Below are 52,215 nucleotides of genomic sequence, written 5' to 3'. Positions count from 1 at the left end.
ACGAGTCCCGCCCGAGACTGGCCCGTACCGGGGGTGGGGGTGCTCCGTCGACGTCGTCGCCGGGTTCGGCCAACGCGATCTGATCCGCGATCGCGGCGGCTTCGGCGAGGTGCCGGGCCCGCCGAGCCTCTATCGCGGCGATGTCCCGCTCGTCGTCCTGGAGCATCCGGAGAAGCTCGTCGAGCCGGTCCCGCAGGGATGGGTGCGCGAACACCGACCCGAACCCCGACACCCTGGATCTGGAGGCAGGCGCGACCGGGCGCGGGCCCCGGGCGGGAGCGGGATGCGGTGACCGTTCGCCTGTTTCGGTGAACACCACCCTCGACTGCTTCATGAGAATAAGTCAATCAGCACCCACCGACATCGGGATTCAGGCCACGGCGGCGGCGTGATCGGGGACGAAGCGGTGGCCGTTCTGCGGCGGGCGGTCGGCGTCGACGGCACCGGGGCGATCCGGGAAGTCGACGGGCTCGGGGTCGAGGTGGTCGTAGGGGATGCGGCTGAGCAGGTGATGGATGGTGTTGATGCGGGAGGAGCGCTTGTCGTCGCTCTCGATCGTCCACCAGGGGGCCTCGTCGATGTCGGTGCGCTCGAACATGGCGTCTTTCGCCCGGGAGTAGTCCTCCCATCGGGTGATCGACAGCAGGTCGGTGGAGGAGAGCTTCCAGCGGCGCATCGGGTCGTTCAGGCGACGGCGGAAGCGCTTCTCCTGCTCGGTGTCGCTCACCGAATACCAGTACTTCAGCACGATGATGCCGTCGTCGACCAGCATCCGCTCGACCACCGGAACCTGCCGCAGGAAACGCTCGTACTGCTCGTCGGTGCAGTAGCCCATCACCCGCTCGACACCGGCCCGGTTGTACCAGGAGCGATCCATCAGCACGATCTCGCCGGCGGCCGGCAGACGCTCGATGTAGCGCTGGAAATACCACTGCCCCTTCTCCCGCTCGCTCGGCTGCGGCAGGGCGACGACTCGCGCGGTCCGCGGGTTGAGGTACTGCATGATCCGCTTGATCGCCCCGCCCTTCCCCGCCGCATCGCGACCCTCGAAGATGATCAGCACCCGGGCACCGGATGCCGTCACCCACTGCTGCAGGCTCACCAGCTCGATCTGCAGGCGGCGGAGTTCTTTCTCGTAGGCGCGCTTGGGCATCCGGGGGCGCGGATGTGCGTTCGCGTCACGGTACTTCTTCTTGCCGGAGTTCTTCTCGTGGCTCATCGTGCGCTCCTCGGTGGGGTGGATGCGGCGGGGATCGTGGACATCAGCGTGCGGACGGCGGCCGCGACCTCGCGCGGAGCCGTGTGCTGCACGACGTGCCGGTGACCGGGCACCTCGACGAGCGTGCCCCGCACGGCCCGTTCGCTCAGCAGTGCGCACCAAGCGGGGCCGGCGATCGGGTCGTCGCCGCCCCGGATGACCAGCAACGGCGCGGCGAGCTCGCGGATGCGGTCTTCGATCGGATAGCGGATCATCGGGCGCGCCTCACGCAGGAAGTACACCGGCCCGCAGCGCAGGTAGTCCGCGAAGACGACGGTGTTCACACGGGGCGGCTCGCCGAGGATGTCCAGGGCTAGAGCGGCCCCCTGCGCCCGCAGCGACCGGTGCTCGCGATCGGAGACCGGCCCGATCGCGACGACCGCCCGGGCGAGATCCGGGCGCTGCACGGCGGTCTCCACCACCCACTGAGCACCCATCGAGTGGCCGACGACGACCGCGTCCCGTGCGCCGAGGCGGTCGAGCACGCGGGCGAGGGCGCCGGCCATGTCGGGCACATCCGGAGCCTGGGCGGACTTGGGCAGGCCGCCGAAGCCGGGCAGATCGACGGAGTGGACGGTGCACGTGCGCGTCAGCTCGGCGTGCAGATGGCTCAGATAACGGTGCGAGGCGCCGATGCCGTGCAGCAGCACCACCACGGGCGCATCTGGGAGCACCGAGCTGATCGCCCGGAACGCCCGGCCGCGCGAGAGGATGCGGCGATCGCTGTGCATACGGCTGTCCCCTCGATGACCCGACTCACAGCCTGGACCCGACCACGGCATCCGCCGCCCGCTTGCGCAACGGGCGCGCCTGTGCAAGCGACCCCCGGTGGCCGATCAGTCGGCGTCGGCGGCCGCGACCGACTTCGGCACGCCGCCCCACTGCTGGGCGGTGCGGCGCTCGGTGAGGCGGCGGCCGGCGTGCAGGGCGGGGTAGATGCCGAGGAACACCGCCATGGGGGCGAGCAGGCGCAGATCCCGGATGCCGTGGGCGTCGTAGGTGCGCTTGAAGCGCTCGACGTAGTAGAGGTAGTCCTTCGGCGCGGAGTCGAGGCGCCGGGCCGACATGCCGACCACCATCGCCGAGACGTAGCCGATCTTCAGGCCCTTCAGGGCGAGGTGCACGGCGAGGTCGATGTCTTCGTGCATCAGGTCTTCGCGGTCGGGGCAGACGTCGTCGCGCACGGCCAGCCAGGCCTCCTTGGTGATGGCCATGTTGGTGCCGAACAGGAAGACGTACTTGCCGGCCAGCTTCACCTGCAGCTTGCGGAAGGTGTCGTCGGCGTGGTGGCCGAAGGCGCGCATCGGCATGTCGTAGTACTCGACCGGGCCGCTGGCGGCCACGAAGTCGCCCGTGGCGAACGCGAGCTGCACCTGTTCGACCCAGTTCGCCGACAGCGCCGAGTCGGCGTCGATGCGGCCGATCACCGTGCCGGTCGCCGCGTCGAAGCCCGCGTTGCGGGTGGGGGTGATGCCCTGCTCGGCATCCTGCACCACGATGCGGATGTTCGCGTCCGGGAACGCCGCCTGCATCGCCTCGACGGCCGCACGCGTGCCGTCAGTGGACTTGTTGTCGACCACGATGATCTCGTGGGCGGCCACCGTCTGCTCGATCGCGGCCACCAGGCAGTGCCGGATGCCGGCCTCTTCGTTGTAGGCGGGGATGACGATCGAGACGGTGGGAGGAGTGGGGGAGTCGGTCACGGCGGCGTCCTTCGGCTCTGGGTGGGCGGAGTCGGTTCGGGTCGGTATCGGTGGGGCAACGGCGACGGCCGCGGATGATGCGGTGCGGCGCGATCGATACCGTCAGTCTGGCAGAGCGTGGGAGTTCTACGATGGACGGACATGACCGAGATGACCCCCGCCGAACTCGTCGCGCGGCTGAGCGACGCCGAGAAGGTGGCGCTCACCGCCGGGGCGGACGCCTGGACGACCACCGCCGTGCCGCGGCTCGGCATCCCCTCGATCCGGCTCGGCGACGGACCGCACGGGGTACGCAAGCCGCACGACGGCTCGGGCATGTCGATGTTCGACTCGCATCCGGCCACCTGCTTCCCCACAGCCGCAGCGCTCGGTGCGAGCTGGGATCCGGAGCTCGTGCGCGAGATCGGCGTCGCTCTCGGGCGGGAGGCGGCCGCTCACGGCGTCGCGGTGTTGCTCGGGCCCGGCGTGAATCTGAAGCGCACGCCCATCGGCGGCCGTAACTTCGAGTACTTCTCCGAAGACCCCGCCGTCTCGTCGCGGATGGGCGCCGCCTGGGTGCGGGGCGTGCAGAGCACCGGGGTCGGCGCCTCGCTCAAGCACCTGGCCGCCAACAACACCGAGTCCCGGCGCTACGGGATCGACGCGATCGTGGACGAGCGGGCCTTGCGGGAGCTGTACCTGGCGAGCTTCGAGCCGATCGTGCGGAACGAGCATCCGGCGACCGTGATGGCCGCCTACAACCGGCTGAACGGTGAGCACTGCAGCGAGAATCCCTGGCTGCTGAACGGCGTGCTGAGGGAGGAGTGGGGCTTCGACGGCGTGGTGGTGTCGGACTGGGGCGCCACCTGGGACCGCACGGTGTCGATCCCGGCGGGCAGCGACCTCGCGATGCCCGGGCTCGGGCGCGGCGACGACCGCTACGTGCTCGAGGCCACGCGGTCGGGGCGGCTTCCGAGGGAGGCGCTCGAGGAGTCGGCGCGACGAATCGTCGAGCTGGTGCACCGGCACGGGGCGGCGGCGGCCGGCGGTGCGGAGCAACCGGATCACGCCGAGCACCATCGGCTGGCCCGGCGAGCCGCGGCGGGCGGCACGGTGCTGCTGAAGAACGACGGGGGTGTGCTGCCCCTCTCCGTGCCGGGGGTGAGCGTACCGGGGGTGGGCGCCCGCGTGGCGCTGATCGGGGCCCTCGCCGAGGAGCCGCGGTTCCAGGGCGCGGGCAGCTCGCACGTGGTGCCGACGCGCGTGGACACGCTGCTCGATGCGTTGCGCGCGGCGCTGCCGGCGAGTGTGGGTAGGCCCGGTGCGGATGACGCGGGTGGCGGCGGTGTGGTGGCGGATGGCACGGGTGCCGGTGGTGCGGTGGCGGGTGCCGGCGGTGTGGTGGCGGATGACGCGGGTGCGGGCGGGGCCGCTGCGGGCGGGGCGGTCGCGGGTGCTGCGGATGCTCTGGGCGCGGGTGATGTGCCGTCGGGCGAGCCGATGGTCGGCTATGCGCCCGGCTACGACCGCACCCGGCACGACTCGACCGCGGAGCAGCTCGCCGAGGCCGTCGCGCTCGCCCGGGGCGCGGAGGTCGCGATCGTGGTGGTGGGGCTGCCGGAGACGTTCGAGACCGAGGGGGTGGACCGGGAACACCTGAGGTTGCCCGAAGCGCACGATCGGCTGGTCGACGCCGTCGTGGCCGTCAACCCGAACACCGTGGTGGTGCTGCAGAACGGCTCGCCCGTCGAGCTGCCCTGGCGGGAACGCGTTCCGGCCATCGTGGAGGGGTACCTGGGCGGTCAGGCGGGCGGCAGTGCGATGGCGGAGGTGCTGCTCGGCGGGACGGAACCGGGGGGCCGGCTGGCCGAGACCTTCCCCGCGCTCTACGCCGAGCATCCGGCCTCCCGGCTGCACAACGGACCGGCGACCGCGGAGTACCGCGAGAGCGTCTACGTGGGGTACCGCTACTTCGATTCGGTGGGGGAGCGGGTTGCCTTCCCGTTCGGGCATGGACTGTCGTACACGAGCTTCTCCTGGTCGGAGCCGACGGTCGTGAGCGACGACTCGGCGGGGATCGAGGTGCGGCTGACGGTCACCAACACGGGCGATCGGGGTGGATCGGAGGTGGTGCAGCTGTACGTGCACGACCCGGTCAGCTCGGTGTTCCGACCCGAACAGGAACTGCGCGGGTTCGCCAAGGTGACGCTCGAAGCCGGCGGCTCCGGTGACGTGGTGCTGCAGCTGACACCGCGGGACTTCTCGTTCTGGAACACCGCCACGCACGGGTGGGAGTTCGAGCCCGGGGCGTTCGAGCTGCGTCTCGGCAGGTCGTCCCGGGACATCCTCTGGCGGCGATCGATCACCCTGGAGGCGGTGGACACCGGCGCCGGTGCCGGCGCCGGTGCGGGTGAGACGGATGCGGCGACGAACTCGCCGGCGGATGCGTCGAACGCGGCCGCCGCTATGCAGGCCGGTGGCGGGATAGCAGCCTACGTCTCGCCTTCGGTCGAGCGGGGGTTTCCTGCCGACGACTTCGCGCGGCTGCTCGGGCGGGCGCTTCCGCCGAACCTGGCCGCGGTTCCGGGGGCCTACACGCTGGACACGGCGATCAGCGAGATGCAGCGCTCGGCCGTGGGCCGCATCCTGTTCGCCTACATCCGCAAGCAGGCCGTGAAGACCATCGGGGCGCCCGCGGGTGATGAGGTCGACGCGGCCGCGGGCGACGTGGTGGCGCAGCTGACGTTCCGGATGTTCCCCACGGTGAGCGAGGGCCTGGTCGGCCGGCGCGGCACCCGGCGGTTGCTCCGCTGGATGAATCGACTCGCCCAGATCGGCCGGCGGCACTGACGCGGAAGCGCTGATGGGGTGGCCCTGACGCGGAAGCGCTGATGGGGTGGCCCTGACGAGCCCGCACGGACGCGGCGGCGCCGTTTTCGCGTCAGGCGGACGCAGCGGGCACGAGCTCAGCCCGGATGCGATCTCGGGGAACGATGCGGCCGTCGCGGTGCACGGCCGCGGCCCCGATCGTCTCGCCGTCGGTGTCGTCGACGAACCGCAGCAGAGGCTCGCGCGTCGACGGCCGATGCCGGTCTGCCCAGCCGCCGAGCGCCAGGAGCACCACGGCCAGGTCGCGGCCGGCTTCGGTGAGCAGGTACTCCTCGCGGGATCGGCCCGACTCGGGCTTGTAGGTGTGCCGTTCGAGCACTCCGCCTTCGACCAGCGACGCCAGCCTCGCCGTGAGCACCTCGCGCGGGATGCCGAGCGACGACTGCAGGCGGCTGAACCGCGTCGATCCGGCCAGGCAGTCGCGCACGATCATCAGGCTCCACTTCTCGCCGAGCACGTCGAGGGAACGGGCGATGGGGCAGCGGTCGTCGCCGCCGAGGATGCCGAGCATCCGTTGATCGTACCTGAGTTCAGTTCTTAGATCCAGCATGCTAGGTTCGGAACACGAATTCAGTAGGTCCGCCGAGCAGCGGGCCACGACTCACCAGGAGACGCCATGCAGATCGACGGCAGTACGGTTCTCGTCACCGGAGCGAACGGGGGACTCGGCGGCGAGTTCGTGCGCCAGGCGCTCGAGCGCGGCGCGGCGAAGGTGTACGCCAGTGCTCGCAGCCCGCGGGAGTGGACGGATGCGCGAGTGGTTCCGCTGGTGCTGGACGTGACCAGCGAGGCGAGCGTGCGGGCGGCGGTGACTGCGGCCGGCGACGTCTCGGTCGTCGTCAACAACGCCGGGGTCGGGGGATCGGGCGCTCTGCTCGCCACCCCGGTCGAGGAGGTGGAAGCCGTCTTCGCGACCAACGTCTTCGGTGCCCTGCGCGTGGCCAAGGCCTTCGCACCCGCGCTGGCCGCGAACGGCGGCGGGGCGCTGGTGGACGTGCACTCGGTGCTCAGCTGGCTCGCCCTGGCGGGCGGGTATTCGGCGTCGAAGGCGGCGCTGTGGTCGATCACCAACTCGCTGCGGCTCGAGCTGGCGCCGCAGGGCACGCTCGTGGTCGGCGCCCACCTCGGCTACACCGACACCCCGATGATCGCGCACCTCGACACCGAGAAGAACGACCCCGCCCTCATCGTGGCGACCATCTGGGACGCGGTGGCGGCCGGCGACCACGAGGTGCTCGCCGATCAGGTGAGCCGCGACGTGAAGAGCGCCCTCTCCGGACCGCTCGAGGCCCTGTACCCGGCACTGGCCGGTCGCGCCGGCTGAACCGACCCGGGGAAGCCCGGATCAGCGCACCGAGCGGCGCTCGTACAGGGCGCGGGCCCAGGCGTAGCCGACGACGATCAGCACCACGCACCAGCCGATCGCCCAGAGGGCGCTCGAGCCGAGCGGCGTGCCGAGCAGCAGCGCGCGGATCGTCTCGATGAACGGCGTGAACGGCTGATACTGCGCGAAGCCCTGCAGCCATCCGGGCATCGAGTCGGTCGGCACGAAGCCGCTGCCGAGGAACGGCAGGAACAGCAGCACCAGGGGGAGATTGCTGGCCGTCTCCACCGACCGGGCCTGCATGCCCATCGCCACACCCAGCCAGCTGATCGCGAAGGCGATCAGGGTCAGGATGCCGGCGGCGGCGAGCCACTCGGCCGGTCCGGCGGTCGGCCGGAATCCGATGGCCAGGCCGACGCCCAGCACGAGCACCACGGCGATCAGCGCCTGGATGGTGTTGCCGAGCACATGGCCGGCCAGCACGGCCGCCCGCGAGATGGCCATGGAGCGGAACCGGGCCGTGATGCCCTCGGTCATGTCCATGGCCACCGTGGTGGCGATGCCGCCGGCGCTGCCGGCGATCGTGATGGCGAGGATGCCGGGCATCACGTAGGCGAGATAGGCCTCGCGCCCGTCGGACGGCCCGCCCCCGGGCAGTCCGGCGCCGAGCGTGCCGCCGAATACGAACACGAACAGCAGCAGCATCACCACCGGGCCGAGGATCGTGAACACCGAGAGCCCGGGGTAGCGGATGAGGTGCAGCAGGTTGCGCCGCAGCATGGTGGCCGAGTCGGCCAGCACGTGCGAGGAGTGCGGCCCGCCCGGTGGGATCGGTGCCGGGCCGGGGGCTGGAGGTCGGGTGTCGGTGAGAGCGGTCATGATGCGGTTCCTTCCTGGTCGTCGGGGGAGCCGGCTCGGCCTGCGGTGGCCGTGCTGCCGGTGAGCGCGAAGAACACGTCGTCGAGATCGGGCGTGTGGATGCTGACGTCGAGCACGGCGACGTCGGCGTCGGCGAGGCGGTTGAGCACGCCGCGCAGACCGGCGACGCCGCCGTCGGAGGGCACGGTCAGCGCGAGCGCGGTGTCGTCGCGGCCGGCCGTCTCGAGCAGGCGGGCTCCGGCGTCGAGCAGTGCGGCATCCGCGAATCGCAGTTCGAGGTGACCGCCGGGGATGCGGCGCTTGAGTTCGTCGGGGGTGCCCTCGGCCACGATGCGGCCGCCGTCGAGCACGGCGATGCGGTCGGCGAGCTCGTCGGCCTCGTCGAGGTACTGCGTGGTGAGCAGCACGGTCGTTCCCTCGGCCACGAGACCGCGCACGATCTCCCACATGGTGTGACGGCTGCGCGGATCCAGGCCCGTGGTGGGCTCGTCGAGGAAGATGACGCGGGGCGCCGTGACCAGCGTCATGGCGAGGTCGAGGCGGCGGCGCATGCCGCCCGAGTAGGTCGAGAGCGGCTTCTTGGCGGCATCGGCGAGGTCGAACTGCTCGAGCAGCCCGGCCGCCCTGGCCTTCGCGCGCCGGGCGCCGAGGTGCCGCAGCCGCGCCATCAGCAGCAGGTTCTCCTCGCCGGTGAGCAGTGTGTCGACGGCCGAGAACTGTCCGGTGAGCCCGATCGCGGCGCGCACGCCCTCGGGGTCGTGCGCCACGTCGCAGCCGGCTACGGATGCGGAGCCGGCATCCGCTCGCACCAGGGTGGAGAGGATGTGCACGGTGGTGGTCTTGCCCGCCCCGTTGGGGCCGAGCAGGGCGGTCACGGTGCCGGCGGGCACGGTGAGGTCGACGTCGTCGAGCACGAGCTGCGTGCCGTACGACTTGCGGATGCGGTCGAGGCGGATGGCCGGGGTGGTCATGGTGTGTCCCTTCTCAGGCGGGTCGTCGTCGGTCGGTCGGGCGTCAGGCGTCGGGCGGACGGGCGGGCGGGCATGTTCAGGCGGGTGTCGGGGCGGGCGCGTCAGAGCTGCGCGCGGGCCGGGGCGCGGCGCACGGTGATGTCGCCGTACTGGGTGCGGGCGCGCACGGCGACCGTCTCCTCGGTGGGAGCGGGAGCGGCGGTGTCGCCGTCGAGCTCGTTGCGCACGTGGCCCTCCTTCGACGACAGGTCGAGCCAGGCCGGCACGCCGGGGCGGATGCCGACGGTGACCTGGCCGAATCCGCTCTCCAGCTGCACCGATCCGCTCGACACCTCGCGCAGTTGGATGCTGCCGTAGGCGGTCTTCGCCGTGACGGAGCCGAGTGCCCGGGTGATCTCGAGGTCGCCGTAGGAGAGCTTCGCCTCGACCTCGCCGCCGGTCTCGCCGAGCTGGATGGAGCCGTGCGAGGCCTTGAGCAGCGCGTCGCCCGCGAGTGCGCCGATCCGGAGCTGGCCGTGGTCGGCGGTGATCTCGGCGCCACCTGCGATGGTGTCGACCGAGGCGTTGCCGTGGCCGGCGCGCAGCCAGAGGTCGCCCGTGGCCTCGAGTTCGACCGGGCCCATCGAGGCTTTGATACGGGTGGCGCCGAGACGCCCGGTGGAGCGCACGGCGCCGACCGCGATCTCGGCGGTGAGGCGCGAGCCGGCCGGCAACTCGATGCGCAGGTCGACCGACTCGGTGGGGCCGATCCAGCTGAGCCGGGGCTTCGGACCCGTGACGGTGAGGCGCCGGCCGTCGAACTCGACCTTCGTCTCCTCGGCCCCGCGGCGGTCGACGGCCTTGCCCGGGTTGGTGGGAGCGACCGTGACGACCGTGTCGGGGCGGTCGCTCGCGATGATGTCGAGGGCGCCGACCTGGAGGTTGACGGCCAGGTCGATCGGTTCGGGGGTGCTGTATTCGGGCATGCTGACGCCTCCCTTTCGGAGTGCTGGGGTGAATGGTGCGCGGAGTGCTGCGGGAACGGATGCGGCGGCCAGAGCTGTTCGAAGGCGCGCTCGTGACCCGCCGCGCGGTCGCGGTGCGGAGAGCGGATGGGGGAGTGAGGCGGGTGCCCCGGCCGGGTGGCCGGCTAGCGTGCCCAGCCGGCGAAGTCGTCGCCGGTGCGGAGGGAGCGTTGCGCCGAGCGGCGCTGCTTGGGTTGGAGGGCGGAGGAGACCGCCCGCACGAGCCAGGTGTTGACCGACAGCCCGTCGGCGGCTGCCGCCTCGTCGACCCGCGCCTTGAGGGCGTCGGGCAGACGGAGGGTCGTGCGTGAGGTGCTGGTGTCGTCGAGCTCGGCGGGGACGGCAGCGCGGTCGTCACCTTCGGCCTCGACGGCCGGCAGGGCGATCGCGAAGTCGACCTCGCGCCGGCCGCGCAGCCGAAGTTCGACCGACCCGGGAGCGAGCTCCCGGGTGATCTCGCCGGCGGCGGCGGCCAGGGCGTCGAGCAGCACGAGCCGGGTCGCCGCATCCAGGCCGGCCGCGAGTCGCTCGGCCACCGCGCGGGTGTCGGCCGATCCGTGTTCCGCCGAGTCGAGCAGCTGGCGCTGCAGCTCGGTGGCGTACTGTCCGATGTCCATGACACCAGTGTGACACCACTGTGGTGTCACGTCAAGCCTCTATGGTGTCAGGTCGCGTCGGCGGGCATCTGGATCTGCAGGAGGACGGCGTCGATGCCGGGATCGGTCGGGGTGATGAGCAGGGACCCGCTGACCGGACGGGGGCTCGAGCCGTGGTACTGGATGACCAGGAAGAACGCGTTGGACCCACCCGGATCGAGGGTGCCGTTCCAGGTGAAGGAGAGCTCGTCGTCGCTGGTGCCGCCGGTATTGCTCCAGCCGCTGCCGGGGACGGCGCCGACCGTGAAGCCGTCGGGAGCCATGCCCGAGATGACGACGTCGACGGGCCCGGATGCCGTGCTCGCGCCGATGTTCTGCACGCTCAGGGTGGTGGTGGAGACCGGAGCCGGCGCCGGGATCACGAGCGGATTCTGCCCCAGGGCGAGCGCGAAGGTGGTCGCCCCACTGGCTGCTGCCGCGGGAGCCGCTGCGGCCAGTGCCACGACCGGTGCCGCCCAGGCGGCGGTTCGCAGGACGGCGCGACGGGAGACGGGGGAAAGGCTCGGATCTGCGCTCATGCGTCGACGGTAGCGAGGCCGCCGGCCGCATCCGTTCGCGGGGAACCACCGATTCGGGTGGATCGACCTAGTCTGGGATCGGAGCACCGCGCCGCCGGGATGCTCTGCCGTGATGCTCTGCTTGGAGTCGATACCGTGTCCCTGCCACCTCTCCCCGCCCAGGTCTCCGCCGTCGGACGTGCGGACGCCCGCCGTCTGCCGCCTCGCTCGTGGCCGGTGTGGCTGATCTTCGGGGTGCTGTTCGTGCCGGCGCTGTTGTCGCTCACGCTCTTCGCGGGGGCGGAGGACGACGCGGCCGAGAGCCTGGCGTTCCAGCAGAACGCGGTGGGGCGCAGCGTCGTGCTCACCGGAGAGTTCGTGGGCGTGGAGACCAACGCGGGCCTGCCGGTGAACACCGGGCAGTACGAGGTGACGGTCCCGGATGCCGCGGGCGGCGCCGGCGAGATCGTCACCGTCGGCGGCGACGAGCACTGGGGCTTTCCGCCGTCGGAGGATCACCCGGCCGAGCTGTCGTTCCTGATCGTGCTCGACGACCCGCCGCACGCGGTGGCCCACGGTCCGGTGGGCAGCGTGGCGGAGGTCACCGAGCAGACCGTGCAGTCGGCCGAGAGCGGTCTGGCCGTGGCGTCGGGCGTGCGGGTCGCCGGAATCGTCGTGTTCTGGGTCTACCTGCTGGGGCTGCCGGTGCTCGGCGTGCTGCTCGCCGTGCGGCGCCGCCGCGCGAAGCGGCGCGCGGCCGCTTCGATCGTGCCGGCTCCCGTGATCTGAGCGAGCCGGTCACTCCTCGATCGCACCGCCGAGCGCACGCAGATGCTGCCGGAACGTCGTGCCCTCGGTCTCGCGCAGCCGCAGGAAGTCGCTGAACCGCAGCTGCTCGCGCAGGCCGGTACCCTGCAGCTGCTGCGCGGCCTGCAGCCGCTCGGTGTCGCGGATGGCGGCGGCCAGCGCGGCCACCTCCACGGCGCGCGCCAGCGGAACGACGATCACGCCGTCGTCGTCGCCGATCACGAGGTCGTCTTCGGTGACCAGGTGCTCGCCGATCCGCGCGGAGACGAGCGCGTCGGCATCTTGGGCATCGAGCCGCTGAGGCCCCGCCGGGCACGTTCCCGAACTGAACACGGGCAGCCCGATGCGGCGCAGCTCGGGGGTGTCCCGGTGCAGTCCGTCGATCACGATGCCGGCGAGCCCCGCCTGCTGCACCTCGAGCGTGATGAGGTCGCCGACGCAGGCCTCGTCGGTGCGCCCGCCGTTGTCGACGACGAGCACCTCGCCCGGAGCCGACCGTTCGAGCGCTTCGAGGAACACGTCGACACTGCCGTAGTGCCGCGCCGGCCGAGCGCGGCCGACCAGGTGGGTACCGGCGGTGACCGCACGCACCTGCGGCGGACCCACCCGCACCGGCACGCCCAGCCGCACCAGCGCATCCGCCACATGCGGGCTGCTCAGGTCGAGGTACTGTCGCGTGATCTCGAGCGCATCCATAGGGGCTCCCTCCTGCTCGTGCCGAATCGTGCGCTCACGCTATCCCCGAGCGCATGCCGCTCGGGGAATGCGAGCATCCAGGTCGCCGATGGCGTGCGAAGAGCGGGATGTCCACGTGATCGCGCTACCCGGCAGCCAGGGCGGGTGGGCGTCAGGCAGGGGCGGGTGCCTCCGCGAGGGCGGCCTCGGCACGCTCGGCGGTGCCCTCGGCGAGGCCGCGGTCGATGGCGCGGCGGGTGGCGAACCAGATCGCGAGGCCGACGACGAAGACGAGGGTCTCCGAGACCGTCAGCGACCAGATGATTCCGGCGAGGCCGAACCAGAGGTTGCCGAGCAGCACGATCGGGATGAACAGCACGCCCTGCGCCATCGACATCACGATCGCCGGCACCGCGCGGCCGGTGGCCTGGAAGAACGAGGTGAGGAGGCCGGCGAAGCCGTTCACGATCATCGCCACGAGCTGCGCGGTGAGGATGGTCACGCCGATCGCCAGCACCGAGGGGTCGGCCACGAAGGCCGAGAACACCTGGTCGCGGAAGGCGAACACGGCGCCGGCCGAGATCAGCACGATCCCGCCCACCGTGATCGCCGACACCCGCACCGCCGAGTACAGCCGGGCGCGGTCGCCCTTGCCGTACGAGTAGGCGAGCAGGGGCAGGATGCCGAGGGTCACCCCCATCACGAGGAACTCGGGAACCTGGGCGATCCGCACCGCCACGCCCATGGCGGCCAGCGCGGCGTCGCCGTAGGCCGCCGCCAGGTTGTTCAGCACGAGCGAGGTCACGATCAGGAAGGATGCCTGCAGCAGTTCGCCCGAGCCGACACCGAAGACGGGCTTCAGCACGGCGGGCGACAGGGTGAACCAGCGCGGCGCGAGGCTCACGTGCTCGCTGTGCCGGTGCAGCCACACGGCGAAGTAGAGCACCACGCCGAGGTTCGCCAGGCCCAGGGCCAGGGCCGCACCGGCCACCCCCCAGTGCAGCACCAGGATGAACAGCACGTCGAACACGACGTTCGCGACCGTGGAGGCGATCAGCCCGATCATCACCTGGCGGGCCGCGCCCTCGGCCCGCACGATCTGCTCGAGGCAGAACGCGGCGGCGAGCACCGGCACGAAGGCGAGCATCACGCCCACGTAGGCGCCGGTCGCCGGCACGGCGGCCGCATCCGCTCCCAGCAGGGCGACGAGCGGATGCAGGAACAGCAGTCCCAGTGCACCGAGGATCGCCCCCGTGATGATCGACCCCCAGAGCGCGAACGAGGAGACGCGCTTGATCTCAGCGGCCTGGGCGGGTTCGTGCTCGGAGGCGCCGAGCAGGCGCGAGATGAGCGCTCCGCCACCGACGCCGAACACCCCGCCGACCGCCATCACGAGACCGAGCAGCGGAGTGCCGAAGGTGATCGCGGCGAGCAGGGTGGAATCGTGCAGCGAGCCGATGAAGCCGGCGTTGATGACGTTGTAGACGGCGCCCACGATCATGGCGGCGGCCATCGGCACGCACAGGTGCACGAGGGCCCGCACGATCGGGGCGGCGGAGAGGTACCAGCGGTTGGTACCCGGGGTGTCGGTACCGGAGGTTTCGGGGTTCGTGGTGCTCATGACTGCTCCTTTCCGGGCAGGCTCGAGCGCGCGCCGGCGAGCGCCGGCACGGCGAGGGGTGGAGAACGCGATCTCGGGGGAGAGGGGCGGGGTGCCCGGTTACCGGGTCGGTCGCGGCATGACGCTCGTGATCTTGGTCAGCAGGTCGTGCAGGGTGGCCCGCTCCTCGGGGCTGAGCGGTGCGAGGATGACCTCCTCGGTGCCGGCCATCGCGGTGTCGAACCCGGAGATGAGCTCGACGCCGGCCCGGGTGGCGTAGACGCGTTTGATGCGCGCGCTCTCGCCATCCGCTCGCCGTTCGACCAGGCCCCGCCGCTCGAGCCCCTGCAGGAGGCTCGAGACGCTGGCCGCGCTCGTGCGGGTCATCGCGGCGATGTCGCGCTGGATCGCGCCGGGGTTCTGGGTCAGGTAGCCGAGCACGAAGCTCTGCTCGTGGCTGAGGTCGCGCTCCCGGATCCAGTCTTCGCCCGCCTTGCGCTGCGCCCAGCCGATCCAGCGCAGCAGTTCGAGGGAGGTGGTGAAGTCCGGTTCTTTCATGTTCAGAACTCTAATCGTTAGACATCTAACTGTCAATGTTCGAAGTGAGGCGACTTGATATCCTAGAGACACGAACCGCGACTGGGAGTGAGGCGTCGGATGGCAGGACATCGGATCTTCGGAACGCCCGTGGCGGCCGTCTACCCGCACTACCTCGCCAAGGCCGAGCGCAAGGGCCACACCAAGGCCGAGGTCGACGAGGTGACCCGCTGGCTCACCGGCTACGACGATGCCGGCCTGGCGAAGGTGCTGGCCGACGAAGTCACGTTCGAGGACTTCTTCGCGGATGCTCCCGCCTTCAATCCCAACGCCGAGCTGATCAAGGGCCGCATCTGCGGCATCCGGGTCGAGGAGATCGACGACCCGCTGATGCAGAAGGTGCGCTACCTCGACCTGCTCGTCGACGAGGTCGCCCGTGGTAAGAAGATGACCTCCATCCTGCGCTCCTGACGCGCGGCTCGCTCCGTCATAGACTCGTCGGCATGACCGCGGCGCGAGCAGGGGGACCTGCGGCCGGAGTGCCGGGGTCGGGTGCGTGGCCGCGGGAGCCGGGAACCGAGGTGCGGCCCGGGGCCGCGTCACCGGCCGAACTGCGCGAGGGGTTCGCCATCGTCGCCGAGTCGGAGACGCCCGCGGCGCCGGTCGAGTGGTCTCCGCACACGCACCCGGCGCACGAGCTGGTCTGGGTGCGCGGCGGGGCGCTGACCGCGCGCGTGCAGGACAGGGTGTTCACGGTGTCCGACGGAGGCGGCCTGTGGATTCCCGCCGGTGTCGTGCATGCCGGCAGGCTGCCCGCGGGACGGGCCTTCCATACGGCGTTCTTCGACCCGGCTCTCACGCCGATCGCGTTCCCGGCACCCACGGTGCTCGCGATGACGGCGGTGCTCGAGTCGGTGCTGCTGCACCTCGCGAGAGCCGACCTGGATCGCGCCGCCCGCGCCCGCGCCGAAGCGGTCGTGTTCGACGTGATCGAGCCCTCGGCGCGGTAGCTCGCCCTGCAGCTGCCCGGCGACCCGCGGATCGACGCCATCGCCGAAGCGCTGCTCGCCGATCCGGGCGACGACCGCGATCTCGAGGCCTGGGCGGGGGAGCTCCGGATCAGCGAGCGCACCATCACCCGGGCTTTCCGCAGCTCGACCGGCCTCTCGTTCGCGCACTGGCGCCAGGCGCTGCGCATCCACCGCGGTCTGGCGATGCTGGCCGAGGGTCTGGAGGTGCACGCCGTGTCGGACCAACTCGGGTACGGGCATCCGAGCACCTTCATCGCGGCCTTCCGCCGGGTGATGGGCACCACACCCGGGGCGTACGCCGATCAGCCGTGATGTCCGGAATCGTGGATGCTCTGTCCACCGTTCCGGATTGCAGCCAGCGCGCTGCCGCGTTAACCTGGTTTAGGTAAGGCAATCCTTACTGCAAGGTCGCCTAGCCGAATGACGTCTCGATGCCCGAAACCCGATCCGCCCTCCGTGGCGACGAGCTGACGCTCGGCTACGGCAAGCACACCGTCGTCGACGGGGTGTCGGTGCGACTCCGGCCCGGCCGGGTCACGGCGCTGGTGGGGCCGAACGGCAGTGGCAAGTCCACGCTGCTGCGCTCGCTCGCCCGGCTGCACAAGACCGACGCCGGCCGGATCGTGCTCGAGGATGCAGCGGGAGCGGTCGAACGCGACATCGCCCTTCTCAGCGGGCGGCAGTTCGCCCGCGAGGTGACGCTGTTCTCCCAGTCCCGCCCCGCTCCGCACGGACTGACGGTGAGCGAGGTGGTGGCCTTCGGACGCCATCCCCACCGCCGCGGATTCAGCGGCCTGTCGGCCGAGGACCGCGCGGCGATCGACCACGCGATGCAGCTGACCGGTGTTCAGGAGATGGGTGAGCGCTCGGTGGGGGAGCTCTCCGGCGGCGAGATGCAGCGCGTGTGGCTCGGCGCCTGTCTGGCCCAGCAGACCGGTGTGCTGCTGCTCGACGAGCCGACCAATCACCTCGACCTGCGCTACCAGATGGAGACGCTCGATCTGGTGCGCGAACTGGCCGACGACCACGGTGTCGCCGTCGGGGTGGTGCTGCACGACCTCGATCACGCGGCGCGCATCGCCGACGAGCTGCTGCTGCTGGCCGCCGGGCGCATCCACGCCGCCGGCGATCCGGTCTCGGTGCTCACCGCCCAGAACATCACCGCCGTCTACGAGATCCCGGTCGAGGTCGCGGTCGACCCGCGCACCGGACGCCTGCGCATCGACGCCCTAGGCCGGCACAACGCCTCCCGCCCCACCCTGAAAGGACACCCATGACCACCGCTCCCCGCTTCGCCGCGGTGACCGCCACGCTCGTCGCGGCCGCACTCACCCTCACCGCCTGCGGGACGACCGCCGTCGCGGACCCCGCATCCGGCTCCGTCGCCGCACCCACCTCCGACAGCTGCAGCGCCGACACGACCACGACGGCGACCGGCCCGGTGTCACTCACCGACGGCCTCGGCCGCACGGTCGAGCTCGACAAGCCGGCCGAACGGATCGCCGTGCTCGAGTGGCAGCAGATCGAGGATGCCCTCACGCTGTGCGTCACCCCCGTGGCCGTCTCCGACGCGGCCGGCTACGCCACCTATGTGAAGGCGGAGACGCTCCCTGAGGGCGTGACGGATGTGGGCACCCGCGGAGAGCCCGACCTGGACGCGCTCTACGGCAGCAACCCCGACCTGATCATCGTCGAGTCCTACAGCGCCGACGACGAGCTGATCGCCCAGCTGGAAGGCCGCGGCGTGCCCGTGCTCGCCACCATCGGTGCGGACGCCGCCGACCCGATCGGGAACATGAAGGGCGTCTTCGAGATGATCGCCGAGGCGACCGGACGCACCGACCGCGCCGAGCAGGTGCTGACCGAGTTCGACGAGCACCTCGCCGAGGCGAAGGCCACCGTCTCGACCGTCGAGCTGCCGACGACCGACTTCCTGTTCTTCGACGGCTGGATCGAGGGCGGCAACGTCGTCATCCGTCCGTACGGCAAGGGCGCGCTGTTCACCGCACTGGGCGAGCAGCTCGGCCTGACCTCGGCCTGGACCGACGAGATCGACTCGGCCTACGGCAACGGCGGCGTCGACCCGGCCTACGGCCTCGCCCAGACCGACATCGAGGGTCTCACCGCGGTCGGCGAGGCGAACCTGTTCTTCTCGAACGACGACACGGCCGACAGCTACGTGACCGAGCTCGAGAAGAGCACGATCTGGACCTCGCTCCCCGCCGTGCAGCAGGATCGAGCGCACCCGTTCCCGTCGGGAGTGTGGGGCGCGGGTGGACCGATCTCCAACGAGCTGGCCATCGACGCCTACGTCGCCGCGCTGACCGAGGGCTGATCCGGGAGTGACCGGCCTCCGCGAGGCGGGCGGCATCGCGCCGCCGCAGGGCTCGGGCACGGCGCCGTCGGGGCGCCGGCCCGGGTCCGGCGTGGCCGTGCTGGTCGTGCTTCTCGCCGCGGTCGTCGGCGTCGGTCTCTGGCATCTCACGCAGGGCACCTCCGGTGTCGGCGTCGACGCCCTGCTGCGCTCTGTGTTCGGCGCGCGCGAGTCGGTGAACGGTGTGCCCGTGTCCGACGTCCTCACCGGGTCGCGCCTGCCGCGCCTGCTCGCCGGCGTCGCCGTCGGCTTCGCCCTGGGCGTGGCCGGCGCCCTGCTGCAGTCGGTCACCCGCAACTCGCTCGCCTCTCCCGACACCCTCGCCGTCACCTCGGGCTCGTACTTCGCCCTCACTCTGGTGGCCGCCTTCGGCCTCTCCGTGCCGCTCTGGGCCTCCAGCGGCGTCGCCTTCATCGGCGGTCTCGCCTGCGCCGCCCTGGTGCTCGCGCTCTCCGGCAGCGCCGCGGGCACCGCCTCCACCCGGCTGATCCTGGCCGGGTCGGCGATCGCGATGGCGCTCGACGCCGCCACGGCGATGCTGCTGATCGTGTTCAAGGAGAACACGACGGGCCTGTTCGCCTGGGGCAGCGGATCGCTGTCGCAACTCAACATCGACGCGGGCCTGCGTGCCGTGCCCGTGATCGTCGCGGTGCTGATCGCGTCGCTGCTGATGGCCCGGCGGCTGGACGTGCTGCGGCTGGGCGACGAGACCGCGGTGTCGCTGGGTGTGCCGATCCGTTCGACCCGTCTTCTGGCTGTGGTCTTCGCGGCGCTGCTGACCAGCATCTCGGTGACGCTCGCCGGGCCGATCGCGTTCGTGGGGCTCGCCGCGCCGGTGGCCGCGCGCCTGCTGGCCGGGCGCATCCGTCCGCTCAACCGGCACCTGCTCTTCATCCCCGCCAGCGGGCTGCTCGGGGCGCTGCTCGTGTTGCTCGCCGACGCCGTGGTGCGCGGCCTGCTCGGTGCCGAGAGCGCCACCTCGATCCCCACGGGCGTGACGACCGCGCTGCTCGGCGGTGTGGTGATCGTCGTGCTGGCCCGCCGGCTGCGCGAGTCGGGGGCGGCCCGGGATGCGCCGCAGGGCGGTTTCCGCTCCCGGTCGCGGCGGCGGTTCCTGCTCGTGGTGGGCATCACGGTGGTGCTGCTGATCGCGGCGGCGGTGACGGGACTGCTCGCGGGCAGCCTCTGGCTCCGGATGGGCGACATCGTGCTGTGGCTGCAGAGCGCGGCCCCCGACCTCGTGGCGCGGGCCTTCGACGAGCGCACCCCGCGCGTGGCCGCGGCGATCCTGGCCGGTGCGGCGCTCGCGCTGGCCGGATCGGTGGTGCAGGGCACCGTGCGCAACCCGCTCGCGGAGCCCGGCATCCTGGGCATCACGGCCGGGGCGGGACTCGGGGCGGTGATCATCGTGACCTCGGGGCTTGCGGGAGGCCGCCCGCTGCTGATCGCCGCCGCCGTGGGGCTGGGCCTCGGGACGTTCGCGCTGATCGCTCTGCTGTCGCGGAAGGGCGGGTTCCTGCCCGACCGCTTCCTGCTGATCGGCATCGGCTGCGGCTACAGCCTGAGCGCGGTGACGACGTTCCTGCTGCTGCGCTCCGACCCGTGGAACACGCCGCGCATCCTGACCTGGCTCTCGGGCACGACGTACGGACGCGTGCTGCCCGATGTGCTGCCGGTCGCCGTGGTGCTGCTGGTGGCGACGCCGGTGGTGCTGGGCCTGAGCCGTCAGCTCGATCTACTCGCCATCGACGAGGACACTCCGCGCATCTTCGGCGTGCGGCGAGATCGCGCCCGGCTGGGCCTGCTCACGATCGCCGCCGTGCTCGCGGCCGTCAGTGTGGTGGCGGTGGGCGTGATCGGCTTCGTCGGGCTCGTCGCGCCGCACATGGCGCGCTCACTCGTCGGTTCTCGTCACAGCCGTTCGGTGCCGGTGGCGATGCTGCTCGGCGCCCTGCTCGTGTGCGTCGCCGACATCCTGGGCCGCACCCTCATCGCCCCCGCCCAGATCCCCGCCGGCCTGATGATGGCCCTCGTCGGCGCCCCCTATTTCGTCTGGCTGCTCCGCAAGAGCTAGCTCTTACTGCGCGAGAGACCTCTCGCCTTCGGCGAGGGGCCTCTCGCGGTCGCGCCGGTCCCTGCCCGGCGCGAGGCGACGTGTTCGCGTGCGGTCGCTTCGCGGCCACGCGCTCACCCTGGGTCGTCGAGTACGGCCTGAGACCGGTGACTACCTCGGTGGTGCGTTCGTGCCGCGAGTCGGGGATCGGCGGTCCTGGTCAGGGGGTGCTCAGGAAGCCCTGCAAGAGGGTGGTTACGAGGGCGGGGCGCTCGGCGATCAGGGAGTGGGTGGTGCCGGGTACGAGGCAGAGCTGGGCGCCGGGGATCGAGGCCGCGATGCGGAGGGTGTGGTCGGGGCGGATGGTGTCGCGGTCGCCGGCCATGACGAGGGTGGGGGCCGCGATGGCCTCGAGCTCGGCGGGGGCGATGTGCGGTTCGGTGGTCCAGAGGCGGATGAGCTTGGCCAGCACGACGTCGGCGTGCGCGGGGCCGTCGGGGGAGAGACGCTCGTACAGCATCCGCTCGGCGTCGGGCTGCGGATCGGGCGAGGGGTCGTCGCCGACCACCGTGCGGGGCGCCTCCGTCGCCTCCGGGGCCCTTTCGCGCGCCGGGGCGAGCATGACCGCGGTCTCCGGGTCGGCCGAGTCGGAGAAGGTGAACGCCGAGGGGTCGAGGTTCGCGCTGATGGCCACCAATGAGCGCACGCGTTCCGGATGCCGCATCGCCAGCAGCAGGCCGAGGATGGCGCCGTCGCTGTAGCCGACCACGTGCACCGCGCCGAGGCCGTGGGCATCGAGGTAGCCGAGGGTGTCGCTCAGACTCCGCGCGTACGAGTACTCTTCGTCGATGTCGGCCGAGCGCCCGTGGCCGGGCCGCTCGAACGCGAACACGCGGTGCGAGCCGGCGAGCGCCTCGGCCTGCGGGCGCATCGACTCGAGGGAGCAGAACCCGCCGTGCAGCAGCAGCACGGGCTCGCCGTGCTCCGGGCCGGCGACCTCCGAATACAGGTCGACGCCGCCGATCCGCACGACGCTCACGCCGCGGGCTGCCAGAGCTCGATACGGTTGCCCTCCGGGTCGGTCACCCAGCCGAAGCGGCCGATGCCCTCGTAGTCCTGGGTTTGCTCGTCGACCTTGGCCCCGCTCTCGCGGAGCTGGGCGAGCATCGCGTCGAGGTCGCGCACCCGGAAGTTCAGCATGGTGCCCTGCCCCGACGGCCCGAAGTAGTCGGTGTCCGCCTCGAACGCCGCGAACACGGTGGGCCCGGCATCCGGATGCCACAGTCCGTTCTCGTCGAGGCCCAGCCCGAGGGCGTCGCGGTACCAGGCGGTCAGGGCTTCGGGATCCCGCGCCCGCACGAAGTAGCCGCCGATGCCCAGTACACGTTCCATGCCGACGAACCTACCGTGCCCGCCGGTCTACTGATCCGCGACGTCGATCAGCACCTTGCCCACCACGCCCGACTCCACCGCATCGTGCGCCGCGGCTGTCTCGGCGAGCGGGAACCGGGTCAGCGGCAGGCCCGCGTCTTCGCCGACCCCGAGGGCTCCGTCGGCCAGCGCGGCGGTGATGTCCTCCGCGGCGGCGGACAGGGCATCCGGACCCACCGTGTAGAGCAGCAGGAACTGGTAGCGCACGTTCAGGGCGAAGTGGTGGCGTACGTCGAGCGTGACGTGAGCGCCGCCGTCGGTGGCGTACACCGCCACACTGCCGTGGTTGGCGAGCACGGCGGCGTTCAGCTCGGCGTTCGCGGCGGGGGAGACCTCGACCACGAGGTCGACCCCGTCGGGCGCGGCCTCGCGGATGCGGGCGGCCGCGTCCTCCTCGCGGTAGTTCACGATCACGTCGGCACCGGCCGCCTTCGCGAGCGCGGCCTTCGCGGGTGAGGAGATCGTCGTGATCACGGTCGCGCCCGCCCAGTGCGCGAGCTGGATGGCGGCGTGCCCCACCGCTCCGGCGCCACCGGCGACGAGCACGGTGCGGCCGGTCAGCGTGCCGCGTGCGAGTCGTGCCGGCCCGCCCTCGTGCACCGTCAGCGCGCGATGGGCCGTCATAGCGGGCACGCCCATCGAGGCGCCCTGATCGAAGGATGCCGCGTCGGGCAGCTTCACGGCGCGCTCCGCGGGCACCACCGTGTACTCCTGCGCGGTGCCCGTCGGCCTCTGGTAGGCGGAGAGGAACAGCCAGACCCGGTCACCGGGAGCGAAGGCCGTGACGCCGGAGCCCACGGCATCCACCACCCCCGCGCCATCCTGATTCGGCGTGATCTCGGCCTGCCCGTCGACCGAAACGCCCCCGCCGGAGCGGTTCTTCCAGTCGGTCGGGTTGACCGCCGAAACGGCCACCCGCACGCGCACCTCGCCCGCCGCAGGCTCGGGCACCGCCCGTTCCTCGAGCCGGAGCACATCGGAGGGGCCTGTTTCGGAGTACACGATCGATCTCATACGTCAGTCCAACGCACCCGCCGGCGGGTTGCATTCCCGCTCGGCGGATGTCGTAGGCTCGTCGAACGCCACAGTTGTCGAGGCCGTGCGCCCCGACGAGAACCGGGGGACCCCATGCACATCCGTTCCATGTCCTCGCATCCGCGCGCTGCGCTGCGCTCTCTCACGATCGGTTTCGCGGCCGTCGTCGCCGCGGCGGCCCTGGTGGCGTCGCCGCTCGCCGCGAACGCGTCCGGCGTCGCACCGGAGCCACTGTCGGGAGGCGCCCTGGGATCGCTGCCCGCCTCGCCGGCCGAGGCCGGGCAGGGCGACGCCTCTTTCCTGGCCGACGACGGCAGCTATTTCATCTACCGCTTCGGCGGAGCCAGCCGCTACGAGGTGGCTGCGAACATCACCGCCGACACGTTCGACACCGGGGTGCCCGTTCTGTACATCGCGAGCGGCGAGACCTTCCCCGACGCCCTGAGCGCAGGGCCCGCCGCCGCGAAGCAGGACGGCGGGCTGCTGCTGGTGTCGCACGACTCGATCCCGGCGGCCACCCGCACCACCATCGTCGGCCTGCAGCCGCAGAAGCTGGTCGTGGTCGGGGGCGTCGACACGATCTCCGACGCCGTGTACAACGAGCTCGCGGCCCTCCAGTCGAACATCCTGCGCATCGCCGGCGCCGACCGCTACGAGGTCTCGCGCAACATCATCGACTACGCCTTCTGCGACATCGTGCCCGGCGGGGCGACGGATCCGGCGTCGTGCCCGGGCGGCGGCTTCGCCGACGTCTTCGTGGCCACCGGCGGCAACTTCCCCGACGCCCTCGCCGCCGGGCCCGCGGCCGCCCGCTTCGGCTCCGGCGTGCTGCTCGTGAACGGCGGCGCAACGAGCCTCGACGACCCGACCCGCGCGCTGCTCGGCCGGGTGGGGGCCGAGGCCGCGAGCATCGCGGGCGGCGTGAACTCGGTCAGCCAAGAGATCGAGAACGACCTGCGGGCCACCGTCTCGTTCGCCGCACGCTACGACGGAGCCGACCGGTTCGAGGTGGCGGCGAACCTGAACAACAGCTTCTTCCCGCCCGAGACGAGCACCGTGTTCATCGCGTCGGGAGCGGTGTTCCCGGATGCGCTCTCGGCCGGTCCGGCCGCGGCCGCGTACGGCGCCCCGCTGTTCCTGGTGCGCTCGGACTGCTACCCGGCGCCCACGGCCGACGCGATCTTCTCGACGGCGTACGACCTCGAGAACCTCGTGATCATGGGCGGCACGAACACCATCGACAACGGATTCGTGACGGCTCCGCGCTACTGCTGAGCTCTACCGCTGACCGTAAGCGCTACCGCTGAGCGCGTCGGCGCGGTGTGGGAGGAGCATCCGGGGCCTCCCGCACGAGCGCCGGCAGCCGCTTGTCGAGCACGGTGAGCAGGGCGGCGATGCCGATCGCGATCACCAGGATGACGGCGGAGTTGCGCACCGAGTCGCCGAACCCGATCAGGTCGACGTCGAGGAAGGGATACGGGTACCACCCCGTGAGGGCCCCGCGGATGAAGGTGCCCACCAGCCAGGCGACCGGCCAGATGAAGGCGAGCGCCATCACGCGCCAGCCCATCCGGGGCCGCGGGCCGAACACGAGCCAGCCGATCAGCGTGGCCCAGGGCGAGATGTAGTGGAAGCCGATGGTGGCGGCCAGCGCCCAGCCGGTGGGGTGCACGAGGGCGGCCAGCACGAAGTCGTAGACGAGACCGGTGATGATGATGCCGAGCATCGCGTCCAGCCTCAGGATGCGCCACAACCGGCCGTCGCGGTGGATGCTGAGGGCGAGGGCGATCGAGGTGCCGAGCACGAACAGGTTGCTCTGGATGGTGAAGTAACTGAACAGGTTGAACAGGCGTTCGCCGAGGCTCTGGTCATTCGTGGGCTGGAACGAGTTGACGTCTTGCCCACCGGTGAACACGAGCACCAGCTGGATGACCAGGGCGGTGCCCACCACCACGGCGATGCCGCCGAACCAGATGCGGGCCGCGCGCGCTCGTGCGCCGCTCACCCGGCCGTCGGCGCCGCTCGTGCGCGCATCCGTCTGCACCATGACCCACCCCCGTGTCCGCGGCCGCCGTGGCCGCGGGTCCAGGATAGTGGCCGGGCGTTGCCGGGCGAGCGGTTCCTTGCGACCCTGGCGTCACGCGGTGCCGCGCGACGGAAGGACAGCTCAGGCCGGGTCGTATCGAGATCGATCTGTTCAGCACCCTCGACGGGGTGATGCAGGCGCCGGGAGGGCCCGAGGAGGACACCTCGGGCGGTTTCGCGTTCGGGGGCTGGCAGGCGCCGGTGATGGACGAGGCCGTGGGTGCTCAGGTGATGGCGGGCATCGGGCGGATGGACGCCCTGCTGCTCGGCCGGCGCACCTACGACATCTTCGCCGGGTACTGGCCTCTGCAAGACCAGGGCGACGGGCCCGACACCGCGATCGCCCGCACCCTCAACGCCGTTCCGAAGTACGTGGCCTCCCGTGGCCGGCCCGAGCTGAGCTGGAACGGCTCGCAGCTGCTCGGCCCCGACCTGGCCGCCGAGATCGCTGCACTGCGCGACCGGCACCGCGAGGTGCACGTGATCGGCAGTGTCGACTTCGCCCGCACCCTGGTGGCCGAGGGGCTCTTCGATCAGCTGAACCTCTGGGTGTACCCGATCGTGCTGGGCGCCGGCAAGCGGCTGTTCCCCGATGACGGGCCGCCCGCGAGCCTGCGGCTGCTCGAACCGGCCGCGAGCACCGCGAACGGCGCGCTGCTGCTGCGCTACGGGCCGACGGGCGAGATCCCGGCGACGGGCGACATGACCTAGGTGCGGGTCGATCAGCGCCTAGAGCCAGCCGTTCTGCTCGGCGATGCGGGCGGCGTCGGCGCGGTTGCGGCCGGCGGTCTTGCCGATCGCGCTGGAGAGGTGGTTGCGCACCGTGCCCTCGGAGAGGTGCACCATCCGCGCGATGTCGGCGATCGACCCGCCGGTTCTGGCCGCCTCCAGCACATCGGTCTCCCGTTCGGTGAGCGGGGAGTCGCCCTGCGCGAGCGACTCCGCGGCGAGCGTCGGATCGACGACCCGCAGCCCTTGCCGCACCCGCCGTACGGCGTCGGCGAGCTGGGCCGCGGGCGTGTCCTTCACCACGAATCCGGATGCCCCGGCCCGCATGGCCCGCTTCAGGTAACCGGGCCGGCCGAAGGTCGTGACGATGATCACCGCGCACGACGGGAGGGCGGTGCGCAGCGCGGCGGCCGCCTCGATCCCATCGATCCCGGGCATCTCGATGTCGAGCATGGCCACGTCGGGGCGGGACGCCGCGGCGGCGTCGACGACCTCGTCGCCGCGCCCCACCTCGGCCACCACCTCGATGTCGGCCTCGAGCCCGAGCAGGGCCGAGAGCGCACCGCGCACGAGCGCCTGGTCGTCGGCGATGAGCAAGCGGATCGGCGCACCCGCCGCCCCAGCTGCCGCGCTCACCGCGTCACCCGCGGGGTTCACAGCAGCACCCGCAGGCTGAAGCCGCCGAGGTCGCTGCGGCCCACGCTCATCCGGGCGCCCGCCGACTCGACCCGCTCGCGCAGGCCCGCGAGGCCCGACGACGACGCCGAGGCGGCGACGGGGCCGCATCCGTCGTCGGCCACCTCGATCTCATCGGCCCGCAGCACGATCCGGCAGTGCGCTGCACCGGAATGACGGATGACGTTGGTGACGCCCTCGCGCACGATCCAGCCGGCCAGCTCCCGCCGCTCCGCCGGCACGGACTCGGTCGAGGAGGGAACCTCGGCGTCGATCCCGGCCGCGTCCAGCGCCGAGCGTGCGGCAGCGAGCTCGCCGCTCACGTTGACCCCGCGAAAGCCCGCGACGGTGGCCCGCACGTCGACCAGGGCACCGCGGGCCAGCGCCTCGACCTCGGCGATCTCGCTCCGCGCCCGCACCGGATCGGCCTCCATCAGGCGGCCGGCCAGCTCGGCCTTCACCGTGATGACCGTCAGGGAGTGGCCCAGGATGTCGTGCAGATCGCGGCCCACCCGATTGCGCTCGCGTTCGACGGCGAGCACCTCGAGCTGCGCCTGGGTGTCGCGCAGCCGGTTCATCGCCGCCGTGGTGCGCCCGAAGGCGGCCATCATCAGCGAGATCGACACGATGATCGCGGGCAGCCACAGGATGTCCTCCGACCAGCCGTCGGAGAGGCCGGCCGCGAGCAGGGCCACCGCACCCAGCCCGAGGATGACCGGCCAGGTGATGCGCCAGCTCAGCACGCTGACACCGACCAGGACCCCGACGTAGGTCCAGGTGCCCACCACGCCCCAGCCGATCCAGGGGAAGAGCGCGAACGAGAGCGCGAGCAGTCCGGCGCAGACGAGCAGCCGTCGTTCGGCCGGGAGCGACCAGGCCAGGGGTGCTCCGGTGAGGAACGCGATCGCGAACACGACCAGCAGCGCGAGGCCGGCGGCCATCGCCAGCGCCGATCCGGACTGCAGCACGATCTCCTGGCCGACGCTGATCAGCCAGATCAGGGCGATCGAGGCACCGAAATACCAGCTGGCGGCGCGACGGGAGAAGATGATCGACCGCACCGGGCCGCCCCCGCCGGACGCCGACCGGATGGGCCAGTCCGGCCCGACGGGGCGGTCGTGCCGGGGGGCTTCGGAGACATCCACGTGCATCACCCTAGAGCGGCGAGGACAGCGGCCTGCACCGGCAGGGCCCGCACCGGTCTCACACCCGCTTCGTGTCGCGACGGAACGCCCACACGGTGCCGGCGACGAAGACGACGAGCCAGGCGAGGGCGTTGATCACCCAGAGCAGATCGAGCCCCTCGCCGGTCAGCGGCGCCCGGGCGATCTGGCTGATGCCGTACACGGGCGTGAAGGCCGCGATCGTCTGCATGAAGTCGGGCATCGAGCTCACCGGGTAGAACAGTCCGCCGAGGAAGGCGAGCAGCACGATCGCGAGGCTCGTGATCTGCGCGGCGTTCTCGCCGGGCACGAGGTAGCCGACCAGCAGGCCGAGGGCGGTGAAGACCGCGCCGGCGAGGATCCAGCCGGACAGACCGGAGCCGATCCACTCCGCCGCCGAGAGCTGCACGCCGCTGATCGCACCGGCCGCGAAGGTCGCCACGACGGCGAGGAGGCCCAGGGCCATCCCGGCGATCATCTTGGTGACCACGTTCACCAGCGGGTTCAGCGGGGTCAGCCGCAGCTGCCGGCTCCAGCCCTGGGCGCGCTCGACGCCCACGGCGGCGCCGGTCTGGGTGGCCGACATCATGGCGCCGTACATCGCCATCGACACCATGATGTAGGCGGCGACCGAAGGGCCGCCGTCGGCGATCGGCGTACCGGTCAACGGCTGGTCGCCGAGCGGGAGGCCGATGATGACGAACATCACCACCGGGAACGCGATCGTGAAGATCAGCGTGCGGCGGTTGCGCAGCCGGCGCTTCAGCTCGATGCCGAGGTAGGTGAGGTTGAAGCCGCCGAACGGGGGGACCCGGCGCTGGAGGTCGACGCGGTCGGTGAGGGCGCGCCCGGCGGCCGTCGTGGTCGAGGTCGTGCTGGTCATGCGGATGCTCCGTCCGAGGTGAGGGCGAGGAAGACGCTCTCGAGGTTCTGCGGGGTGATCTCCACGTCGCGGGCCGGGGTCTGCGTGAGCAGGTACCGGGCGACGGCGTCGGAGTCCTTGGTGCCGATGGTGATCCGCTCGCCCTGCACCTGCACCTCGTCGACGCCCAGCTGGGCGGCGAGGGCGACCGGATCGGCGCCGGGCAGGGTGGCGTGCACGATCCGCCCCGAGACGAGGTTCTTGATCTCGGTCGTCGTGCCGTCGGCGACGATGCGGCCGCGGCTCATCAGCACGATGCGGTCGGCGTACTCGTCGGCCTCCTCGAGGTAGTGCGTGGCGAACAGCACGGTGCGCCCGCGGGCGGCGTCGGCACGGATGGCGCTCCAGAACGATCGGCGCCCCTCGACGTCCATCCCGGTGGTGGGTTCGTCGAGGATGAGCAGTCCCGGGTCGGAGAGCAGGGCCATCGCGAAGCGCAGGCGCTGCTGCTGGCCGCCCGAGCACAGTCCGACCCGCCGCTCGGCGATCTCGGCGATGCCCGCGCGCTGGAGCACCTCGTCGACGGGGCGGGTGTCGGCGAACAGGCTGGCGGTGAGATCGAGCGTCTCGCGCACCGTGACGTCTTTCAGCAGCCCACCGGTCTGCAGCACGGCCGAGACGAGCCCGTGGGCGATGGCGGCGCGCGGCGACTCGCCGAAGACCTGAACGGATCCGGAGTCGGGGGTGGCGAGGCCGAGCAGCATGTCGATGGTGCTGGTCTTGCCGGCACCGTTGGGGCCGAGGAAGGCGACGATCTCGCCCTGGGCGACGGTCAGGTCGACGCCGTCGACGGCGCGCACCGCGCCGAAGCTCTTGACGAGCCCGGTGGCGGCGACCGCGGGCCGTGCGCCCGGCGAGGCGGGAGGCGTGGAACGGGGGAGGGCACTGGTTTCCATGGCTCCAGCATCACGGCTGCGGCAGCGACGGCCCCGGTCCGCCCGTCACGAACCGGCCGTGACATCCGTCATGCCCGCTCCCGCGACCGTCATGCCCGCTCCCGCGACAGGCCTGCTCGCGCCGAGCCTCGCGCCGCGTGTGGCGATCACGGTGACGCTCGATGCCGTGGAGACGCACGAGGGCGAGCCCGATGGCCGCCCTCGTGTGCGCCTCACGGTGGTTCCGGCCGGCTCAGCCTGAGGGGTTCTCCACCGGGGTGCCGTCGGGCTCCGTGCCCTCGATCGGGTCGATCTCGTCGGGCTTCGGGGTGTGCTCGGGGCGCGGCGCGGAGGGCCGGGGGTCGTGCGGGCGGGGGTCACTCATGGCGGCCACCGTCTCCCGCGAGGTTCTCGCCGACCGCGCGCACGCTGCGCACGCTGTCGTCGAGCGCGGCGTCGCGCTTCGCGTCGGCCTCGGCCTGTTCCTGCCGCCCGTCGCGCTTCTCCTGCTCGGTGGCGTCGTCGGCGCCGGCCATCACGGGCTCGTCCTGGGTGCCCTCGGGAGGGTTCTCGTCTGGTGTCGTGTCGTCTGTACTCATACCTGCACCGTACGGCGGAAGCCGCGTTCCGGCTCGTGAGCGGCGGGGACTTGCCAGGCGCGGATTCGACGCGGGCCAGGGGCCGGGCGGATCAGGCGGTGTAGTCGTTCGACCAGGAGGTGTCGGGGCGCACGAGGAACACCGTCAGGCCGTCTCGCAGCTCGTAGGGGCCGCCGGTGTACTTCTGGGCGATGCGGTCGACGATGGGCATCGCCTCGGCGCCGTCGATCCGCCGCACGGCGACTCCACGCACGGTCGCCATGTCGAGCGGCTCATCCGGCCGGGTCACCGAGATCGCGAGCCGCGGATCCCGTTGCAGATTGCGGTCTTTGCGCGACCCGGAGACCATGAAGATCGCCAGCTCGTCACCCTCGACCCCGACCCAGACGGGAACGGAGTGCGGTGAGCCGTCGGGCATCAGCGTCGCCACGTGGGCGACCGCGGCCCGCTCGAAGTAGGGACGTGTGCTCTCCCAGGACGCCATCGCGTGCCTCCGTTCTCGGTGCGCTCTCGCCCCAAGCCTAGGTCGTCAGGCCGCGAGGGCGAACGCTGCCGCGGTGCCCGAGGTGATTGCCGGGGCGGCCGGTGCCGCCGACTCGTGCAGGCGCTCGGCCACCCCGCTGGTGAGCTCGAGCAGCGTGGTGTCGAGCGAGGCGCCGATCGCCGCGAGGATCTCGCTGGAGGGCTCCTTGAAGCCGCGCTCGATCTCGGAGAGGTACTGCGGTGACACGCGTGCGCGTCCCGCGACCCCGCGCAGCGACTCCCCGCGGCCGATCCGGATCTCGCGCAGCTGCTCGCCGACGAGCACGCGCCAGAGCTGTTCGGACTTGGGCCGCTCGGGCCGGAGCTGTTCGGACTTGGGCCGCTCGGGCCGGAGCTGTTCGGGCCGCGGAGCTCCGCTCGGCCGGGCGGGACTCTGGTCGGGGCGCGTCTCAGTCATGACCCCATCCAATCGCCCGTGGCGCGGTGCCGGCAGAGGGTTCCGCTCACAGCAGACAGGATCGCGGAGCACGAGCGCATACCGGCAGTGCTACAGCAGCGCCTCGAGCTGCTCGACGACGAGGTCGGAGCGGGTGATGAACGGATGGTGCCCGGTCGGCAGATCGACCGAGCGCGTGGCGCGGGCCGCATGGGCGCGCTGCAGCGCGAGGGAGGTACTGCGGTCGTCGGTGCAGACCAGGTAGGTGGAGTCGACGCCCTCCCAGCCGGCGGCCGTGGTCGGGGTCATGAAGGCCGCCGCCGACTGCGAGGTGACCCGCCGCCAGGCCTCCTGTTGCGTGGTCTCGTCGGCATCGTGCAGAAAACGTGCCGCGAACGAGGCGGCGTCGTACCCTGCCACGCTCAGCGTGCCGTCGCCGTTGTCGCCGATCGAGACCGGATCGGGCTCACCGCTCATGATCGCGCCCTGCGCCAGCCCGGCCTCGGGCAGATACGATGACACGAACAGCAGGTGCCCCACCGCCGGATGCCGCCCCGCCTCCGCGATGACCGTGCCGCCGTAGGAGTGGCCGACGACGATCGCCGAGCTCTCGCCGCCAGCCGTGAGCGCGTCGTCGAGCGCGCGGCGCAGTGCCGCGGCATCCGCCACCAGCCCGCCGGCCTGGTCGCCGCTCTGATCGCCGGCCGGCTCGCCCTCTGCCGTCTCGCTGCAGGAGGGCAGAGCGAGGGACCGGCTCCGGATGCCCGTGCGCGCGGCCAGCAGGGTGGCGGTGTTCTGCCACCACCAGGCGCCGTCGCGAACCAGGGCGCCGTGCACGAAGATCAGCTGCGTGGGGGAGGTCATGGCACGAGAGTACGTCGCGCCGCCGACACCGGTGGCCGCATCCGACGCGCATCCGCTCGCAGCAGACGCCGGGTGCGTCCCGCTTGCCATACCTGGCTATGCAGCATATGTTGTTATGCATGATAAGTGACGTCGGCGCCCAGCTGCGCAAGGGAGTGGTGGAGTACTGCGTGCTCGGCCTTCTGCAGCAGGCGCCGGCGTACGGCTGGAAGATCTCCGAGCGGCTCGTCGACCTCGGGCTGATCGGCAGCATCGGCACGCTGTATCCGCTGCTCGCCCGTCTTCGGGCGCAGGGCCTCATCGTGGCGCACGCCGACGAGTCGGATTCCGCGCGGCCTCGCAAGTACTACACACTCACCGACGACGGGCGGATGCAGCTGCGGCAGTTCCGCGCGCAGTGGCAGCCCTTCGCCGCCGCCGTCGACGCCATCACCACCGACGCCATCACCACCGACCCCGACGCGATCACCACCGACACCGACACCGACACCGACGCTGTCGCCGACACCGCCGAGCACTCCCCAGTGGAAGGAACGGTCTGATGACCACGCCCGACTCCCCGAACGCCATCGCCCGGAGCTACCTCGCCGAGCTGGACGCCGCTCTCGCCACGGCGCCCGCCGGTATCCGCACCGAGATGGTCGCCGACATCGCCGACGAGCTCAGCGGACTCAGCGACGCCGAGACCCGGGCCAGGATCGCCGAACTGGGCGATCCGCTGGTCATCGCCGCCGATGCGACCGCCGGCAGCCGCGAAGCCGTCACCGTCGCCGTGGCGCCGCCGCCCACCAAAACCTACCCGACCGTCGCCGCGGTCATCCTCACCGCCGGCTGGTATGTGGCGCCGGTGCTGGGCTGGATCGGCGGTCTCGTCATGATCGGGGTCGGCGCGCACTGGTCTTCCGCCGTCAAGCGCCGGGCGATCCTGGCCTCGATCATCGCCGGTGTGGTCGCGATTCTCGCCCTGCTGGTGTTCCGCGGAACCGAGGTCTGGCCGATCGGCCTGGTGGCCTTCCTGGTCGTCCCGCTGATCGCCAACATCTTCGTCGACTCCTACATCCGCGAGCGGTGGGGGCTCACTCCTCCTGGTGCGTGAACTCGCTGCTCGAGGGGTTCACGTACGTCGAGCGTTTCGGCTCGGCATCGGACTGGTTCGCGTTCGTCGCGTCCTTGTCCTTGTAGAACTCCGCGTCGGCACGCTCCTGCGCGTCGCGGCCGGCGGCCTTCTCGTCGTCGGTGGCCTCGTCCGATCCGTGCATGATCGGCTCGTCCTGGGTCTCGTCATGGCTTTCGTCCGGAGTGCGGTCATCCGTGCTGTCATCGCTCATGTTCGCGACACTAGCCCCGCACCCCATCCGGCACCCCGCCACGGCAAAGGTTCAGCCGAGCCGCGTCTGCTCCGAGAGTCCGCCGTGGTCGGGAGCCACGAACGACAGGATGCGGTCCCACTCCGTCGCGATCGCCAGCGCACCGCCCGAGGACACCCGCACCACCTTCGAGGAGCGGATGCGACGGCGGTACCAGTGGCCGTCGTAGCGGTCGACCTGACTCAGGTCGTCGGCGTAGATCAGTCGCACCTCGGCGCGGATCGCCCCGAGTTCGCGGGCCCAGGAGTGATCGGCGAGCGCCTGGCGATCGAGTTCGACGCCGGCGCTGCCCTGCAGACCGGCTTCCTCCAGCATCCGGTCGAGGCGGTTGCGCAGGCCCGGCCGCTCCAGCAGCGGGTCGTCGGCGGGGATGCCGAGCGCTTCGGGGCCGAACGGCGCTACAGCTTGCAGCGAGGGGTCGAAGCTGAGGCCGTGCGGTGCGGCGGTCTGGAAGGCGGCGACCCGGTCGACGAGATCCGGATGCCGGGCCGCGAGCGCGAGGGCCACCATGCCGCCGGTGCCCCAGCCCACCACGCCGGCGGCGCCGAAGACGGTCGCGCCGGACTGCCGGGCGTCGCCCTGCGAGGAGCGCAGCCACGCGGCGAGGTCGTCGGCGCGATCCTGGATCGAGCCCCGGCTCCGGCCGCCCTCTCCCTCGCCCGTGCCCTGACCCGATCCGGATCCCGGCGGCGTGGCGCCGTATCCCGGCCGGTCGAGCGCGACGACGTGCACGCCCCAGCGGTTCGTGACCACCGGGTCGGGGTCGAACATCCCGGCCCCGGGCGTCGGCAGGCACAGCAGCACCAGCCGCTGGGCCAGCGGATCCCCGGTCGCCGAGAACCCCACCTCGTCGCCCGAGGGCAGTGTCGTCAGGTGATGCGCCACGTGGTACCCGCACTCTCCGGTCTAGAAACCCCACCCACCCTTCTACGCCCCCGCGCCGATTCCGCAAGGGCCGAGCGCCGTTCACTCCAGCGAGTTTCAGCGCGAGTTCGCGCACTATGGCCGAGGTTCGCCTGAGACTCGCCGACGTGAACGCGACCCCGGGGTCGCCGGCCTACTCGCCGCGGAGTTCGAGGTACTTGGCGATGAGGGACTTCGTGGAGGAGTCCTGGGTGGCGAGGGCGGCGGCATCGCCGTCGACCGCGGGGGCGATCTGCAGCGCCAGCTGCTTGCCGAGCTCGACGCCCCACTGGTCGAACGAGTCGATGCCCCAGATGGTGCCCTCGGTGAACACGATGTGCTCGTAGAGCGCGATCAGCTGACCGACGACCGACGGCGTGAGGGCCGGCGCGAGGATGGACGTGGTGGGCCGGTTGCCCGAGAACACGCGGGCCGGCACCACCGCCTCGGCGGTTCCCTCGGCACGCACCTCGTCGGCGGTCTTGCCGAAGGCGAGCGCCTTGGTCTGCGCGAAGAAGTTCGCCAGGTACAGCGCGTGCACGTCGGCGCCGGGCTGAACCGCGGCCCCGTCGCCCGTGGCGTCCTTCAGCGGATGCGCCGGGTTGGCCACCGCGATGAAGTCGGCCGGGATGAGGCGGGTGCCCTGGTGGATCAGTTGGTAGAACGCGTGCTGCCCGTTGGTGCCCGGCTCGCCCCAGAAGATCTCGCCGGTGTCGGTGGTGACGGGGGAGCCGTCCCAGCGCACGCTCTTGCCGTTGGACTCCATCGTGAGCTGCTGCAGGTAGGCCGGGAAGCGGTGCAGGTACTGGGCGTACGGCAGCACCGCGTGGCTCTGCGACCCCAGGAAGTTCGAGTACCAGACGTTCAGCAGCCCCATCAGCACGGGCACGTTCCGCTCCAGCGGGGTGGTGCGCATGTGCTCGTCGAGGGCGTGGAAGCCGGCTAGGAACTCGCGGAACCCGTCGGGTCCGATCGCGATCGCCACCGAGGTTCCGATGGCCGAGTCGACCGAGTAGCGGCCGCCCACCCAGTCCCAGAACCCGAAGGCGTTCTCGGGGTCGATGCCGAACGCGGCCACCTTGTCGAGCGCGGTCGAGACGGCCACGAAGTGCTTCGCCACGGCGCCGGTGCGCGCCCCGTCGTCGTCGGCGATGGCTCCGGATGCGACGAGTCCGTCCCACAGCCACTGGCGGGCCAGGCGGGCGTTGGTGAGCGTCTCGAGCGTGCCGAAGGTCTTCGACGCGACGATGAACAGGGTGGTCTCCGGGTCGAGGCCGGCCGTCTTCTCATAGATGTCGGAGGGGTCGATGTTCGAGACGAAGCGGGCCTCCAGGCCCTCCTGCACGTACGGCTTGAGGGCTTCGTACACCATCACGGGGCCGAGGTCGGAGCCGCCGATGCCGATGTTCACGACGGTCTCGATGCGCTTGCCGGTGACGCCCGTCCACTCGCCGGATCGCACGCGGTCGGCGAAGGCGTAGACCTTGTCGAGGGTGGCGTGCACCTCGGCGTCGATGTCGGCGCCGTCGACCACGAAGCCGGCGGCCGGGTCGAGCGTGTCGGCTCCGGGCGTGCCGGCGGCCGGGCGGCGGAGAGCGGTGTGCAGCACCGCGCGGTCTTCGGTGACGTTGATGTGCTCGCCCGCGATCATGGCCTGGTAGCGCCGGGCGACCCCGGCATCCTCCGCCAGCTGCAGCAGGTGGCCGAGGATCTCCTCGGTCACCAGGTTCTTCGACAGGTCGACGGTGAGGTCGGCGGCCTGGAACGTGTAGGTCGAAGCGCGGCCCTCGTCGGAGGCGAACCAGGCGCGCAGGTCGGGCGAGAAACCGTCGGCGATCTGCTCGAGCGCCTCCCATGCCTCGGTTGCGGTCGGGTCGATAGGAGCCGATTCGGCCATTGTTCTCTCCAGATCTCGTGCCTCGCAGCCGACGATGCCGCCGTGCTGCGCTCACGGTGAAATCTACCGGGTGGAGGGCTCCCCGAACCACGCCCGCAGTCGATGCGCGAGCCTGGCGGGATCGTCGCCGGCCCAGACGACGTGCCCGTCGGGCCGCAGCAGCACTGCGGCAGCCCCGAGATCGGCGCTCCCGGTCGCGACGAGGTCGACACGGTCGACGCGGTCGGCCCAGCCGGTGAGGGCGAGAGCGCCGGTGGAGTCCAGCAGCAGGCCGTGGCCCGTGTGCATCCGCTCGAAGAGGCGCGGGCCGGGCGGAACCGCGAGATCCGGCATCCGTCGTCCGAGCAGAACGGATGCCTCGGCGCCCGTCGCCTCCTCACCCACGTCGTAGCGGATACCGAGTCCGGTGACGCGTTCGGCCAGCAGCCGGCTCACCTCCTCGAGGTTCATCAGCTCGGTGAGCAGCTGCCGCACGGCCTGGGGCCCGGCTTCGGGTGACAGCAGCTCGCTCTGCGCCCGGGTGAGCGCGAGCACCTGCTCGGCCACCGGGTGCCGCTCGCTGAAGTAGCTGTCGAGCAGCCCGGGAGGCGCCCAGCCCCGCACGGTGGCGGCGAGCTTCCAGCCGAGGTTGAAGGCGTCCTGGATGCCGAGGTTCAGCCCCTGCCCGCCGAGCGGGGGATGCACATGCGCGGCATCGCCGGCCAGCAGCACCCGGCCCACCCGGTACTGCTCGGCCAGTCGCGTGGCGTCGCCGAAGCGGGTCAGCGAGCGCGCAGAGTGCACGCCGAAGTCGGTGCCCGCGTAGGCCCGCAGCTGCGTGCGGAACTCCTCGAGGCTCGGCGGTGTCGTTCGGTCGTCGGCGACGGATGCGGCGGGCACCACCGCGCGGAACAGCCCGTCGCCGGCCGGGCCGATCCCGAATCCGCGATGGGTCTCGCGCGCCCGCGCCGACACCACGGCCACCTCCTCGGCATCGGCCGTGAGCGCCACCTCGCCGAGCAGCCACTCGGTCGTGGCGGGCTCGCCCGGGAAGCCGACGCCCAGCATCCGTCGCACCAGGCTCCGCCCGCCGTCGCACCCCACCAGCCAGCGCGATCGCAGCGTGGTGCCGTCGGAGAGGTCGACGTCGACCCCGTCGTCGTCGGGGCGGAAGCCGACGACCTCGGCGCCGCGCCGCAGCACGGCACCCCGCTCGACGGCGTGGTCGGCGAGCAGCCGATCGGTGACGGGCTGGGGGATGCCGAGGATGTAGTCGTGCGTGGTGTCGAGCCGGGGCGGCCGCGCGGGGACGATGCCGGCGAAGTGCCCGGCGGCTCCCGGATACGGTGTTCCGGCCTCGAGGAACCGCTCGAGCAGGCCGCGCTGATCGAGGATCTCGATGCTGCGGGGATGCAGTCCGAGCGAGCGCACCGCCGGGTTCGGCTGGAGGTCGCGCTCCACGACGAGCACCTCGACGCCCTGCAGCCTCAGCTCGGCGGCGAGCATCATGCCCGTGGGGCCACCGCCGCTGATGATCACGTCGTACATGGGGCGCTACCCTTCCGGCCGGCGCAGCACGAGGCGATCGATCGCGTCGGCGAGCCAGGTCTCGTAGTGCTCGTCGCTCCAGCCGCGTTCGCGGGTGAAGAAGCGGTAGGTCTCGGGCGCCACGAGGTAGGTGAGGGTCTCGGTGCGCTCCTCGGCATCGACGTCGCCGTGCAGCAGTCCGTGGGCCTCACACCAGGTGATGGCCATCCCGATGTCGGCGTGCCGGCGGATGTTCAGGTCGGCCACCAGAGCGGCCACCCTCTCGTCGGACTCGGCCGCCACGGAGAGCGCGCGGTCGACGCCGGCCGTGCGCGCGTTCGCCTCGGCGAGGAAGTGCACGTAGGCGGGCAGCGCCTCGCCGGGCGGCAGCTGCATGATCGAGGCCAGCGCAGGTCGTTCGTGCAGCGGATGGGTGCCCTCGTCGCCGGCCAGCGCCACCTCGAACGCCGCCATCAACAGGGCGCTCTTGGGCCCGGCGAGGTGCACGCTCTGCACCGAGACGCCCGCGTGTGCGGCGATCGCGGGCATCGTGGTGCCCGCGTAGCCGTCGCGGGCGAACAAGTCGGTCGCCGCCTCCACGATGCGCCGTCGGGTCTGTGCCGACGACTCCTGCCGGATCGACGAGGTGTAAGGCCGAGGTGCCATGCCGCGATCCTAATATTTGCTGTAGTCATCCGTCAATGAATAGATGTGTGCTACAACAGACCCATGTCGACCTACCTCGTCTGCAGCTCGCCGATCCACGGGCATGCTGTGCCCATGCTCACGGCGGCACGCCATCTCGTGCAGCGGGGGCATCGGGTGATCGTGCTCACCGGCGCGCGCTTCGCCGGCCGGGTGCGCGAGATCGGCGCCGAGTTCCGCCCGCTCGGCGGCCGGGCCGACTTCGACGACCGGGATGTGTCGTCGTACCTGCCCGACCGGGATCGCTACCGCGGCCTCGCCCAGGCGCAGTACGACATCCAGAACATCTTCGTGAAGACCATCCCCGACCAGTACCGTGCCGTGTCGGCGATCCTCGAGGCCGAGAAGCCGGATGCGGTGCTCGTCGACGGGGCGTTCGCCGGTGTGGCGCCGCTGCTGCTGCGCACGGGCCCGCGACCTCCGGTGCTGGCGCTCGGGGTGACACCGCTCACGCAGAGCAGCCGCGACGTGGCCCCGGCGGGAACCGGGCTGCCGCCGTCGGCGACGGCGGCGGGCCGCATCCGGAACCGCCTGCTCGGGGTGCTCGCCCGCCGCGTGCTCTTCCGGCGCACCCAGACGCTCGCGCAGGGGCTCTTCGCCGACCTCGGCGTCGACCGGCTCGACCTGTTCGTGATGGATCTCTCCGGCGCCTTCGACCGCTTTCTGCAGCTCTGCCCGGCCGGGTTCGAATACCCGCGCAGCGACATCGCGCCGAACACCGTGTTCGTCGGGGCGATGCCGCCGGGCGGATCGAGCGGCGGATCGGCGGGCGCCGCGCTGCCCGAGTGGTGGGGCGACCTCGACGACGGCCGGCCGATCGTGCACGTCACGCAGGGCACGATCGACAACCACGACCTCGACCGGCTGATCCGTCCCACCCTGGCCGCGCTGCGCGGGCTGGACGTGACTGTCGTGGTGTCGCTCGGAGGACGGCCCCTCGCCGCCCTCGCCGCCACGGACCTCCCGCCGAACGCCCGGGTCGCCTCGTATCTGCCCTACGACGAGCTGCTGCCGCGCACCGCGGTGTACGTCACGAACGGCGGTTACGGCGGCGTGCAGCACGCACTCGGTGCGGGAGTGCCGATGGTGGTGGCCGGCGACACGGAGGACAAGCCCGAGGTGGCCGCGCGCGTGGCGTGGTCGGGCACCGGCGTGAACCTGCGCACCGGCACCCCATCGCCCGACGCCCTGCGTACTGCGGTGCAGAGGGTGCTCGACGACCCCTCCTACCGCGAACGGGCCGGGCGGATGGCGGCCGAGGCCGCCGGGTACGACACCCTGGCGCTGATCGAGGCCGAGCTGGAGTCGGCCGTGGCCGCCTGGCCGCGCTGGTACTGAAAGGGACCGCTGGGCGAGGGGAGCGGGTCGAGGCGGGTCGGCCTCAGGCCGCCGGCTGCTCGATCAGCGCCAGCTGTGTGCCGTCGGGATCGATCAGGTAGCCTGCGCGCAGCCCCCACTCCTGCAGGCGGATCGGATGCAGCCGGGGCATCCCGCTCGTGCTCTCGGGCACTCCGGAGCGGCGGATCGCGTCGTAGAGCTCGTCGGCATCCGTCACCCGCACCGAGCACATGAAGTCGCTGGCGAACGGGTCGAGGGCCGGCAGCGGAAAGAACTCCAGCTGCAGCCCGCCGCGCACGAGGATCAGCCAGCCCTCGTCGCGGAACACGTGCGTGAAGCCGAAGGCTCCGTAGAAGGCCTCCGTGGTGTCGAAGTCCCGCGACGGCAGGTTCGGCACGGCTCGGTCGGACGGCGGAATCGGCGACATGACTCCATGATGCCCCTCCGACGCGCGTCATCCGTGGTTCGATGGGCGGCATGACGAAGACTGCCTCCCGGCGCCGGCCCGGATCCGTGACGTTCGCCGTGGTGCTGATGTACATCGGCGGCATCGCCCAGATCGCCCTGGGCATCCTGGCCATCTTCCTGCGGTACGTGCCCGAGGCCTCCGAAGGCGGCGTCGCGCTCACGGTGACGCTGCTGGGCGTCGCGATGATCCTGTTCGGCCTGTTCGTGATCGCCCTGGCCTCGGGCGTGGCCCGGGGGAGCCGGGCGTCGCGGATCGGCGCGACCGTGGTGATGCTGCTGGCGCTGCTGCTCGCCGTGCTCGACCTGGTGGTGGCGGGAGACGGCGACTGGTCGGGCGTGGCCGTGCAGCTGGTGGTGGCGGCCGCGGTGATCGTCCCGCTGTGGACGGGGCCGGGACGGCGCTACTTCGCGGGCGTCTGAAAGGTCGTCGCCGAGGGGTCGGTGGAGGCGCGGGCCGCGTTCTCGAGCGAGTCGGTGCCGGTATCCAGGTAGCCGAACTCCCGCATGTGCTGGGCGTACAGGCGGTCGCGTTCGGCGGGGTCGGCGTACTTCGTCCAGGCCCCCGAGGTGGGGTCGTCGTTGTAGGGGGAGTGCAGGATCGGGGCGTGCCCGGTGACGCCCACGAGCCCGCGCGCGGGATCGCCGTCGGCGCCGATGACGGTGGCGCCGAAGGCGGGCGCGCGCGGATCGATCCGCTCGATCCGGCCGAGCCCCGCCTCCAGGTCGGCGACGGCCTCGCCCGCGAACACCTGCTCGGCGCTCAGCGCGGCGGCACGGCCGATCCGGTATTCGATCCCGGCCGAGCCGAGCATCACGAAGGCGTAGAGGCCGAGATCGTCGTCGGCCAGCGCATCCGCCGCCGTCGTGGTGCCGTAGGAGTGCGCGATCACGCTCACCGTGTCGAGCCCGGTTCCGTCGCGAGCCGCGGTGAGGGCCCGGATGTCGGCACTCAGCAGGGGCGCGCCACGAGCGGCGTACGCACCCGCGGTGGCGTCGATGCCCGGGGGTGGGGGGACGTACCCGATCCATGCGATGACGGAACGCGCGGCCGGCGCGCCCGCCCGGCCCTGGGCACGATGGATGTTCTCGGCCCCCGTCGTCCACAGCTGCATGTCGTCGGTGTAGGTGCCCATGCCGGGAACGGAATACGTCACCTGCCGCGCCGTGTCGGGGTCGCCGACGGCCACGGCCGCGAGCGGAGGCTGGTCGTCGGTGAGCTCGACCAGGTAGCGGGCCGGTTCGTGCTTTCCCTTCGAGGCGCCGTGGATGGCGCTGAGGGCGGCGAACCGGCTCGCGGCCTCGGCGTCGGAGGGATCGGCCGCCACCGCCTTGCCCGCGGCGTCGAGGCGTTCGGCGAGCTGGGCGCGGTTCGCGGTGTCGCGCGAGGCGTAGTCGATGCCGCCGAGGTTGCCGATCGTCTCCGGCGCCGACTCCACCATCTCAGCCCGGTCTTCGGGGGACTGCTCCGACCACCACTCGGCCACCACGTCGGGCCGGGTGTTCAGGGCCTTCAGCGCGAGCCCCGGCCGATCGGCCAGGTAGTCGTCGACCTGGTCGTCGGGCAGGCTCAGCAAGGTGGCGATGTCGGGATCGGGCTCGACCCGCTCGTGGCCCGGGCCGAGCGCCACGGCGACCACGGCGACGATGCCGGCCGCCAGCAGGGAGATCACCCGCCTGGCCGTTCGCCGCATCACGCCGCCTCCGTCGTGGGCGGGCGATCAGCGGCCCGCCATGCGGCCATCTTCGCCCATCCCGCAGACCGGATCAAATCAACCGGGGCGGGCCGCCCGCGCCCGCGCTAGGGTCATCTCCAACAACGGCTGATCCGACCGGCAGGGGGTCTCGTGAGCACGATGACCGTAGTGAAGAACGGCCGCCTCAACCCCGATGTGCGGCTCTGGACGGGCATCGCGGCCATCGCGGTCGGAACGCTCACCCTGGCGGAGTTCGTGCTGCAGCTCGTGCTGTTCGTGCCCGCCCCGTCTCTGGACGACGCAGACGCTCTCGTGCGGTACGCCTCGGCGACCGCCGACCTGACGCTGGTGAACGTGCTCTTCGACACCTTCCTGCTCGCCGCGATCGTGGTGTTCGTCTCGGGCTTCCGCCAGCTCATCACGCAGGCCCGGCCCGATCTGCAGTGGGTGACCGGCATCCTGTTCGGATCGGGTCTGCTGCTCGTGCTGTGCACCCTGGTCGGCGATGCGCTGCAGGGTGCCACCGCGCTGGACACGATGGATCTGCGGCCGGATCCCTCGTCGCTCCGAACCCTCGTGGAGGGTCACACGCTGCTCTTCGGGTCGGTCGGCTGCACCCTCACGGCGCTGGTCGCTGCATCCGCCGCGTACGTCATCATCGCCTCGGCCGCGTTGCCGGCCTGGACGGGGTACCTGGCCTACGCCGTGGCCGGCCTCAACCTGCTGGCCGTGCCGACGATGTTCGGCGGCACGAACCCCGACGCGTTCTTCGCGGCGGCGGGCGGCGCCACCGTGCTTCTGGCGACCTTCCCCTGGCTGATCTGGGTGTTCTGCGTGGGGATCGTCGCCATCCGTGACCGCCGGCGGATCGAGCACCTGCCGGCCGCCGTTCGGGAAGCGGTGGGCCGATGATCGTCCCGTGGCTCCACGACGTGCTGGTGGCCCACCCCGAGATCGTGGTGTTCGCGACGCTCGGTCTGGGGTTCCTGCTCGGGCGGGTGAGCGTGCGGGGCATCGGCCTGGGGACGGTCACCTCGACGCTGCTGGTGGGCGTGGTGTTCGGGGCGGTGATCGGCAGCGACCTGCAGGTGGCGCCCGTGATGAAGCAGACCTTCTTCCTGCTCTTCCTGTTCTCGCTCGGCTACAAGCTGGGGCCGCAGTTCTTCGCCGGGCTACGGCGCTCGGGGCTGCCGCAGGCCGGCTTCGCGCTGGCGACGGCCGTGGTCGGCTTCGCCGTCACGATCGGGGTGAGCGTGATCCTCGGCTACAACCCGGGCATCGCGGCGGGTCTGGCGGGCGGCGGCCTCACCCAGTCGGCGATCATCGGGGTGGCGCAGGATGCCATCGCGGGACTGCCGGTGGACGGGTCGACCGCCCAGGCCTGGAGCGATCTCGTGCCGGTCGCCTACGCCGTGACCTACATCTTCGGCACCCTCGGTGCCGCCCTCTACATCTCGCTGCTCGCACCGAGGCTGCTGGGCATCCGGGATCTGCCCGCCGCCTCGCGCGAGCTCGAGCAGCGCCTCGGGTTCCACGAGGAGGCCCCGGATGTGTCCAGCGCGTATCCGCTGATCGCCCGGCGGGCCTACCGGCTCGGCCCCGACTTCGCGGCCCGTACCGTGCGCGCGTTCGAGTCGGAGGCCGCGGAGATCGCCGGGTCCCACCTCTACGTCGCCCGGGTGCGCCGAAGCTCGGGCATCGTGGATCCCGGGCCCGACGACGCGCTCGCGCCCGGAGACGAGATCGTCGTCGCCGGAACCACGCCGGCACTGATCGCCCGGCAGCTGGAGAACGCCGGAACGGAGATCGCCGATCGCGAGTTGCTCGACTTCCCGCTGGAGGCGCTGGACATCGTGGTGACGAACAAGTCGGCCGTCGGGCGCACAATCGCCGAGATGCGGAACGACCCGCGCTCGCGCCGCATTTTCGCCACCCGGCTGCTGCGGGCGGGCCGGCCGATCGCCGTCACCGGGCACACCGTGCTGCAGGCGGGCGACGAACTGCGCGTGCAGGGGCCGACGGATCTGCTCGAGCAGGGCATTCAGGCGGTGGGCCGGGCCGAACGCACCGATCCGAAGACCGACATCGTCACGATCGGTTTCGGCATCGCCCTCGGCGCCCTGATCGGCGTGCCCAGCCTGCTCGTCGGAGACGTTCCGCTCTCGCTCACCTCGAGCGTCGGTGTGCTGCTCGTCGGGCTCGTGCTGGGCTGGCGGCGCGCGAAGCGGCCGACGTTCGGGCGCATCCCGCCGGGCGCGCAGTGGTTCTTCGAGACCGTGGGCCTGGCGATGTTCGTGGCGATCGTGGGCATCGACTCGGGCCCGGGGTTCGTGGAGGGCCTGATCGACTACGGCGCCGGCCTCTTCCTCGCCGGCGTGGTGGTGACGCTCGTGCCCCTGCTGGTGATGACCGTCGTCGGCCGCTTCCTGATGCGCAAGACCGAACCGGTGGTGATCCTCGGCATGCTGGCCGGCTCGCTCACCACCACCGCCGCGGTCGGGGCCCTGCGCGAACGGGCACGCAGCAGCGTCCCGCTGCTCGGGTTCACCATCCCGTACGCCGTCGGCAACATCGTCCTGACCCTGGGCGGCGCACTGGTAGTAGCCGTCATCGCCCTCGTGGCCCTCTGATCCCTCGCAGCCGTCCTAAGGAGACCCCGTGCCGCACCCCAGCATCACCCGCGAGCGCATCGCCCGGCTGCAGACGCTGTCGCCGTTCGAGCTGAAGTCCGAACTGCAGCGCCTCGCCGGCGAGCACGAGGCGCGTACCGCCTTCCAGATGCTGAACGCCGGCCGCGGCAACCCCAATTTCATCGCCTCGGCGCCGCGCGAGGCCTTCTTCGCCCTCGGGCGGTTCGCGCTGACCGTCTGCCGTGAGAACCGGGAGTGGGATCCGGAACTCATCGGCGTGCCGGAGAAGGACGGCATCGCGGACCGGTTCACGCGCTGGCTCGACGAGAACGACGGCGAGGCGGGAACCGGTCTGCTGCGCCGCGTGCTGGCGCTCGGCCTCGACGAACTCGGCTTCGACGCCGACTCCTTCGTGTGGGAACTCGCCGACTCCGTGATCGGCGACCACTATCCCGAGCCCGACCGGATGCTGCACCACGCCGAGGCGATCACCCACCGGTACCTGGTGCAGGAGCTCTGTGCCGGCGTCGAGCCCGAGGTGCCGTTCGACCTGTTCGCGGTCGAGGGCGGAACGGCGGCGATGTGCTACATCTTCGACTCGCTGCTGAAGAACAAGGTGCTGCACCGCGGGGACCGGATCGCGATCATGACGCCGATCTTCACGCCGTACCTGGAGATCCCGCGCCTGTCCGACTACGACTTCGACGTGGTGCATCTCGCGGCCAGCGAGGTCGACGACCGCGGGGTGAATCTCTGGCAGTACCCGGCGGCGGAGATCGAGCGGCTGCGCGATCCCTCGATCGCGGCGCTGTTCGTGGTGAACCCCTCCAACCCGCCCTCGGTACGCATCGCCGACGAGACCATCCGGCTGATCTCCGAGACCGTCCGCGAGCACAATCCCGGGCTGACGATCATCACCGACGACGTGTACTGCACCTTCATCGACGGGTTCCGCTCGCTGCTGGCCGAACTGCCCCGCAACACCATCGGCGTCTACTCGTACTCGAAGTACTTCGGGGCCACCGGATGGCGGCTGGGCGCCATCGCGCTCAGCCGCGACAACGTGTTCGACGAGAAGATCGCCGCGCTCGGCGAGAACGACCTGGCCGAGCTCGACGCCCGCTACGGCTCGCTCTCGCTCGCCCCGCGCCGCATCCGCTTCATCGACCGGCTCGTGGCCGACAGCCGCTCGGTGGCGCTCAACCACACCGCGGGCCTCTCGCTGCCGCAGCAGTGCATGATGCTGCTGTTCTCGGCCTCCTGCCTGCTCGACAGCGACGATCACTACCGTCACGCCGTGCAGGCGCTCATCCGGCGCCGGATGGACATGCTCACCGAGGGGATGGCCGTGCGGTTTCCGGACGACCCGTACCGCGTGGGCTACTACGTCGAGCTCGACCTGCTCGCCTACGCCCGGCGCCACTGGGATCCGGAGTTCGCCGAATACCTGGAGCGCACGTACGAACCCACCGACATCCTCTTCCGCCTGGCCGAGCAGACCGGCATCATCCTGCTGAACGGCGGCGGCTTCGAGGGGCCGGCGTGGTCGATCCGGGTCTCGCTCGCCAACCTGCGCGATGTGCAGTATGCCCGGATCGGGGAGAGTCTGCGCTCCGTCGCCCTGGAGTACGTAAAAGAATGGCAGGCGAGCCGATCATGAGACCACCTTCCTTGCGCGACATCGTCACCCGCATCCCCGCCACCCTCGCGCTGGTCGCCGTGGTGCTGATCGTCGGCGTCGCCGGTCAGGGTCTGTGGTCGCCCACCGCGCAGCAGCCGTGGTGGGAATCGGTGGCGTTCGGTGTTCCCGCCTTGCAGGACGGCCGATGGTGGACTCCCGTCACCGGCACGTTCTTCGTGGCGGAGCCCTGGGGCTACCTCTTCGCGGTGCTCGGCTTCTTCTGGATGGGGCTTCTGGAGTGGCAGCGCGGATGGCGACGAGCTCTTCTCTACTTCGGCGCCGGCCAGCTGGTGGCCGTGCTGGCGACCGCCGCCTTCCTCTGGCTGGCGAGCATGCTGCCGTGGCCGTGGGCGATCACCCTCGCCGGCATGCTCGACGTGGGCCCCTCGGGCGGCACCATGGCCTGCTTCGCCGCCTGTGTCTCGCTCTTCGCCTCGCCGTGGCGGCAGCGCGGCTGGATCATCGTGGTGGGCTACACCGCGATCGGACTGCTCTTTCTCGGCACCCTCGCCGATCTCGAGCACGCCTTCGCCGTGGTGTTCGTGCTCGTGGTCGACCGGTCGTTCCGCATCCAGCGCGCGAGCGTACGGGAGCGGCGGCTGCTCGCGTTCGCGGCGGGCCTCGCGCTGGGCGTGGTGCAGATCCTGACCCTGCTGCTGCCGACGAACGGTCCGTTCGGGCCCACCGCGGCGGCGGACGGACCGTGGGTCGAGGTGCTGATCGACGCGGCCGTCATCCTGCTCGTCGCCAACGGGCTGCGGCTCGGCCGGCGGTGGGCCTGGGTTCTGACGGTGATCTGGGCGGTCGTGAACGTGCTCGTCGCGGTGCTCTACATCGCGCTGTCGGTATTGGACCCGGTCGACCTGCAGCTGGACTGGGGCGACGCGGATGTGGCCATCGCGACCTCCGTGCTCTGGCTCGCGTTCCTGATCTACCTCGTCGCCACCCGTCGCGCGTTCGCCTCGCACCGTCGCCGCCCGCTCGGGGTGCCGCGCAAGCGCGAGCACCGTGAGCTGCCCACGGCCGACGACGCGCGCGCGATCATCAAGGCCGACGGGGGAGGCACGCTGTCCTGGATGGCCACCTGGGAGGGCATGGAGTACTTCCGCACCACGGCCGGGCTGGTGCCGTACCAGAAGCACCTGGGCGTGGCGATCGTGCTGGCCGATCCGCTGGGCCCGTCGGAGTCGGTCGCGGCGAGCGTCGACGAGTTCGTGCGGGCGGCCGAGCGCGACTCCCTCGTGCCGTGCTTCTTCAGCTCCAGCCAGGCGACGCGCGACGCGATGCCCGAGGGATGGCGCGATCTCATCATCGCCGACGACACGATCGTCGATCTGCCGGGGCTGGCGTTCACGGGCAAGGCCTGGGCGAACATCCGCACCGCGTTGAACAAGGCCGAGCGGGAGGGGATGACCTTCCGCCTCACGCGCCTCGCGGATGAACCGTGGGGGGTGCGCCAGCAGCTGCGGGCCATCTCCGAGGGGTGGGTGGGTGACAAGGAGCTGCCCGAGATGCGGTTCACGCTCGGCACGCTCCAGGAGGCCGACGACCCCGAGGTGCGGCTCGCGCTCGCCCTCTCGCCGCAGGGCGACGTGGACGGTTTCCTCAGCTGGCTGCCCGTGTTCGGCCCGGGCGGAGAGCACCACGGCTGGACGCTCGACCTGATGCGGCGCCGCGACGACGGGTTCGGCTCGGTGATGGAGTACCTGATCGGCTCCTCGGCCCGCGCCTTCGCCGAGGAGGGGGCGCAGATCCTCTCGCTCTCCGGCGCACCGCTCGCCCACCATGCGGGTGAGGACGAGGGGCGGATCGCGCACCTGCTCGGGCAGTTGAGCGCCATCCTCGAGCCGGTGTACGGCTTCTCGTCACTGCACCGGTTCAAGCAGAAGTTCAACCCGCGCTCGGAGCCGATCTACCTGCTCTACCGCGACGAGGGCGACCTCACCCGCATCGGTGCGGCGCTCACCCGGGCGTTCCTGCCGGATGCCACGCTGCGGCAGTTCGCCGGCGCGGGCCTGGACATGCTCCGCCGGGACTGACCTGCGGCGCCGGCACCGACCATCGGCGCCGGGAACGACGAAGGCGCCGGAATGGACGAAAGGGGCTGCGCATGCTGGCCGATGTGGTGACCGTTCTTCTCGCGATCGTCTCGGCGGTGCTGGTGGGCTTCGTGGCCCGGCGCATCCTGGACACCCCGGTGGGCTGGCCGCGCAGCATCGTGGTGGGGCTGCTGGTGTTCGCGGCAGGCCTGCCCTTCGCCTCGTGGGTGCTCGACGGCACCGGCCTGCAGCCGGACGGCCAGGTGCAGGATGCCCGGCACGCGCTGGTCGTGCTGGCCGTGGTGGTGCTCGCCCTCGCCTGGGTGTTCGCGTTGGGTATCGCGGTGCTGGTCGCTCTGGAGGCGATCGTGCCGACGCGCGCGCTGCCGAACCCGGTCGACGCGGTGCGGGCGGCGCTCCGGCAGCGGCGCCGGTCGAAGCGGTACCTGCAGATCCTCGCCATCGCCTCGCGGCACGGGGCCGGCTGGCTCTTCCACCCGCGCGCATCCACCGATCATGAGCTCACCACGAGCGCGCAGCGGGCCCAGGCGATCGTCGACACGATCAACGAGTCGGGTGTCACGTTCGTGAAACTCGGGCAGGTGCTCTCCACCCGGCGCGACCTCGTTCCGGAGCCGTATCTGAGCGCGCTGGCCTCCCTGCAGTCCGGCGCCACCACGCTGCCCTGGGAGACGATCCGCCCGCTGATCGAAGAGGGGATCGGGGGCCCGCTCGACACCGTGTTCGCGTCGGTCGACCCCGAACCGCTGGCGGCGGCATCCGTGGCCCAGGTGCACCGGGCCGAGCTGCTCGACGGCACTCCGGTCGTGGTCAAGGTGCAGCGTCCGGCGGCTCGGGCCCAGGTGGAGGCCGACGTCGACATCATCCTGCGCCTGGCCCAGCGGGCCGAGACGCACACCCGGATGGGACGCGACCTCCGCCTGGAATCGGTGGCCAGGGGCTTCACCAGCACACTGCTGGACGAGCTGGACTACGGCATCGAGGCCTCCAACACCGAGATGATCCGCAGCACGCTCGCGCTGATCGCGGCCGACGACCACGGGCGCGACGTTCCGATCGCGGTGCCCCGCATCCATCCGCAGGCCTCCGGCGCGCGGATGCTGACGATGGACCTGGTGGACGGGGTGCCGCTCAGCCGGGCCGGGGCACGCTTGGCCGAACTGACGGAGGAGGCGCGCGAGGCCCTCGCCGTGTCGCTGATGACGGCCGTGATCGAGCAGATCCTCGTGCACGGCGTCTTCCACGCCGACCTGCACCCGGGCAACGTCATCCTGCGCGAGGACGGCTCGCTGGGCCTGATCGACTTCGGAGCCGTGGGCATCGTGGAGCGCAGCCGGCGGCAGCACCTCGCCGCGCTGATGCTCGCGGCGACCAGCGAAGACGACGTGGGGGCCACGGATGCGCTTCTGCTCATCGTCGACGTTCCGGATGACGTCGACCTCGACGCCTTCCGTCACGACATCGGCGTGGTGCTGACCTCGCAGCGTCACCTGCCGCCCGGCGACGGATCGATCTTCACCCGGGTGGTCGACGTCATCCGCCAGCACCGCATCGCCCTGCCCGCCGATCTGGCCTCGGCGTTCCGCAGCTTCGCCACCCTCGAGGGGTGCCTCAAAGTGATCGTTCCCGATTTCGACCTGGTGCAGCGGGCCATCCCCGTGGTGCCCCGGGTGCTGCGGCACATGGTCAAGCTCAGGCAGTTCGCCACCGGCGCCCAGGCGCAGGCCGCCGTGACGGCCGCGCTGGTGCGGGGGCTGCCGCGCCGCCTCGACACGCTGCTCTCGGGGCTGGAGCGCGGATCCGTCGGCATCAAGCTGCGAGCGTTCACCGACGAGGCCGATCAGCGCTTCGCCCGCACCATCACCTCGGAGATCGTCGGCACCCTCATCTCGATCGCGGCCGTGGTGCTGGCGGTGGTGCTGCTGGTGACCGACTCGAGCCCGCAGCTCGCCAGCGGGCTGCGCCTGTTCGACCTGCTCGGAGCGCTGATCGGGTTCTTCGGGTTCCTCGGCCTGCTCAGGGTCGTCCGGCAGATCTTCGTGCGCCGCGCGCGCCGGTAGCGCTCCGCGCGAGCCCGGCCGTCTCGGCGTCGCGTCGCGCGATCCGGCGGTGGGCGAAGCGCACGATCTCGATCAGCGCGATCGACAGCAGCGAGGTGCCGAGCACGAGCAGCGCGGTGGTGAGCGACGGGTCGACCAGCTGCAGGAAGTCGCGCACGATCGGCACCGTGTACACCAGCACCAGTCCGATCATCATGGCGCCGATCACGAGCCCCTTGAACCGGGTGACCGGGCGCGAGAGCACCACCAGGATCCACAGCCCGATGATGGTCAGGATGAGCGTCGACCCGGTGCGGATCTCGGCCTCGGGGATCTGCGCGTTCGCGGCCAGGCGGGCGAACGCGGCGATGCCGAGCGTCACGGCGACGCCGGCGGGCACCGCGAAGGTGAGCGAACGGCGCAGGAATCCGGGTACGTACCGCTGCGCGTTGGGCAGCAGTGCCAGGAAGAACGCCGGAATGCCGATGGTGAGGCCATCCGTCACCGACAGCTGGCGGGGCAGGAAGGGGAAGGGCAGCAGCAGGATGCCGAACGTGATCGCCAGGAAGGTCGCGTAGGCGGTCTTGGTGAGGAAGAGCATCGACACGCGCTCGATGTTCGCGATCACCTGCCGACCCTCGGCGACGACGCTCGGCAGGTGCGAGAACTTGCCGTCGAGCAGCACCAGCCGCGCCACGGCCTTGGTGGCCGCCGCGCCGGAGTTCATGGCCACGCCGATGTCGGCCTCCTTGATGGCCAGGGCGTCGTTCACGCCGTCCCCGGTCATCGCCACGGTGTGTCCGGCCGCTTTCAGCGCCACGACGATCCGCTTCTTCTGGTCGGGCGTCACCCGGCCGAACACGAGGTTCTCGTCGAGCACCCGCAGCAGCTCGTCCGCGTCGTCGGGCAGCTCGCGGGCGTCGAAGCCGTGCGGGGCGTCCAGCCCCACCTCGCGGGCGATGGCGGCCACGGTCTGCGGGTTGTCGCCCGAGATGATGCGCACCCCCACGTCTTGCGCGGCGAAGTAGGCGAGCGTCTCGGCGGCATCCGGGCGGATGTTCTCGCGGAAGGTCAGCAGCACCACCGGCACGGCGTCGGCCGGCACGGTCTCGTCGCCGGTGGGCGTGCCGTGCGCGAGCACGAGCGTGCGGCGGCCGGTCGCGGCCAGCTCGGCGGCGCGCTCGGCGAGCTTCCGGCGCATCGGGTCAGCGGATGCGCCGGGAAACACCATCTCGGGCCCGCCCAGAATCCACATCCCGTCGCCGAACATCACGGCGCTCCATTTGCGGGCCGACGAGAACGGCACACGGTCGACCGGGGCATCCGTTCGCACCGCCGGGAACGGCTCGGCGAGGCTGCGCGCCGTCGCGTTGGCGTCGTTCTGCACGCCGTACCAGGCCAGCACACCCTCCCAGCCGGGCACCTCGGCGAGCGGATGCGCGGCGTCGAACACGATGTCGCCCTGCGTGAGCGTGCCGGTCTTGTCGAGGCAGATCAGGTCGACCCGAGCGAGCCCCTCCACCGCGGGGAGCTCCTGCACCAGCACCTGCTGACGGGCGAGCTTCACGGCGCCGACGGCGAAGGTGATGCTCGTCATGAGCACGAGGCCGAGCGGCACCATGGCGACGACCGAGGCGATGGTGGCGACGGCCGCGTCGCGCCAGGCTCCGCTCTCCCAGGCCTGCACCCAGCCGCCCTGCGCGATCATCTGCGCGTTCAGCACCAGCAGCGCGACGGGGCCGATGATCCAGGCCACCCACTTCAGCACCCGGTTGATCGAGGAGCGCAGTTCGGAGGCCACGAGCGAGAACCGCTTGGCCTCGGCGGCGAGCGAGTTGGCGAACGAGTCGGCGCCCACCCGGTCGACCACGGCGGTGCCCTCGCCGCCCACCACTACCGAACCGGAGAGCACCCGGTCGCCGGGCGCCTTCTCCACCGGGTCGGACTCGCCGGTGAGCATCGACTCGTCCAGCTGCAGGCCGCGCGAGGCCTGCACGAGCGCGTCGGCGGGAACCTGGTCGCCGGCGCGCAGCACGAGCATGTCGTCCACCACCACGGCAGCCACGTCGACCTCCGCCTCCGCGCCGTCGCGGAGCACCCGCGCGTGCGGGGCGTTCAGCAGGGCCAGCTTGTCGAGGGCGCGCTTGGCGCGGTACTCCTGCACGCTGCCGATCACCGCGTTGGCCACGGCGGAGAAGCCGAACAGCGCATCCTGCCACCGGCCGATCGCCAGCAGCACCAGGAAGCAGGCCAGGATGATGCCGTTGAACAGCGTGAGCACGTTCGCGCGCACGATGCTCCACACGCTACGGCTGGTGTCTTGCACGAACGCGTTCGTGCGGCCGGCCGCGACGCGCTCGGCGACCTCGGCCGCAGTCAGCCCCGAGGGCGAC

General features: G+C 71.6%; 54 protein-coding genes. 21 read left to right on the top strand and 33 right to left on the bottom strand.

Annotated features, from left to right (window positions below; all coding sequences use genetic code 11):
• Nucleotides 1-370 precede the first annotated feature (370 nt).
• From ppk2 to Q0D75_RS13795, 3 genes are all read right to left on the bottom strand, one after another.
• Nucleotides 371-1,153 (bottom strand): polyphosphate kinase 2, encoded by a 783-nt coding sequence (gene ppk2, locus Q0D75_RS13805; RefSeq protein WP_291054368.1) that lies wholly within the window; start codon nt 1,151-1,153, stop codon nt 371-373.
• A gap of 62 nt (nt 1,154-1,215) precedes the next feature.
• Nucleotides 1,216-1,989 (bottom strand): alpha/beta hydrolase, encoded by a 774-nt coding sequence (locus Q0D75_RS13800; RefSeq protein WP_291054360.1) that lies wholly within the window; start codon nt 1,987-1,989, stop codon nt 1,216-1,218.
• 105 nt (nt 1,990-2,094) lie between these two features.
• Nucleotides 2,095-2,961: a glycosyltransferase family 2 protein gene (locus Q0D75_RS13795; RefSeq protein ID WP_291054358.1), complete on the bottom strand. Its 867-nt coding sequence runs from the start codon at nt 2,959-2,961 to the stop codon at nt 2,095-2,097.
• 141 nt (nt 2,962-3,102) lie between these two features.
• On the opposite strand from Q0D75_RS13795, the gene Q0D75_RS13790 reads away from it, so the two are divergent.
• Complete coding sequence (locus tag Q0D75_RS13790; protein ID WP_291054357.1) at nt 3,103-5,790, top strand: glycoside hydrolase family 3 C-terminal domain-containing protein; 2,688 nt, start codon at nt 3,103-3,105, stop codon at nt 5,788-5,790.
• 91 nt (nt 5,791-5,881) lie between these two features.
• On the opposite strand, the gene Q0D75_RS13785 is transcribed toward Q0D75_RS13790, so the two are convergent.
• Nucleotides 5,882-6,340 carry a helix-turn-helix domain-containing protein gene (locus Q0D75_RS13785; protein ID WP_291054355.1) on the bottom strand — a complete coding sequence of 153 codons (459 nt, stop codon included), beginning with the start codon at nt 6,338-6,340 and terminating at the stop codon, nt 5,882-5,884.
• 105 nt (nt 6,341-6,445) lie between these two features.
• On the opposite strand from Q0D75_RS13785, the gene Q0D75_RS13780 reads away from it, so the two are divergent.
• Entirely contained in the window at nt 6,446-7,153 is a 708-nt protein-coding gene (locus tag Q0D75_RS13780) for an SDR family oxidoreductase (RefSeq protein WP_291054353.1), read from the top strand.
• A 21-nt stretch (nt 7,154-7,174) separates the two neighbouring features.
• On the opposite strand, the gene Q0D75_RS13775 is transcribed toward Q0D75_RS13780, so the two are convergent.
• The 5 genes from Q0D75_RS13775 to Q0D75_RS13755 all read right to left on the bottom strand — a co-directional run bounded on the left by Q0D75_RS13775 (nt 7,175) and on the right by Q0D75_RS13755 (nt 11,181).
• The gene (locus Q0D75_RS13775) at nt 7,175-8,032 is read right to left on the bottom strand and encodes an ABC transporter permease (RefSeq protein ID WP_291054351.1); all 858 of its coding nucleotides are present in this window, start codon (nt 8,030-8,032) and stop codon (nt 7,175-7,177) included.
• Entirely contained in the window at nt 8,029-9,003 is a 975-nt protein-coding gene (locus Q0D75_RS13770) for an ATP-binding cassette domain-containing protein (protein ID WP_291054349.1), read from the bottom strand. Before Q0D75_RS13770 ends, Q0D75_RS13775 begins: the two co-directional genes overlap by 4 nt.
• 101 nt (nt 9,004-9,104) lie before the next feature.
• Nucleotides 9,105-9,968 carry a DUF4097 family beta strand repeat-containing protein gene (locus Q0D75_RS13765; protein WP_291054347.1) on the bottom strand — a complete coding sequence of 288 codons (864 nt, stop codon included), beginning with the start codon at nt 9,966-9,968 and terminating at the stop codon, nt 9,105-9,107.
• A gap of 164 nt (nt 9,969-10,132) precedes the next feature.
• Nucleotides 10,133-10,624: a toxin-antitoxin system HicB family antitoxin gene (locus Q0D75_RS13760; protein ID WP_291054345.1), complete on the bottom strand. Its 492-nt coding sequence runs from the start codon at nt 10,622-10,624 to the stop codon at nt 10,133-10,135.
• 47 nt (nt 10,625-10,671) lie between these two features.
• Entirely contained in the window at nt 10,672-11,181 is a 510-nt protein-coding gene (locus Q0D75_RS13755) for a hypothetical protein (protein WP_291054343.1), read from the bottom strand.
• A gap of 135 nt (nt 11,182-11,316) precedes the next feature.
• Between Q0D75_RS13755 and Q0D75_RS13750 the strand changes: the two genes are divergently transcribed.
• On the top strand, nt 11,317-11,949 hold the full coding sequence (locus Q0D75_RS13750; RefSeq protein ID WP_291054341.1) for a hypothetical protein: 633 nt from the start codon (nt 11,317-11,319) through the stop codon (nt 11,947-11,949).
• Nucleotides 11,950-11,958: 9 nt separating this feature from the next.
• Here the strand turns inward: Q0D75_RS13750 and Q0D75_RS13745 are convergent, their stop codons facing one another.
• From Q0D75_RS13745 to Q0D75_RS13735, 3 genes are all read right to left on the bottom strand, one after another.
• Nucleotides 11,959-12,663, bottom strand: a complete 705-nt coding sequence (locus Q0D75_RS13745) for an RraA family protein (protein ID WP_291054339.1) — start codon at nt 12,661-12,663, stop codon at nt 11,959-11,961.
• A gap of 151 nt (nt 12,664-12,814) precedes the next feature.
• Nucleotides 12,815-14,263, bottom strand: a complete 1,449-nt coding sequence (locus Q0D75_RS13740) for an MATE family efflux transporter (protein ID WP_291054337.1) — start codon at nt 14,261-14,263, stop codon at nt 12,815-12,817.
• Nucleotides 14,264-14,362: 99 nt separating this feature from the next.
• Nucleotides 14,363-14,800, bottom strand: coding sequence for a MarR family transcriptional regulator (locus Q0D75_RS13735; RefSeq protein ID WP_291054335.1), 438 nt, complete (start codon nt 14,798-14,800; stop codon nt 14,363-14,365).
• A 99-nt stretch (nt 14,801-14,899) separates the two neighbouring features.
• Here Q0D75_RS13735 and Q0D75_RS13730 point away from each other — a divergent pair, with 99 nt between their 5' ends.
• The 6 genes from Q0D75_RS13730 to Q0D75_RS13705 all read left to right on the top strand — a co-directional run bounded on the left by Q0D75_RS13730 (nt 14,900) and on the right by Q0D75_RS13705 (nt 20,258).
• Nucleotides 14,900-15,250 (top strand): DUF2200 domain-containing protein, encoded by a 351-nt coding sequence (locus tag Q0D75_RS13730; RefSeq protein WP_291054333.1) that lies wholly within the window; start codon nt 14,900-14,902, stop codon nt 15,248-15,250.
• Between the two features lie 32 nt (nt 15,251-15,282).
• The gene (locus tag Q0D75_RS13725; RefSeq protein WP_291054331.1) at nt 15,283-15,789 is read left to right on the top strand and encodes an AraC family ligand binding domain-containing protein; all 507 of its coding nucleotides are present in this window, start codon (nt 15,283-15,285) and stop codon (nt 15,787-15,789) included.
• Nucleotides 15,790-15,795: 6 nt separating this feature from the next.
• Nucleotides 15,796-16,122, top strand: a complete 327-nt coding sequence (locus Q0D75_RS13720) for an AraC family transcriptional regulator (protein WP_366513441.1) — start codon at nt 15,796-15,798, stop codon at nt 16,120-16,122.
• 119 nt (nt 16,123-16,241) lie between these two features.
• Complete coding sequence (locus Q0D75_RS13715) at nt 16,242-17,087, top strand: ABC transporter ATP-binding protein (RefSeq protein ID WP_291054329.1); 846 nt, start codon at nt 16,242-16,244, stop codon at nt 17,085-17,087.
• Nucleotides 17,084-18,145, top strand: coding sequence for an iron-siderophore ABC transporter substrate-binding protein (locus tag Q0D75_RS13710; RefSeq protein ID WP_291054327.1), 1,062 nt, complete (start codon nt 17,084-17,086; stop codon nt 18,143-18,145). Before Q0D75_RS13715 ends, Q0D75_RS13710 begins: the two co-directional genes overlap by 4 nt.
• 7 nt (nt 18,146-18,152) lie before the next feature.
• Nucleotides 18,153-20,258 (top strand): iron ABC transporter permease, encoded by a 2,106-nt coding sequence (locus tag Q0D75_RS13705; protein WP_291054325.1) that lies wholly within the window; start codon nt 18,153-18,155, stop codon nt 20,256-20,258.
• A 199-nt stretch (nt 20,259-20,457) separates the two neighbouring features.
• Here Q0D75_RS13705 and Q0D75_RS13700 read toward each other — a convergent pair whose 3' ends face one another.
• The 3 genes from Q0D75_RS13700 to Q0D75_RS13690 are packed head-to-tail and all read right to left on the bottom strand — an operon-like array spanning nt 20,458 to nt 22,682.
• Nucleotides 20,458-21,276 (bottom strand): alpha/beta hydrolase, encoded by an 819-nt coding sequence (locus Q0D75_RS13700; RefSeq protein WP_291054323.1) that lies wholly within the window; start codon nt 21,274-21,276, stop codon nt 20,458-20,460.
• Entirely contained in the window at nt 21,273-21,629 is a 357-nt protein-coding gene (locus Q0D75_RS13695; RefSeq protein ID WP_291054321.1) for a VOC family protein, read from the bottom strand. The genes Q0D75_RS13700 and Q0D75_RS13695 overlap by 4 nt, the downstream gene beginning before the upstream one ends.
• A 27-nt stretch (nt 21,630-21,656) precedes the next feature.
• Nucleotides 21,657-22,682 carry an NADPH:quinone reductase gene (locus Q0D75_RS13690; RefSeq protein ID WP_291054319.1) on the bottom strand — a complete coding sequence of 342 codons (1,026 nt, stop codon included), beginning with the start codon at nt 22,680-22,682 and terminating at the stop codon, nt 21,657-21,659.
• 114 nt (nt 22,683-22,796) lie between these two features.
• Between Q0D75_RS13690 and Q0D75_RS13685 the strand changes: the two genes are divergently transcribed.
• Nucleotides 22,797-23,978, top strand: a complete 1,182-nt coding sequence (locus Q0D75_RS13685) for a cell wall-binding repeat-containing protein (RefSeq protein WP_291054317.1) — start codon at nt 22,797-22,799, stop codon at nt 23,976-23,978.
• Nucleotides 23,979-24,000: 22 nt separating this feature from the next.
• On the opposite strand, the gene Q0D75_RS13680 is transcribed toward Q0D75_RS13685, so the two are convergent.
• On the bottom strand, nt 24,001-24,750 hold the full coding sequence (locus Q0D75_RS13680) for a Pr6Pr family membrane protein (protein WP_291054315.1): 750 nt from the start codon (nt 24,748-24,750) through the stop codon (nt 24,001-24,003).
• 134 nt (nt 24,751-24,884) lie between these two features.
• Between Q0D75_RS13680 and Q0D75_RS13675 the strand changes: the two genes are divergently transcribed.
• Nucleotides 24,885-25,499 (top strand): dihydrofolate reductase family protein, encoded by a 615-nt coding sequence (locus Q0D75_RS13675; protein ID WP_291054364.1) that lies wholly within the window; start codon nt 24,885-24,887, stop codon nt 25,497-25,499.
• An 18-nt stretch (nt 25,500-25,517) separates the two neighbouring features.
• On the opposite strand, the gene Q0D75_RS13670 is transcribed toward Q0D75_RS13675, so the two are convergent.
• Genes Q0D75_RS13670 through Q0D75_RS13655 form a run of 4 tightly spaced genes read right to left on the bottom strand, consistent with a single transcriptional unit; the run spans nt 25,518 to nt 29,173 of the window.
• Nucleotides 25,518-26,153 (bottom strand): response regulator transcription factor, encoded by a 636-nt coding sequence (locus Q0D75_RS13670; protein ID WP_291054313.1) that lies wholly within the window; start codon nt 26,151-26,153, stop codon nt 25,518-25,520.
• A gap of 17 nt (nt 26,154-26,170) precedes the next feature.
• Nucleotides 26,171-27,337 (bottom strand): histidine kinase, encoded by a 1,167-nt coding sequence (locus Q0D75_RS13665; protein ID WP_291054311.1) that lies wholly within the window; start codon nt 27,335-27,337, stop codon nt 26,171-26,173.
• Between the two features lie 58 nt (nt 27,338-27,395).
• Nucleotides 27,396-28,238 (bottom strand): ABC transporter permease, encoded by an 843-nt coding sequence (locus Q0D75_RS13660; RefSeq protein ID WP_291054309.1) that lies wholly within the window; start codon nt 28,236-28,238, stop codon nt 27,396-27,398.
• Entirely contained in the window at nt 28,235-29,173 is a 939-nt protein-coding gene (locus Q0D75_RS13655) for an ABC transporter ATP-binding protein (protein ID WP_291054308.1), read from the bottom strand. The genes Q0D75_RS13660 and Q0D75_RS13655 overlap by 4 nt, the downstream gene beginning before the upstream one ends.
• 58 nt (nt 29,174-29,231) lie before the next feature.
• Between Q0D75_RS13655 and Q0D75_RS13650 the strand changes: the two genes are divergently transcribed.
• Nucleotides 29,232-29,414 (top strand): hypothetical protein, encoded by a 183-nt coding sequence (locus Q0D75_RS13650; protein WP_291054307.1) that lies wholly within the window; start codon nt 29,232-29,234, stop codon nt 29,412-29,414.
• On the opposite strand, the gene Q0D75_RS13645 is transcribed toward Q0D75_RS13650, so the two are convergent.
• From Q0D75_RS13645 to Q0D75_RS13625, 5 genes are all read right to left on the bottom strand, one after another.
• Nucleotides 29,406-29,537: a hypothetical protein gene (locus Q0D75_RS13645; protein WP_291054306.1), complete on the bottom strand. Its 132-nt coding sequence runs from the start codon at nt 29,535-29,537 to the stop codon at nt 29,406-29,408. The genes Q0D75_RS13650 and Q0D75_RS13645 overlap by 9 nt on opposite strands.
• A complete protein-coding gene (locus tag Q0D75_RS13640; protein ID WP_291054305.1) occupies nt 29,530-29,751 on the bottom strand; it encodes a hypothetical protein in 222 nt (73 codons plus the stop codon). Before Q0D75_RS13640 ends, Q0D75_RS13645 begins: the two co-directional genes overlap by 8 nt.
• Nucleotides 29,752-29,842: 91 nt before the next feature.
• Complete coding sequence (locus Q0D75_RS13635) at nt 29,843-30,235, bottom strand: PPOX class F420-dependent oxidoreductase (protein WP_291054304.1); 393 nt, start codon at nt 30,233-30,235, stop codon at nt 29,843-29,845.
• A gap of 45 nt (nt 30,236-30,280) precedes the next feature.
• Entirely contained in the window at nt 30,281-30,691 is a 411-nt protein-coding gene (locus Q0D75_RS13630; RefSeq protein WP_291054303.1) for a helix-turn-helix transcriptional regulator, read from the bottom strand.
• A gap of 90 nt (nt 30,692-30,781) precedes the next feature.
• Entirely contained in the window at nt 30,782-31,534 is a 753-nt protein-coding gene (locus tag Q0D75_RS13625) for an alpha/beta hydrolase (protein ID WP_291054302.1), read from the bottom strand.
• Nucleotides 31,535-31,653: 119 nt separating this feature from the next.
• On the opposite strand from Q0D75_RS13625, the gene Q0D75_RS13620 reads away from it, so the two are divergent.
• A complete protein-coding gene (locus tag Q0D75_RS13620; RefSeq protein WP_291054301.1) occupies nt 31,654-32,076 on the top strand; it encodes a PadR family transcriptional regulator in 423 nt (140 codons plus the stop codon).
• The gene (locus Q0D75_RS13615) at nt 32,076-32,630 is read left to right on the top strand and encodes a hypothetical protein (RefSeq protein WP_291054300.1); all 555 of its coding nucleotides are present in this window, start codon (nt 32,076-32,078) and stop codon (nt 32,628-32,630) included. Before Q0D75_RS13620 ends, Q0D75_RS13615 begins: the two co-directional genes overlap by 1 nt.
• On the opposite strand, the gene Q0D75_RS13610 is transcribed toward Q0D75_RS13615, so the two are convergent.
• The 5 genes from Q0D75_RS13610 to Q0D75_RS13590 all read right to left on the bottom strand — a co-directional run bounded on the left by Q0D75_RS13610 (nt 32,611) and on the right by Q0D75_RS13590 (nt 37,873).
• Entirely contained in the window at nt 32,611-32,862 is a 252-nt protein-coding gene (locus Q0D75_RS13610; RefSeq protein ID WP_291054299.1) for a hypothetical protein, read from the bottom strand. The two genes, Q0D75_RS13615 and Q0D75_RS13610, sit on opposite strands and share 20 nt — an antisense overlap.
• Nucleotides 32,863-32,913: 51 nt before the next feature.
• Nucleotides 32,914-33,786: an alpha/beta hydrolase gene (locus tag Q0D75_RS13605; protein ID WP_291054298.1), complete on the bottom strand. Its 873-nt coding sequence runs from the start codon at nt 33,784-33,786 to the stop codon at nt 32,914-32,916.
• A gap of 172 nt (nt 33,787-33,958) precedes the next feature.
• A complete protein-coding gene (pgi, locus tag Q0D75_RS13600) occupies nt 33,959-35,701 on the bottom strand; it encodes a glucose-6-phosphate isomerase (protein ID WP_291054297.1) in 1,743 nt (580 codons plus the stop codon).
• A 63-nt stretch (nt 35,702-35,764) separates the two neighbouring features.
• Nucleotides 35,765-37,228, bottom strand: coding sequence for an FAD-dependent monooxygenase (locus Q0D75_RS13595; RefSeq protein WP_291054296.1), 1,464 nt, complete (start codon nt 37,226-37,228; stop codon nt 35,765-35,767).
• A gap of 6 nt (nt 37,229-37,234) precedes the next feature.
• On the bottom strand, nt 37,235-37,873 hold the full coding sequence (locus Q0D75_RS13590; protein WP_291054295.1) for a helix-turn-helix domain-containing protein: 639 nt from the start codon (nt 37,871-37,873) through the stop codon (nt 37,235-37,237).
• 63 nt (nt 37,874-37,936) lie between these two features.
• Between Q0D75_RS13590 and Q0D75_RS13585 the strand changes: the two genes are divergently transcribed.
• On the top strand, nt 37,937-39,250 hold the full coding sequence (locus Q0D75_RS13585; RefSeq protein ID WP_291054293.1) for a nucleotide disphospho-sugar-binding domain-containing protein: 1,314 nt from the start codon (nt 37,937-37,939) through the stop codon (nt 39,248-39,250).
• Nucleotides 39,251-39,293: 43 nt separating this feature from the next.
• Here Q0D75_RS13585 and Q0D75_RS13580 read toward each other — a convergent pair whose 3' ends face one another.
• A complete protein-coding gene (locus tag Q0D75_RS13580; protein ID WP_291054291.1) occupies nt 39,294-39,677 on the bottom strand; it encodes a bleomycin resistance protein in 384 nt (127 codons plus the stop codon).
• 50 nt (nt 39,678-39,727) lie between these two features.
• Here Q0D75_RS13580 and Q0D75_RS13575 point away from each other — a divergent pair, with 50 nt between their 5' ends.
• Nucleotides 39,728-40,138 carry a hypothetical protein gene (locus Q0D75_RS13575; protein ID WP_291054289.1) on the top strand — a complete coding sequence of 137 codons (411 nt, stop codon included), beginning with the start codon at nt 39,728-39,730 and terminating at the stop codon, nt 40,136-40,138.
• Here Q0D75_RS13575 and Q0D75_RS13570 read toward each other — a convergent pair.
• Nucleotides 40,120-41,409 carry an alpha/beta hydrolase gene (locus Q0D75_RS13570; protein ID WP_291054287.1) on the bottom strand — a complete coding sequence of 430 codons (1,290 nt, stop codon included), beginning with the start codon at nt 41,407-41,409 and terminating at the stop codon, nt 40,120-40,122. The two genes, Q0D75_RS13575 and Q0D75_RS13570, sit on opposite strands and share 19 nt — an antisense overlap.
• Nucleotides 41,410-41,562: 153 nt before the next feature.
• Here Q0D75_RS13570 and Q0D75_RS13565 point away from each other — a divergent pair, with 153 nt between their 5' ends.
• From Q0D75_RS13565 to Q0D75_RS13545, 5 genes are all read left to right on the top strand, one after another.
• The gene (locus Q0D75_RS13565; RefSeq protein WP_291054285.1) at nt 41,563-42,324 is read left to right on the top strand and encodes a hypothetical protein; all 762 of its coding nucleotides are present in this window, start codon (nt 41,563-41,565) and stop codon (nt 42,322-42,324) included.
• Nucleotides 42,321-44,042, top strand: coding sequence for a TrkA C-terminal domain-containing protein (locus Q0D75_RS13560; RefSeq protein WP_291054283.1), 1,722 nt, complete (start codon nt 42,321-42,323; stop codon nt 44,040-44,042). The genes Q0D75_RS13565 and Q0D75_RS13560 overlap by 4 nt, the downstream gene beginning before the upstream one ends.
• 28 nt (nt 44,043-44,070) lie before the next feature.
• A complete protein-coding gene (locus Q0D75_RS13555) occupies nt 44,071-45,702 on the top strand; it encodes a bifunctional aspartate transaminase/aspartate 4-decarboxylase (RefSeq protein ID WP_291054280.1) in 1,632 nt (543 codons plus the stop codon).
• Complete coding sequence (locus tag Q0D75_RS13550) at nt 45,699-47,762, top strand: phosphatidylglycerol lysyltransferase domain-containing protein (protein WP_291054278.1); 2,064 nt, start codon at nt 45,699-45,701, stop codon at nt 47,760-47,762. The genes Q0D75_RS13555 and Q0D75_RS13550 overlap by 4 nt, the downstream gene beginning before the upstream one ends.
• 71 nt (nt 47,763-47,833) lie before the next feature.
• A complete protein-coding gene (locus Q0D75_RS13545; RefSeq protein ID WP_291054276.1) occupies nt 47,834-49,843 on the top strand; it encodes an AarF/UbiB family protein in 2,010 nt (669 codons plus the stop codon).
• Here the strand turns inward: Q0D75_RS13545 and Q0D75_RS13540 are convergent.
• A complete protein-coding gene (locus Q0D75_RS13540) occupies nt 49,800-52,202 on the bottom strand; it encodes an HAD-IC family P-type ATPase (protein ID WP_291054362.1) in 2,403 nt (800 codons plus the stop codon). The genes Q0D75_RS13545 and Q0D75_RS13540 overlap by 44 nt on opposite strands.
• Between the last annotated feature and the right edge of the window lie 13 nt (nt 52,203-52,215).

Origin of the sequence: Herbiconiux sp., assembly GCF_023264855.1 — a bacterium.
Taxonomy (GTDB): Bacteria; Actinomycetota; Actinomycetes; order Actinomycetales; family Microbacteriaceae; genus Herbiconiux.
The sequence above is the reverse complement of the archived record's forward strand: the minus strand, read 5'-3'. Positions and strand labels throughout refer to the sequence as shown.

Coding starts and splice junctions, on each gene's coding strand:
- ppk2 (WP_291054368.1), bottom strand. CDS start 1,153: ATGCCCAAGCGCGCCTACGAGAAAGAACTCCGCCGCCTGCAGATCGAG.
- Q0D75_RS13800 (WP_291054360.1), bottom strand. CDS start 1,989: ATGCACAGCGATCGCCGCATCCTCTCGCGCGGCCGGGCGTTCCGGGCG.
- Q0D75_RS13790 (WP_291054357.1), top strand. CDS start 3,103: ATGACCGAGATGACCCCCGCCGAACTCGTCGCGCGGCTGAGCGACGCC.
- Q0D75_RS13785 (WP_291054355.1), bottom strand. CDS start 6,340: ATGCTCGGCATCCTCGGCGGCGACGACCGCTGCCCCATCGCCCGTTCC.
- Q0D75_RS13780 (WP_291054353.1), top strand. CDS start 6,446: ATGCAGATCGACGGCAGTACGGTTCTCGTCACCGGAGCGAACGGGGGA.
- Q0D75_RS13775 (WP_291054351.1), bottom strand. CDS start 8,032: ATGACCGCTCTCACCGACACCCGACCTCCAGCCCCCGGCCCGGCACCG.
- Q0D75_RS13770 (WP_291054349.1), bottom strand. CDS start 9,003: ATGACCACCCCGGCCATCCGCCTCGACCGCATCCGCAAGTCGTACGGC.
- Q0D75_RS13765 (WP_291054347.1), bottom strand. CDS start 9,968: ATGCCCGAATACAGCACCCCCGAACCGATCGACCTGGCCGTCAACCTC.
- Q0D75_RS13760 (WP_291054345.1), bottom strand. CDS start 10,624: ATGGACATCGGACAGTACGCCACCGAGCTGCAGCGCCAGCTGCTCGAC.
- Q0D75_RS13755 (WP_291054343.1), bottom strand. CDS start 11,181: ATGAGCGCAGATCCGAGCCTTTCCCCCGTCTCCCGTCGCGCCGTCCTG.
- Q0D75_RS13745 (WP_291054339.1), bottom strand. CDS start 12,663: ATGGATGCGCTCGAGATCACGCGACAGTACCTCGACCTGAGCAGCCCG.
- Q0D75_RS13740 (WP_291054337.1), bottom strand. CDS start 14,263: ATGAGCACCACGAACCCCGAAACCTCCGGTACCGACACCCCGGGTACC.
- Q0D75_RS13735 (WP_291054335.1), bottom strand. CDS start 14,800: ATGAAAGAACCGGACTTCACCACCTCCCTCGAACTGCTGCGCTGGATC.
- Q0D75_RS13730 (WP_291054333.1), top strand. CDS start 14,900: ATGGCAGGACATCGGATCTTCGGAACGCCCGTGGCGGCCGTCTACCCG.
- Q0D75_RS13725 (WP_291054331.1), top strand. CDS start 15,283: ATGACCGCGGCGCGAGCAGGGGGACCTGCGGCCGGAGTGCCGGGGTCG.
- Q0D75_RS13715 (WP_291054329.1), top strand. CDS start 16,242: ATGCCCGAAACCCGATCCGCCCTCCGTGGCGACGAGCTGACGCTCGGC.
- Q0D75_RS13710 (WP_291054327.1), top strand. CDS start 17,084: ATGACCACCGCTCCCCGCTTCGCCGCGGTGACCGCCACGCTCGTCGCG.
- Q0D75_RS13695 (WP_291054321.1), bottom strand. CDS start 21,629: ATGGAACGTGTACTGGGCATCGGCGGCTACTTCGTGCGGGCGCGGGAT.
- Q0D75_RS13690 (WP_291054319.1), bottom strand. CDS start 22,682: ATGAGATCGATCGTGTACTCCGAAACAGGCCCCTCCGATGTGCTCCGG.
- Q0D75_RS13685 (WP_291054317.1), top strand. CDS start 22,797: ATGCACATCCGTTCCATGTCCTCGCATCCGCGCGCTGCGCTGCGCTCT.
- Q0D75_RS13680 (WP_291054315.1), bottom strand. CDS start 24,750: ATGGTGCAGACGGATGCGCGCACGAGCGGCGCCGACGGCCGGGTGAGC.
- Q0D75_RS13660 (WP_291054309.1), bottom strand. CDS start 28,238: ATGACCAGCACGACCTCGACCACGACGGCCGCCGGGCGCGCCCTCACC.
- Q0D75_RS13655 (WP_291054308.1), bottom strand. CDS start 29,173: ATGGAAACCAGTGCCCTCCCCCGTTCCACGCCTCCCGCCTCGCCGGGC.
- Q0D75_RS13645 (WP_291054306.1), bottom strand. CDS start 29,537: ATGAGTGACCCCCGCCCGCACGACCCCCGGCCCTCCGCGCCGCGCCCC.
- Q0D75_RS13640 (WP_291054305.1), bottom strand. CDS start 29,751: ATGAGTACAGACGACACGACACCAGACGAGAACCCTCCCGAGGGCACC.
- Q0D75_RS13635 (WP_291054304.1), bottom strand. CDS start 30,235: ATGGCGTCCTGGGAGAGCACACGTCCCTACTTCGAGCGGGCCGCGGTC.
- Q0D75_RS13630 (WP_291054303.1), bottom strand. CDS start 30,691: ATGACTGAGACGCGCCCCGACCAGAGTCCCGCCCGGCCGAGCGGAGCT.
- Q0D75_RS13625 (WP_291054302.1), bottom strand. CDS start 31,534: ATGACCTCCCCCACGCAGCTGATCTTCGTGCACGGCGCCCTGGTTCGC.
- Q0D75_RS13620 (WP_291054301.1), top strand. CDS start 31,654: ATGATAAGTGACGTCGGCGCCCAGCTGCGCAAGGGAGTGGTGGAGTAC.
- Q0D75_RS13615 (WP_291054300.1), top strand. CDS start 32,076: ATGACCACGCCCGACTCCCCGAACGCCATCGCCCGGAGCTACCTCGCC.
- Q0D75_RS13610 (WP_291054299.1), bottom strand. CDS start 32,862: ATGAGCGATGACAGCACGGATGACCGCACTCCGGACGAAAGCCATGAC.
- pgi (WP_291054297.1), bottom strand. CDS start 35,701: ATGGCCGAATCGGCTCCTATCGACCCGACCGCAACCGAGGCATGGGAG.
- Q0D75_RS13595 (WP_291054296.1), bottom strand. CDS start 37,228: ATGTACGACGTGATCATCAGCGGCGGTGGCCCCACGGGCATGATGCTC.
- Q0D75_RS13590 (WP_291054295.1), bottom strand. CDS start 37,873: ATGGCACCTCGGCCTTACACCTCGTCGATCCGGCAGGAGTCGTCGGCA.
- Q0D75_RS13585 (WP_291054293.1), top strand. CDS start 37,937: ATGTCGACCTACCTCGTCTGCAGCTCGCCGATCCACGGGCATGCTGTG.
- Q0D75_RS13580 (WP_291054291.1), bottom strand. CDS start 39,677: ATGTCGCCGATTCCGCCGTCCGACCGAGCCGTGCCGAACCTGCCGTCG.
- Q0D75_RS13575 (WP_291054289.1), top strand. CDS start 39,728: ATGACGAAGACTGCCTCCCGGCGCCGGCCCGGATCCGTGACGTTCGCC.
- Q0D75_RS13570 (WP_291054287.1), bottom strand. CDS start 41,409: ATGCGGCGAACGGCCAGGCGGGTGATCTCCCTGCTGGCGGCCGGCATC.
- Q0D75_RS13560 (WP_291054283.1), top strand. CDS start 42,321: ATGATCGTCCCGTGGCTCCACGACGTGCTGGTGGCCCACCCCGAGATC.
- Q0D75_RS13550 (WP_291054278.1), top strand. CDS start 45,699: ATGAGACCACCTTCCTTGCGCGACATCGTCACCCGCATCCCCGCCACC.
- Q0D75_RS13545 (WP_291054276.1), top strand. CDS start 47,834: ATGCTGGCCGATGTGGTGACCGTTCTTCTCGCGATCGTCTCGGCGGTG.